Origin of the sequence: Thermobacillus xylanilyticus (assembly GCF_907165215.1) — a bacterium.
Classification (GTDB): Bacteria; Bacillota; Bacilli; order Paenibacillales; family Paenibacillaceae; genus Thermobacillus; species Thermobacillus xylanilyticus.
This window is the reverse complement of record NZ_CAJRAY010000032.1, coordinates 1-56802: the sequence shown is the minus strand read 5'-3', so window position 1 is coordinate 56802 and position 56802 is coordinate 1. Positions and strand designations below refer to the sequence as shown.

Sequence of the window (56802 nt, the reverse complement as noted above, 5' to 3'; positions counted from 1 at the left end):
TTTGAACGAAGCCACCTGCAGCACGACGGACAGCATTTCAATGACGAAAATGCCGCCGATGACAATGAACAGCAGCTCGGTTTTCGTCAGGATCGCGACGGCCGCGAGTCCTCCGCCGATGCCGAGGGAGCCGGAATCGCCCATGAACACTTTCGCGGGATGAGCGTTGTAGACGAGAAACCCGAGCACCGCGCCGATCATCGCGGCGGAGAAGACGGCCGCTTCCGGCTCGGCGGCCCGAAGCGCCACGATCGCGAACGCGGCGAACGCGATCGCGCTTGTCCCGGACAACAGGCCGTCGACGCCGTCCGTGAAGTTGACGGCGTTGCCGACCGCCATGAACATCAGAATGATGAACGGATAATAGAAGAGGTGCAGATCCAGGCTCACATCCGTCCCCGGCAGCGCGATCGACGTGTCGTGCCCGGCGCGGTACAGGATGATGCAGATGATGATCCCGAACAGCAGCTGGCCCAGCAGCTTCTGCCGCGCGGTCAGGCCGAGCGAACGCTTCAGGGCGATCTTGATATAGTCGTCCAGAAAACCGACAAGGCCGAACCCGAGCATTGCAATCAGCAGTACCCAGAATTCCGCCGTATATTCGGCGTATCGAAGAAAAGAAACGGCGGCGGCAAACAAAATGATGATGCCGCCCATCGTCGGCGTGCCCGACTTCTTCAGATGGGTCTGCGGCCCGTCGGACCGCACCTGCTGGCCGAACTTGAGCCGCTTGAGCAGCGGGATGGCCAGCGGCCCCAGGAGCACGGCGAGCAGGAAGGATACGCCGAGCGGGAGCAACAGTACAGGTATATCCAAAAAAGGTCTCCTCCTAACCCCGGACGAGCGCGTGCACGACTTCTTCCATCCGCATGCCGCGCGATCCCTTGACCAGAACGAGATCGTCCGGCGCAAGTTCGGCGAGCAGCCGGCGGACGAGGGCGTCCTTGTCCGCGAAATGGATCGCCCGCTCCGGCCCGAGCCGCTCCGCCGCGCCGCGGACCGTGTGCTTCGACCGTTCGCCCACGGCCAGCACCGCGTGGATCCGATCGGGGTTTGCGGCCGCGCCGGTCTCATAGTGCAGCCGGTTCTCGTCCGGTCCGAGTTCCAGCATGTCGCCGAGGACGAGCCATTTGCGCCGGTAGCCCGTCAGCTCGCCGACGAACGCGATCATCGCCTTCACGGAAGCCGGACTGGCGTTGTAGGTGTCGTTCAGCACGACCGCGCCGTTTGCGGCATGTGTCGTCTCGAGCCGCATGGCCGACAGCTTGACCGCGCCGAGGCCCTGCCGGATGCTTTCCGGATCCAGGCCGAGCAGCGCGCCGACGGCGGCGGCAGCCAGCGCGTTCGCCACGTTGTGGCGCCCCGGGACCGGCACCCGGAACTCGCCAGGCCACTCGGGACCTTCGGGCGGTCGGATCGTGAATGCCGATTCCTTCGCCGTGGCGGCGAGCAGCTTCGCCGACCAGCCGTCCTCCCGGCCGAGCGCGAACGTCTCGAGGCGCCACTTGCCGTATCCCTCCGCCCGCTTCGCGCCTTCCCGGAGGAGCGGCTCGTCTCCGTTAATGAGCAGGACGCCGCCTTCTTTCAGTCCGGCGGCAATCTCGAGCTTCGCCTTCGCGATGCCCTCCCGCGAGCCGAGCTGCAGCAGATGGGCGTCGCCGATATTCGTAATGACGGCGACATCGGGCCGGGCGATGCGGGTGAGCCGCTCGATCTCGCCGAAGCCGCTCATCCCCATCTCGAGCACGGCCGCTTCCGTATTCTCGTCCATTGCGAGAATCGAAAGCGGCAGTCCGATATGATTGTTCAGATTGCCTTCCGTCTTGTGGACGCGCAGCCGCCGGGCAAGGACGGACGCCGTCATGTCCTTCGTCGTCGTCTTGCCGTTGCTGCCGGTAATGCCGATGACCGTTGCGGACAGCTGGCCGCGGTAGGCGGCGGCCAGCCGCTGCAGCGCGGCCAGCGTGTCGTCCACCAGCAGCAGCGGACGGCCGGCCAGCGCTTCCGGCACAGGGCGGCCGGCCTGCCAGAGCGAGGCTGCCGCGCCGCCGGCGAACGCGTCCCCCACATAGTCATGCGCGTCGAACCGTTCACCGCTGAGCGGCACGAACAGCCGTCCCTCCGCGGGGCGCCGGGAATCCGTCGCCACGCCGCAGATCCTGTCATCCGCGCGCCGCGCCGCGGCTTCGTTCATTTCCGCGCCGCACATGGCGGCCAGCTGCGCCGTCGTTCGTCTGATCACGGCCGTCTTCTCCTTATCGCTTCGCCGGCGACGAGCCGGTCGTCGAAATCGATCTTGCGATCCCCGATAATCTGATAGGTCTCATGACCTTTGCCCGCAATCAATACTACATCTCCGGGGCTTGCCATTTCAACCGCTTTTTCAATCGCCGCGCGCCGGTCCGCAATCCGCTCGTAGCGCTCCGCGGACACGCCGTCCTCCCGCAGCCCCGCCTCGATGTCGTCCAGGATCGCCTCGGGATTCTCGGTGCGCGGGTTGTCGGACGTCAGGATGACATGGTCGGCGTAGCGGGCGCCGATGCTGCCCATGATCGGGCGTTTGCCGCGGTCGCGGTCGCCGCCGCAGCCGAAGACGAGGATGAGCCGCCGCTCCGCGATCTCCTTCACCGCCTTGAGCACGTTCTCGAGCCCGTCCGGCGTATGCGCATAATCGACGATCACCGCGAACGGCTGCCCGGCGTCGACCGCCTCGACCCTGCCCGGCACGCCCTGCACCCGCTCCAGCCCTTCTTTCACGTCCTCGAGCGACACGTCCTCGACGAGCGCCGCGGCAATCGCCGCCAGCGCGTTGTACACGTTGAACTTGCCGACGAGACGCAGCGCGATGTCCGCCTCGCCGCGGAACGTGACCGCCTTGAACGACGTACCCCTGGCCGTAATGCGGATGTCTTCCGCGCGGACGTCGGCCGGACGGTCGATGCCGTAGGTGATCGTCTCCGCCGCCGTCGCCCGCGCGAAGGCGGCGGACGCCGGATCGTCGGCGTTCAGCACGGCGTATGCCCGCTCGTCCGGCTGCGCCGGATAGACATTGCCGAGCCGGGCGAACAGCAGCTCCTTCGCCGCGGCGTATCGCTCCATCGTACCGTGGTAATCAAGATGGTCCTGGGTCAAATTGGTGAAAACCGCCGTGCGGAATTTTGCGCCTTTGACCCGGCCCTGCTCAAGCGCGTGTGACGACACTTCCATCGCGCAGTAGGCCGTGCCCTCGGCCGCCATGCCGGCGAGCAGCCGCTGCAGCTCGAGCGCGTCAGGCGTCGTGCCGGACATCGGAAGGGAGCGGCCGCCGAAGCGCGCTTCGATCGTGCCGATGACGCCGCATGTTCTTCCCGCTTCCTGCAGAATGCTCTCGATGAGATGTGTCGTCGTCGTCTTGCCGTTCGTGCCGGTGACGCCGATCAGCTTCACCCGCGCGCTCGGGGAACCGTAGAACCGGTCGGACATGACCGCCATCGCCAACCGGCTGTCCTTCACCACAATCTGCGGCACGTCCAGAGGCAGCCGGCGCTCGACGACGAGCGCCGCGGCGCCGCGCTCCACGGCTGCCGCCGCATAGTCGTGGCCGTCCACCGTATGGCCGGGCAGGCAGAAGAACAGATCGCCCGGCTTCACCTTGCGGGAATCGGTGCACAGCCCTCCGGGGCGAAGATCGCCGCCTTCCAGTTTTGCCGTGACGAGCAGCCCCGTAAGTTCGCTGAGCAGCATGCGCCGTACCTCCTTGCAAGCAGCCTGATATTTTCCATTATAGACGGGCCTGGCCGAATCTAGGCGTCGTCCTTGCCCAGGTAGATGCGGATCGTCGATCCCCGCTCCACCCGTTCGCCCGCCGCCGGCGCCTGCCGGATGACCACAGAGCCGGAACCGGAGGCGGCCAGGTTGAAGTTCATGTTCAGATCTTCATACAGATCGGACACCGTCTTGCCGACCAGATTCGGTACGGTGACGATCGGCGTGTCGCCGTAGTTCAATTTCTTTTCCAATTGCTCTTTGCGCGGCTTCACACCCAGCTCCGGCAGCGCATCGGCGAGAATGTTCCGCACGATCGGCGCGGAGACGAGGCCGCCGAACTGGATGCCGCGCGGGTTGTCGACGGCGACATACACGACGATCTGCGGATCGTCCGCCGGCGCGAAGCCGATGAACGAGACGATATGCTCGGTCGGCGAATACCGGCCGTTCACCACTTTCTGCGCCGTGCCCGTCTTGCCGCCGACGCGGTAGCCGTCGATGAAGGCGTTGCGGCCCGTTCCCCGCGCCACCACGCTTTCGAGCGCTTCCCGGATTTTGTCCGACGTCTCCGGCGAGATGACCCGCCGCACCGCCTCCGGCTCGAATTGCTGCACGATTTCACCGGTATCGGGGTGGATGAGCGCCTTCGCGACATGCGGCCGGTACAGCGTGCCGCCGTTGATCGCCGCCGAGATCGCCGCGACCTGCTGGATCGGCGTCACCGACACCCCCTGTCCGAACGACGTCGTCGCCAGCTCGACCGGACCGACGCGTTCCGGCTTGAACAGGATGCCGTTCTCTTCGCCCCTCAGATCGATGCCGGTTTTCGTGCCGAAGCCGAAGTTGCGGATGTATTGGAACAGCACGTCTTTGCCCAGCCGCTGTCCGAGCGTCACAAAGCCGGGGTTGCACGAATTTTCCACCACTTCGAGGAACGTCTGGCTGCCGTGGCCGCCTTTTTTCCAGCAGCGGAGCCGCGCGCCGCCGACCTCGATCGCGCCCGGGTCGTGGAACCGCTCGCCCAGCAGATCGACCTTCCCTTCCTCGAGCGCCGCGGCCAGCGTGATGATCTTGAACGTGGAGCCGGGCTCGTAGGTCATCCAGATCGGCAGGTTCCGGTTATACACTTCGGACGGCACTTCCCGGTATCGGTCCGGCTCGTACGTCGGCCGGCTCGCCATGCCGAGAATTTCGCCCGTGTTCGGATTCATCGCGATCGCAAGCGCGGCGTTCGGCTGGAGCCGGACCATCGCGTCGTCCAGTTCGCGCTCGATGATCGTCTGGATCATGTAGTCGATGGTAAGCTGCAGATGGAGTCCGTCCTTCGGCTCGCTGTACGTATCGGAAGACCCCGGCATTCTGCGGCCTCCCGCATCCGACAGGAAGGATACGCTGCCGGAAATGCCGCTCAGCATTTTGTCATACGACAGTTCGACGCCGGTCAAACCCTGGTTGTCGATGCCGGTGAAGCCGAGCACATGCGCCGCAAGACTGCCGTATGGATAATACCGCTTGTTATCCTCGGCGACAACGATGCCCGGCAGGTTCATGTCGCGGATTTCCGCCGCCTTCTCCGCCGAAATTTTCCGTCCTCCCGGCTGGATGCGGACGATCAGCTCGCGCTTCGTCACGAGCCGGTAGACGTCTTCCTTCTTCATGTCCAGGGCGAGCGCCAGCCGTTCGGCCGTCTCACCGGGATTTTCGATCTGCGCCGGAATGGCCATGACCGTCGGCGAACTGATGTTGTAGGCGAGCCGGACGCCGTTTCGGTCCAATATCTCGCCGCGCTTTGCCGTGACGGGAATGTTCCGCCGCCAAGATTCTTCCGCGCGGGCGGCCAGTTCCCCGCCTTCCCAGAGCTGTACGTATCCGAGCCGGATGATGAGCGCCAGGAACAGGGCGATTCCGCCGAGCAGAATCTGGAACAGCCGCCGCCTGACCGTGAGGCCCGATATCCGGTTGCGCATGCCGATCTCCTCCGAACGGGCGGAATTCGAAGCGTGGGACCGCTTCTCTCACAGCCTATTCGGACGAGTCCGCGAGTAGAACAGGCCTCATCCCCCTCCGCCGTCGCCGGAATCCTCCGTTTCGCCTTGCCGCTCGCCGTCCGCTTCGGACGATGCGCCTTCCTCTCCGGTTGATCCGTCTTCCTCCGCTTCGTCTCCGTCCGAGGCGGCGCCGTCGGGAAGCACGGCCGGCGTTCCCGGCGGCTCGAGCTTCAGGCTCAGCACCCGTCCGCCGGCTTCTTCCGACAGCGACTGCTCGGTAACGAAACCTTCGCCTTCGATGCGGCAGCTCAGCTCGAGCAGCGAACAGATCTCGAGCGCGTCGCGGAGCGGCAGCCCGGTCAGGTCGGGCACCTGCAGCTTGCTCCGCTCCTCCGTGATGAGATAGATCCGCTGCGACAGCGACATGTTCGTGCCCGGCTGCGGAATTTGCTGGAGCACCGTCGTGCCCTCGCCCACCACTTCGAGATTGAGCGAGCGTGCCCGCAGCTCCTCGCGGGCTTGCGATACGGCGAGCTCTGTCACGTCGGGCACCGCAATCACCTTCTCATTGCGCGTGCCCGTGTTCAGCGCCTTCACCGCGTTCGACGGACCGATGCCCAGATGGCGCAGGCTTTGCAGCGTAATTTCCTTGAACACCGGGGCCGCCACCGAGCCGCCGCCCGCATACGGGTCGTTCGGTTCGTCGACGACGACGTAGACGACGATCTTCGGGTCTTCGACCGGCGCATACCCGATGAAGGAGACGATGTACTTGCCTTCTTCGTATTGCCCGTTCACGACTTTCTGCGCCGTGCCGGTCTTGCCCGCGACGCGGTAGCCTTCGATGAACGCGTTCTGCCCCGTTCCGTCGGCGACGACCTGTTCGAGATATTCACCGACTTTTCGCGCCGTCTCTTCGGAGATGACCCGGCGCACCGCCTTCGGTTCGACGCGCTGCACCTTGCCGTCCGACGGATCCTCGATCTTCTCCACGAGCTGCGGCTGCATCAGCACGCCGCCGTTCGCGATGGCCGCAACCGCCGCCACCTGCTGGATCGGCGTCACCTGCACCCGTCCCTGGCCGAAGGTGAGCGTCGCCCATTCCGTTGCGTAGCGCGGCGCAACCATGCCGGACAGTTCTCCCTTGAGCGGAATGCCCGTCGGCTGGCCGAAGCCGAACGCGTCGATGTACCGTTTCAGCGTGGAGGTTTCCATTTTCTCGTAGCCGAGTTTGACGAACGCGACGTTGCTGGACTTTTTGAGCCCCTCCAGCATCGTGATCTCGCCCCAGCCCTCGCGCTTGTGGTCGCGGATCGTCTGGTCGGCGACCCGGATGCTGCCGGACATGTAGGTTTCGTTCGGATCGAATACGCCTTCCTCGACCGCCGCGGCCAGCGTCACGATCTTGAACGTCGAGCCCGGTTCGTACAATCCCTTGATCGCGTAGTCGAAATCGGCGCCCGGTTTCGTCTCCCAATACTCGTTCGGATTGTAGGACGGCAGCGACGCCATGCCGAGAATTTTCATCGTTTTCGGATCGGCCGCGATCGCTGTGATGCTCTTCGGTTGATACTTGTCGTAGGTATCCTTGATCGCTTTCTCCAGGTAATACTGGATGTCCGCATCAATCGTCAGCTGCACGTTCTTGCCGTGCACGACCGGATCGATTTCAACATGCCCGTTCTGAATCTGCACGCGGTTGCCGTCGCGCTCGTACTTGATGCGGCCGTCCTTGCCGCGCAGCAGCTCGTCCAGCGACAGCTCGATGCCGTTCATCGCTTCGCCGGCCTTGTTCACATAGCCGATCACATGCGCGGCCAGCGAATTTTTCGGATAGAAGCGTTTCTGCTCTTCGAGCAGGTAGATGCCGACTTCTTTCTCCCCGATCCTGTTCCTCAGCTCTTCGCGGTAAGCCGAGATCTGGTCGGCCAGTTCCTTGTCGATCTTCCAGCCTTCATTGCGCACTTCGCGCTGGCGGAAGAACTTGCCTTCCGCGTTGCGCTTCGTCGCAATTTCGTACAGTTCGTCCCTCGGCTTGCCGAGCAGCTCATGCAGCTTGTCCACGACTTCGTCGACAATGCCGAGCTTGTTCAGCACCTCCGGGCTGACCGCCACGGTATAGCCGGCGACATCCATGGCGAGCACATTGCCGTCCCGGTCGGTAATCTTGCCGCGCACCGCCGGGATCTTCTCGGATGCCGACCACGTCTCCTTCGCTTTTGCAAGCCAGAACTCGGCATGTACGACCTGGACGACATAGATGCGGATGACGAGAACGACAAACAGGAGGGTCATAACCCCCCCGATCGCCAGGGATCTCAGCTTGATGCGCCTGATCACGTGATCACCCTAATCTTTCATCGCCGTGCGCGCCGATTCGCCGCTGACTTGCAACGAAATGACGTCATCGAACTCCGGATAGACCATGCCGAGCTCGAGCGCTTTCTCCGTAATCTCGTTCGGGTCGCTGAGCGTCTCCACTTTCCGCTCCAGTTCTTTGATCTGCACATTCAATTGCTCGTAACGCTGCGTCAGTTCGCGGATTTCAAGATTCATGCGATAAATTTCCGCATATCGAAAAATGATGACGCTGGCCGTAATGACGCAGACGACAACGGTGAACAGATACAGCAGCTTCTCCTGGACGGGCAGCGGCTTGCGCCGGATGACCGTCTTCCGCCTTTCCTGGGCGGAAGCGTTATGTTCCGGCCGCTTGTTCGGCTTCATGGCCAGGTTGCCGTGCATGTAGGCCATTGTCAATCCCCCTTGCTTGTTCAGATCGCAATTCACGTATTTCACGGTCCGGGCGGCAGCTTCTCCGCGATCCGCAGCTTCGCCGAACGCGCCCGCGGATTCGCCGCGATTTCTTCCGCTCCGGGTTCGATCGGTTTCCGGTTGACCAGCCGCAGGGTGCTGCTCGCGCCGCAGACGCACATCGGAAAATCCGGCGGGCAGGTGCAGGACTGGACATATTTCGCAAAAATCTGCTTGCAGATTCGGTCTTCCAGCGAGTGAAACGTGATGACCGCGACCCGTCCGCCTGGTTTCAGGCAGGCGACCGCCTGATGAAGCGCGTCTTCCTCTGCGCCCAGCTCGTCGTTCACCGCGATCCGGAGCGCCTGGAATGAACGCCGCGCCGGATGGCCGCCCGTCCGCCGCGCCGCCGCGGGGATCGCCTCCTTCACAAGCTCGGCCAGTTCGCCGGTCGTGGCGATCGGGCGCCGCTTGCGGGCTTCGACGATCGCCTTCGCGATTCTCCGGGCGAACCGCTCCTCGCCGTAGCGGTCGAGGATGTCCGCGATTTCCCGCTCGTCCCATCCGTTGACGATGTCCGCCGCCGTCAGGCCGGACGTGCGATCCATCCGCATGTCGAGCGGCGCGTCGTGCCGGTAGCCGAACCCCCGCTCGGCTTCATCCAGCTGCGGGCTGGAGACGCCGAGGTCGAACAGGATGCCGTCCACCTGCGGCACGCCTTCGTGTGTCGGGACACCGGTTTCCAGGAGCTTTTCCTCGAGGTGGCGGAAATTGCTCCGGATCAGCGTGACGCGGTCCATGTATGGCGCGAGCCGCCCGCGTGCATGTTCGATCGCCGACTCATCCTGGTCGAAGGCGATCAGGCGGCCTCCTTCGCCGAGCCGCGAAGCGATCAACTCGCTGTGGCCGGCTCCGCCGAGCGTGCAATCGACGTATATGCCGTCCGGCTTCACCTTGAGGCCGTTCACGGCTTCTTCAAGCAGCACCGTTACATGATGAAACAAAGGTCTTTCCTCCCGGGGCATGTTCGTCCGAGTCCGGCCGGCTACAGATTGAAGTCGAAGTCGACCAGCTTCTCGGCGATTTCGTTGAACGCCTCTTCAGACTGCCGATAGTAGCCTTCCCATGCCGCCTTGCTCCAGATTTCCACGCGGTTGGATACGCCGATCACGACGCATTCCTTCTCGAGCTTGGCGTAGTCGATCAGATGATTCGGCAGATTTACCCTGCCCTGTCTGTCCAGCTCGCATTCGACCGCCCCGGAGAAAAAGAACCGGGCGAACGCGCGGGTATCCGACTTCATGAGCGGCAGCGACTTGAGCTTCTGCTCGAGCACGCTCCACTCGGCGGACGGATAGACGAACAGGCAGTTGTCGAGGCCGCGGGTGACGATGAATTTCACGCCGAGATGTTCGCGGAACTTGGAAGGAATCGTGAGACGGCCCTTGTCGTCTATGGAATGTTGGTATTCACCCATGAACATTCGGCCGCTCCACTCCTTCCCCCAAGTTTCCCACTATGCCCCACTTTCCACCACTTAGCATGTTCTATTCGCCACCTGACAGCAGATTCCTGCTGCCGTTAGCCATTTTCGAAATTAATATTTTATGAGGTTAAGAAAACCGGGGCGGCCGGTGCCGTCTTTCAGGGAAACTGCGGTTGCTCCGGGCTGGGACGCGGCGGATCATCTCCGGATTTTCTGCGAATTTGACTGATTTCAGAAATATAAGCGAAATGTTTTCGTCTGTTTTGTCCATTTCGGCCGAAATCCGCCCGTCCTGCTCCACACCGCGGGACCGCGTTCCGACCAAGCAAAAAACGGCCGGGAACCATGTCCCGACCGATCGCGCTGTGCAGGATTTTCAATGCTCCTGCCAGCTTTCCAGATACCGCTTCTGATCGTCGCTGAGCCGGTCGATCGCCGAACCCAGCGATTCGAGTTTCAGCCTTGCCACCTGCTCGTCGATTTCGTACGGCACGTTCACGACGCGGCGGCCGATCGACTCGTGCGCCTCGTTCACATACTTCAGCGCCATCGCCTGCAGGGCGAACGTCATGTCCATGATCTCGGCCGGATGGCCGTCGCCCGCCGCCAGGTTGACGAGCCGTCCTTCCGCCAGCAGGTACAGTCGGCGGCCGTCCTTGAGCCGGAATTCCTCGATATTCTTGCGCACCGTGCGCTTGCTCACGGACAGCGCCTCAAGATCCGGCTTGTTCACTTCGACATCGAAATGACCGGCGTTCGCAAGCAGAGCGCCGTCTTTCATCACGGCGTAGTGCTCGCCGCGGATGACGTCGCGGTTCCCCGTCACGGTAATGAAAATATCGCCGATTTTCGCCGCCTCCAGCATCGGCATCACGGCGAAACCGTCCATATAGGCTTCGACCGCGCGAATGGCGTCGACCTCGGTGACGACGACATTTGCGCCGAGCCCTTTCGCCCGCATCGCGACGCCTTTGCCGCACCAGCCGTATCCGGATACAACGACCGTCTTGCCCGCAACGACGAGGTTCGTCGTCCGGTTGATGCCGTCGAACACGGACTGACCCGTGCCGTACCGGTTGTCGAACAGATATTTGCAATAGGCGTCGTTGACGGCCACCATCGGGAACCGGAGGGCGCCGTCCCGCTCCATCGCCTTCAGGCGCAGGATGCCCGTCGTCGTCTCCTCCGCGCCGCCGCGCACGTTCGCAAGCAAATCTTGCCGCTCGGCGTGCAGGATGGCGACGAGATCGCCGCCGTCGTCGATGATGAGGTCCGGCTTCGTCTCAAGCGTCTTGACGAGCAGTTCTTTATACTCTTCCGGCCCCGGGTTGTATTTCGCAAAAACCGCAATGCCGTCTTCCACCAGCGCGGCGCAGACATCATCCTGCGTCGACAGCGGGTTGCTGCCCGTGATCGCCACTTCCGCGCCGCCGGCGGCAATCACTTTCGCGAGATAGGCCGTCTTCGCCTCCAGGTGGAGCGAGATCGCGACCTTGAGTCCGGCGAACGGCTTCTCCCGCTCGAACCGCTCCCGGATGCGGTTCAACACCGGCATATGCGCCGCCGCCCAGTCGATCTTCAGATGTCCTTCCGGCGCAAGCCGGATGTCGGTAATGACGCTTCTCTCCACAACGCCCAACGGGGCAACCTCCTTCACGGCGCCGATTCTGCCGGCCCCTTGTAGTTATGGCTCACAAATCAATGCGATAATGGCCCCCGAGCGGATGAAACGGCACCGCACGCAGCGCTTCCAGCCAGCCGCCGCCCCAGGCGTTCCACATCGCCGCCATATTGAGCACCCGCTCCTGCTGCCGGCCGCCCGGCGCCAGCCAATCGCCGATGCGGTCGAACCGCCGGATGTCGGCTTCGTACCGCCGGTTGCGCGATTCCAGCGCCTTCTGCTCGAGCCAGCGGATCTGTTCGCGGATTTTCTCCTTGTTCTTCTGCCCGAGCGGACCGAGGCCGCTGTCAGCGGCGGCAAGTTCCGCGATCAGCGGGTCGTACAGGGCGTCAAACCGCCGCGCCGCCTCCGCGAACAGCCGCTCCACCGGCAGGCTGTCGTGCGCCGCGAGCCAGGCCCGCTTCCGTTCCTCCAGCCGCTCGCTTACATCGTCCATCGTCAGCCCGAACATCTCCATCCGCTTGCGGATCGCGCCGTCCGTCACCGTGAACGACATCCGCGGGACGATAATCGGCATCTCCATCCCGAATGCGCGGAACGCATCGCCGACCTGCGCCCAATACGCGATCTCGCCCTGTCCGAGCACCGTCGCCAGCACCGGCAGCACGTAATCCTGCATCAGCGGCCGCGTCAGCACGTTGTTGCTGAACAGATACGGTGCTTCCAGCGCGAGCCTCTCCAGCTCGCCGCGGCCAAGCGCAAAGGTGCGCCGCTTGTCGATGAAGTTCTCGCCGTCCCGGTAAAGCATGACCCGCTCGCCCGCCGGGGCGCCCGGTCCGATGCCGCCGAACCGCTCGTCGCGGAACAGGAACAGGTTCGCGCCGCCCGGCTGCAGCTCCGCCTGCACGGCATAGCCGAGCCGCTTGAGCTTCTCCTCCGCCGAAGCGAACGCCGATGCGAGCCCGTCGTTCTCGGCGACCATCCGCCGGAACATCGGCGCCTCGACGGCCCGGATCGCCGGATCGTCCGCATCCATCAGAATGAGACCGTCTTCGGCGAACAGGTCCGCCATCAGCGCGCCGAACCAGTCGGACAGCGTCTCCGCTCGCGCGGCCGACGCTTCGATCCTGTCGAGAAGCGCGGGCTTGAACTCGGAATCGGGAAGCGACGCGGCCAGCGACCGGATCGCGCCCTCGATCCGCTCACGGCCGAGCTTCGTCCGGCTGACCGAAGTCCGCGGGTGTTCTTCCCGTTCAACCGCAATCCGCACAAGTCCCGTCTCGCGCGATACGATGTAGGCGTGATTCGCCTCCTGCCAGTCGTGGTCTTCGCCGGCAATCCAGAACACGGGCACCACCGGGCGTCCCGTCTTCTCTTCCGCCCATCGCGCCGCATGAATGATGGACAGCGCCTTGTAAATGACCAGGACAGGCCCCGTGAACAGCCCGGCCTGCTGACCGCCGACGACGGCCAGCGCCCCGGCCGCCAGCCGGTCGATGTTCGCCAGCGCCCTGCCTGAAGCGCCGATGCGCCTGTTGTATGCCGCAAGCGCCTCCGCGACCCGCGTCGCGTCAGCGCGGTCGTGACGATGCCTCTCGAGCCGCTCCGCCCTCCGGCGCCAAGCCTCCGGATCGCCGGCATGACCGCCGAACAGGGCGGCGAGCTCCGGATCAGTTCCCCGAACATAGGCTTCGCTGACGGGCGAACTGATCGAATTCGTCAAACAGTGAACGTGCATGGATGCGTCCGTTCCTCCTCGCGCTCACTCCGCTTGTGAATGTTTACATCTGATTGTACCAACGCGCGCAACAACCGTCAAAATTATAACCCATCCACACTGTATCAGGAAAACGGCTGTCCGGGAAGACGGGACCGCATCAAAAAAAACCTCCGTTTATCCGGAGGCTTCATACTTGAACAATCGATCGAATGAGACCGACAATCAGAAAGATGATGTACAGGACGGCCAGGACGAAGAAGCCGACCCGCCAGACGACCCGGACGATGCGGACAGGATCAAACCTGCCCTTGGTCCGGTGCTGCAGGTTGCCGAGCAGTCCGGCGCCGATCAGCATGACCAGCAGAATGCCGTAAAATCCGAACGAACCGCCGAACAGTTGATTGAACAGCCCGGAGACGCTGCCGATCAGAAATACCATCGTCACGTCAATGGCAAGCTGAATCGACTGCTTCCGGTCCCTTGAATAAAGGTACGTGCCGATATAGACGGCAGCGAACGGAATAAACGGAAGAACGGACAAATAGCCGTAAGCCTGCTTCACGACTTCCCATAATGCTCCCATGGCTCCAAGCCTCCCCCCGGCTCATTCGGACCGATCGCACCGACCAGGGCTGCCACCGCCTCATTGAGCGGCGCAGCGATGCCGGCTTTTCGGGCCAGCCGGGCGACCCCGCCGTTGATTGCGTCAATTTCCGTCGGCCTGCCCGCCTCGACGTCCACAAGCATGGAAGACCGGTTGTCCGCCGTCCGCCGGATGACGTCGAGCAGCCTGTCCCATTCTCCGCCGTCCGTCCGCATGCCGGCTGCCTTGAGCACCGCGAGCGTCTCGTGAAAGAGCGCCCTCATGAGCCTGCGCCGGACGGGATCCCCGGGCAGCTCTCCGTTCTTCACGCGGAAGAGCGCGGTGAGCGGATTGACGACCGCATTCACGAGCAGTTTGCCGTACACATGATCCATGATGTTGTTCGACAAGACCGCCGCAATTCCTGCCGCGGAGAGCGTGTCAACCAACAAAATTTGGCGTTTTCTGCCGATCGCGGGATGCATGCCGATCACGGTCCGGCCTTCTCCGGTCAGGCGGACGGCAGCCGGCCCTTCGCGCAGCGCGCCTTCCGTCGTGACGGCATGAAGGAGCGGCATCTCCGGCATGCGGGATGCGAGATATTCCATATGTCCGATGCCGTTGGCCAGGCAGATGACCGGCGCACGTTCCACGCCGGCGAGCGTCCGCAAGAAGCGGACGGCGGATTCCCCGGTAAGCTGGTGCGATTTCATCGCCGCGATGATCCACCGCTCCCGGCCGGCGTCCGCCGCAGCCGCCTCCGCCGCGGCTTCCGGTTCGGCCGGACGCGCATCCGGCGCCGCGCGCACCATCCCGTCGCCAACGGCCAGCGTTGCGCCTCCCTCGCGGATCAGCGCGGCCTGCTCCCGCGTCCGCGTCCACAGCCGCGTCCCGACGCCGGCGGCGGCCAGCCGCACCGCCCAGGCCAGACCGATGGCGCCGCCGCCCGCGATCTCGACCAGCATGCCAATCCCTCCCATCGTTTTCGGGATCATTGTATCATCCTCCCGAAAACGATAAAAGGCATGTCCCGGCCCGGTCGCCGTCATGCCTCGGGTTGCGCCCGCGGGCGCCTGCTTATTCGATGCGCTCGAGATTGCCGTTCGCGTCCATCTTGAACCTTGGCTTCCCTTCTTCCCCTTCCTCCAGCACCGCCAGCCGCCGCGCCCGGTCCATGATCTGGATCAGCGTCCTGTAGTCGTCGTTTACGGCGCGGTATTCGCTCTTGGTATTCGTGATGTCGCGGATCAGCTGTTCGTTTTTGGCGCGGAGCTCCTGGATTTCCTCATCCCGCTCCTTCAGCTCTTTCTCGAGCGACTTGATCTGGCGCACCGCGTCCTGATAGGCGTTGCGCCAGCCGCGCAAATGCCGGATGATCGCATCGAATGACAGCGGTTCCTCGACGCCCGCCGCGATCCGCCCGGCCTGTTCGCTCTGGTCGCCCTGAGGCGGCAGCTGCTGCCCGGAGCCGGCCTTCTTCATCTGGTTCCGCTTCTGCCGCTGCTGCTTGGCGAGCTGAATCGCTTCCTCATAGCGTTTGCGCACGCAGCTGTTCCAGCGGAACCCGCAAGCCGCGCTCGTCCTCCCGATCCGCTCCCCCACTTCCTCAAATGCCGCAAGCTGCGTGCTTCCTTCCCGAATATGGCGAAGCGTCACTTCGGCCAAAATGAGATCGTCCTCCGGTGTCCATGCGTCTTGTCTGACTGCCGCCATAAACCCACAACCTCCCAACAAAATAAGTCGCTTGTTTTATCTCTATGCCCTTGGTAGAGTTCATAGAATCTATCGCATACTCAAATGTATTGCCATTATCCCCGGGGCGCATACATGAAGCCGCGTTCCGAAGGGCATGCTAACGGGGACCGGCGCGTGGCGGACGAAAAGTTCGCCGAATCGTCAAGGTTCCCGGTTTACTCCGGCGGCAAGCGGCGCTATAATGGACGATAGGTTATGGGATCCGTGGCAACGAGAGGGGGATATTGATATGGCACGCATGTTCCGGGTGCTCGGCGTGTTGACGCTTGCGATCGGGCTGATGGCTTTCGCGGGCGGCTTGATCGAGATGGCGCTGCTCTTCTTCTTCCAGACCGCGTTCTTCATCCTGCTGGGTTACCTGAATCTGTCGGAACGCAGCTACATATTGACGTTCTGGGGATATATGATCGTCGCATTCCTCGGATTCACGTACTATTCCGTCTTCGTGATGGAAATGCCGTACTGATCCGGCGGCGAACGAAAAACAGCCTCGCAATGCGTGCGGGGCTGTTTTTCGTTTCTTACGGCCGCTCGAGCACGACCACCTTGAACAATTCGCTCATCCCGTCGCTGAGCAAGAGCTGGCGCACCGCCCGGTTGCGGCGCGCTTCCGGGGAGAACGGATCCGTCCCGGCGTGCTCCCGGAGCAGCTCCAGCACGCCGCCCTCGAGCAGAAACCGCATCTGCGTGCCGTACCAGGCGGTCCGCCATCCGCATTGTTCGGCCGTTCGCATCACCGCGGTGAAATTGACGTGCGCGGTAATATCCTGGTCCCCGGGATACCGGTAGGGGTTGTCGTGCACGACATGCCGCCGGTAGCAGCGCATCGTGCCCTTCATGCGGTGCGGAGCGAGCAGCTCTTCCTGCACGTCGCCGTAATCGATCAGCACGATCCGGCCTGCCCGCACGATGCCGAGCATCTGCTCCAGCCAGGCGAGCGCATCCGTCCCCCACTCGGCCTCCTGCCCTTCGAGCGGCATCAGCCCTTCCGCTTCCAGCCTGTTCAGCGACGCCTGGTCCAGCGGCATCAGCGCGTCGCGCAGCCGCCCTTCCCGCTCGTCGTACGCCGCCCCGATCTCCCAGAGCATACCGCCTTCCCGCTTGATGCGCCGGAACGGGAACGCGTCGAGCAGCTCGTTCGCGAGGATGAGCGGCCTCTCCGCTTCAGCCAGGCGCGCCTCCGCCTCGTCCGGCGCAAGCGCTTCGACCGATGCGGCGAATCCGGCCTCCGCGGCGCCGCGGCGGGCCGCCTCCCGATGGCCGGCGTGGCTGTCCGCCATCACGTACCGGACGGAAGCCGCCCGGTCCGGCTCGATATTCCGCCATTCCTCAAGCAGCCGGATGCCGAGGCGCCCGGTTCCGGCTCCCCATTCGAAGACGACCGGCGGCCGGCCGCTTCCCGCAAACGTCCCGCTCGCGAAGCGCGCCAGGACGGCGGACATAATGCCGCCGATGTCGGCGCTCGTGTAGAAATCGCCCTCACGGCCGACCCGGTTCGGGCCGGCGGCGTAATAGCCGTGCTTCTCGTCATACAGACAGACGGCCATGTAGTCGCGGAACGGAATGGCCGGCAGGCTTCGGCGCTTCCCGTCCGCATCCGTGACATATCCCGTCCGCCCGTCTTCCCGGATGCGCCGGATCAGAAGTCCGGTCAGTTCCGTCATTTGCGTTTCATCCCGTTCCGTCATGGTTCGCATCCTTTCCCGGACGGCGTCCTCCTTCCCGGAAAAACCGGATGAAGGACAAAACCGCACCTTCCGATTATAATGGGAACAAGTCCGGCATACGTATGGTGTTATCCGGCTGCGAGAGGAGGACCAGCGCTTGCATCGTCCGCGCAGAAATCGGCTCGCCGCCTTGCTGGCAGCCGTTATGATCATCTGGGCAGCGGCTCCCGGGCCGGCGCTCGCCGAGGACGAAAGTGCCATGAGCGATGAGGAAGTCCGCGAGCTGCTCGAGAAAAGCCTGAACATCGCCGAGCTCGACAAGGAGATCGAGCGGATCGCCGGCCAGCGCAAGGAGACGGCCGGGAAGATCCAGGCGCTGAACGACAGCATCGCCGGACTGGAGGCCGAACTCGACCTGCGCCGGGAACGCGTCGGCGACGTGCTGAGGTCCTGGTACATGGGCGAGCGGGATGTGCTGATTCAGGCCATCTTCTCGTCCGACAGCCTGTCGGATCTGCTCGCCATGCTCGATTATCTCGACGAAATGTTGTCCCATGACAAGTTTACGCTCGAAACCTATCGCAAGCAACGGGAAGACTGGCTGGATGAGCGCGAGCGGCTGATCGCGGAGGAGAAGCGGCTGGAAGAGATCGAGCGGGATCTGCGCCTGCAGCGCGAACGGGTGATCCGCCTCCGTGCCGAAGTGGACGGCATCATCAATTCCAGCGGAGACAGCGAACGGCTCCGGCTGCTCATCGCCGAATGGCTCGCCTACTGGGAGAATACCGGCCTGCCCGAAGTCGAACGCCATTTCCGGGCGCTGGCGGACGCGATGGAGAGCCTTCCCGGATGGCTCGCCGAGCGGAAAGACCTTGTGAAACAGTCGGGCTTCACCTACACCGTGCGTCTGCCGGAAGACGACCTGAACGCGTTCCTCCGGGAACAGAATCCGCTGTTTGAATCTTTCGCCTTCCGTTTCGAAGACGGCGTTGTGTCGGCATACGGCCGGCGCGAAGATCTCGAAGTGGAAATCGCCGGCAGCTACACCATCGAAGACGAACCCGAGCATGTCGTCCGGTTCCATACCGAGAAGATCGTGTTCAACGGCTTCGCCCTGCCCGACACGACGATCCGCGAACTGGAGCGGCGGTTCGACCTCGGCTTCTATCCGCAGCTGCTCGTGCCGCTGGTCCGAGCCACCGCCGTCGACGCCGACGACGGCGTGCTCACCGTCGAGCTGCGCATCGGGCTCCGCCGCCGGCAGAGCGGCGATGCGGAATGACAACCCGCCGGCCGGGCGGCATGCAGCCGCCGCGCATCCGTGCCCCGCTGCAGGGCGGTCAGCCCGCGGCGGGGCGCGTCATTCTCCGCGGCGGGGATCACAGACGCTCGGCCGCGAGCTGCGCCAGCTTCGAGCGCTCCCCTTTCTCCAGCGTCACATGGCCGCTGATGGACTCCGATTTGAACTTTTCCACGATCAGCGTCAGCCCGTTGCTTACCGAATCGAGGTACGGATGGTCGATCTGTTCCGGATCGCCGATCAGCACGATCTTGCTCCCTTCGCCGACGCGGGTGACGATCGTTTTCACCTCGTGCCGGGACAGGTTCTGCGCCTCGTCGATGATGATGTACTGCCCCGGAATCGACCTGCCGCGGATGTAGGTCAGCGCCTCGACCTGTATGCTCCCCAGCCCCATCAGGATTTTGTCAAGATCGCCCGACTTTTTCGCATCGAACAGATACTCGAGATTGTCATAGATCGGCTGCATCCACGGACGAAGCTTTTCGTCCTTCTCTCCCGGCAGATAGCCGATGTCCTTCCCCATCGGCACGATCGGGCGTGCGATCAGCAGCTTCTTGTACCGCCGCTCGTCCTCGACCTTGTGCAGCGCCGCGGCCAGCGCCAGCAGCGTCTTGCCCGTGCCGGCCCGGCCGGTCAGCGTGACGAGCGGAATGTCGTCGCTGAGCAGAAGTTCCAGCGCCATCCGCTGCTGCGCGTTGCGGGCGGTGATGCCCCAGACCGGATCGCCGGCGAGCCGCAGCGGCTCAAGCCGCGTCCCGTCGGTCGACACCTTGACGAGCGCCGATTTCGACGTGCCCGTCTCGTCTCGCAGAATGACGAATTCATTCGGATAGACGGTCTTCCCGAGCTCGGATACGGCAAGCGAGCGGTCCGTGTAGAACGCGTCGATGACCCCCGGATGGACATACACCTGCGAATACCCGGTATAGAACGCGTCGGGCGACACGGTCCGGTCCGACAGGTAATCCTGCGCCGGCAGGCCGAGCACATCCGCTTTCACCCGGACAAGCACGTCCTTGCTGACGACGATGACCGGACGGGGAGAATCGCTCTCCTGTTCCTCCAGATGATAATTCAGCGCCACGGCGAGCATCCGGTTGTCGCTGGTCATCTCGCCGAACCGGGCTTTCAGCCGGATGAAGCTGCGGTGATTGAGTTCGACCTTGAGCACGCCGCCCTGATCGAGCGGAATGCCTTCATGCAGCCGTCCCCGTTCCCTGAGTCCGTCGAGCATGCGCGAGACTTGCCGGGCATTGCGGCCGATTTCGTCCTGCAGCCGTTTCTTCGCGTCGATCTCTTCCAGCACGACGGCGGGAATAACGACCACATTGTCCTCGAATTTCAGCGGTGCCTGCGGATCATGGAGCAGCACATTGGTGTCGAGCACGTAGATTTTCTTCATCGCGGATACCTCCCGGCGTCGGTATGGCAGCGTGAAAATACATATCAGCGGAACATCGGGGCAACGCTAAGGACAGATCGCGAAGGACAGATATCGAACGAAAAGCGATGAAAGGATGCGGAGCGATGACGAAACGGTTCGCCTGGTGTCTGGTCGTCAGTCTGTGCATCATGGCTGCCGCCGGCTGCGGCAGACAGACGGGGAACGAGCAAACTTCACCTCCTCCCGGCGCCGACGGAGTGCAAACGCGGAATGCGCAGGAGATGCAGAAACTCGAAATCGATGATCCGGCGGCCGTCGCGCGCCATCTCGAAACGCTGGCGAAAAACATCCCCGGCGTACAAGACGCGCGATGCGTCGTATTCGGCAATACGGCCGTCGTCGGCATCGATGTGGACGAGAAACTCGACCGTTCGCGGGTCGGGACGATCAAATATTCCGTCGCCGAAGCGTTCCGCAAAGATCCGTACGGCATCGACGCCTTCGTCACGGCCGACATGGATCTGAATGAACGGATCCGCGAGATTCGCGCCGACATCCAGGCCGGCCATCCGGTCGCCGGATTTGTCGAAGAACTGACCGACATCATCGGCCGGATCATGCCGCAGCTGCCGCGCGATGTCGAGCTGAAAGATCCGCCGGAGACGGAAGCGCCGAAGACGGACGGGCGGCTGTAACAGCCCGCAAGAAACAAGGAAGCCTAACGGCCCCACCAGGGTCGCTAGGCTTTCTTCATGGCTTCGAATACTTGTCCGTCGAGTTTGTCGGCGGCGCGCTTGTCGTACGTTTTCTCGTACTCGGGCAGCGCCGTGAGCCGCGCGCCGTAGAACATCGCGTCGCGCACCGCGGAAATCGCGATGTCGAAACAGACGAGCCGGAACGGCACGCCTTCCAGCGCGTCCGTCACGATCGATGCCGTCCCGTAGACGGCTTGCACCGTCCCGCCGGCAAACAGCGTCACGGCAACGGACGGATTGTTCTTCAGATTGGCGACAAGGCGGGAACGCCCGTCGACGGCGAACCGGAGCACGGACGGGTTCGGCGCGAAAATCCACGAAATCGCGTTCGTCGTCGGGGAACCGGTCTCCGCGTCGATGGTATGCAGCAGTACGAACGTTTCGCCCTGCATGGCGGCAAACTGCGCGTCAGTCAGCGCTGTCAACGTTTCAGCCACCAGCATGACCTCCTTGGCTGCGTGGATGGGGAATTCACAAAACGTGCAATCTTGCCTTCATTATACCACAGCGGGGGGCGGCCTACTACCGGCCGGCCGCCTCCCGATGCGCAAGGCGCGGCGCCATGATTTCGAGCAGCGCGGCCTTCGCTTCCTCCAGCTTCGCCTCATCCAGATGGACATAAGGGCTGCGCCATTTGCCGTCCAGGTGGATGAACGTAATGTCGGACCGGCGGATGTTGTAATAGACTCCGATCATCCGTTCAATCTCCGACGCCGGCATGTCGATCGACAAATTGTTGCCGACCGCATCGATCACATCATCCAGCTTCGTGAGGCTGCCGAGCGACAGGAGACGGTCCGCCAGCGCACCGACCACTTCGCTCTGCCGCTTGTTGCGCTCCAGATCGCTCGATTGGCGCGTGCCGGCGTTCGATTGCCGGTATCGGACGAAATCGAGCGCCTGGTCGCCGTTCAGCTTCTGGAATCCCTTTTTCAGGTTGATGTCGGTGCCGCCGGCCACATCCTTGTACCGCATGTCCTGATCGACGTACACTTCGATGCCGCCGAGCGCGTCCACGATGTCGGAGAAGCCCTTGAAATTGATCTTCGCCGTATAGTCGATCGGGATGCCGAAAAATTTGCCGAACAGCTCCTTCACTTCGCGGCGGGCTTGCAGATCGGCTTCCTTCGCATCCCGCCCTTTATTGCGGGCGGCCGTATAGAAATTGGCGTAATAGGCGTTCGCCTTCCGGGTCGAGTAACCTTCGACGTCAATCCGGGAATCGCGCGGAATCGTGACGACCACCGCCCGCTTCTTCTCCGGATCGAACGCGGCCGCCATCAGAACGTCCGTGTTCATGCCGCCGATCTTCTCCCGCGTGTCGAGGCCCATCACCAGCATCGCGATCGGCTGTTCCCGCACGGACTGTTCCGGCGGCACGACCGTGGTTTCGACATTCTCTTCTTCATCCGTGCTGATGTTCCGGATCGCTTCCTTCGCGGTGCCGAGCAGATCCCCGATATACCAGGCGGCCGCCCCCGCAATCACGAGCAGCGGAAGCAGCACCCAGAGCAGCCATCTTTTCCGTGATTTGCGGCCTTCCCGCTTCTTCGCCCGGCGGGTTTCTCTGCGGGGAGGCAGCGGATTCTGCGTGCTCATGCGCTCACCTATTGTTCGTTGAATTTGGGATTGGCGTTGATGTCGATGAGCAGCTGCTCGGCCGCCTGCCGAGGCGCCCGCCATCGGCCGGGACGGCCTTCGCGGACGTAGGCGACGGTGACGAAATCATCGTCTGTCTCCGCGATGCCGACTTCGGCCACGCCGTGATCTTCCGTCAGAATCTGCAGGAAAAAATCCCTCGTGTCCAATGCCGCCCGGTCGTCCGGCCGGCCGGCAGCCACAATCTCCATCTGCAGCCAGTTGAACAACGCATCATCGAACTTCATCCGCCGCATCCCGCCCCTTGTCGTTACGGTCCGCATTTCCGCGGTCTTTCCGCCACCGGTCATAGAGCTGCCGCAGCCTCAAGATCAGCATCAGCACGACCGCCACGGCCATGCACTGGATGATCGGCAGCTTGTCGACCTGAAGGACGAGCAGCACCAGGCTGCCGATCGCGATCGTCACATAGACGAGAATCTCCTTCAGAATCGGGAGCCTCCGCACCGGTCGGAATACATTGTTGAAAATAAAAATGGTGAACCCGACGATGAGCAAGTAAGAGACCAGCATATGTTCCGCCAGCCATTCCTGCATGTTCTCCCCTCCTTCGCTCCGACTGCCGGCTCATACGCCGGCCTGGGCCGATTTGCGATGCTTCTCCGCCCGCTCGCGCTCGCTCTTGTTCAAAATTTTTTTCCGCAGACGGATCGATTTCGGCGTCACTTCGCAATATTCGTCGTCGTTCAAATATTCGAGCGCCGCCTCGAGGGACAGCAGCCGCGGCGTCTTCAGCTTGACGGTCTCTTCCTTCGTCGAGGAGCGGATGTTCGTGAGCTGCTTCGTCTTGCAGACATTGACGACGATGTCGGTCTCGCGGTTATGCTCGCCGACAATCATCCCCTCGTACACTTCCGTTCCGGGTTCGATGAACAGCACGCCGCGGTCTTCGACCGACAGCATGCCGTAAAATGTCGCCGTTCCGGATTCGCTCGCGATCAGCACGCCCTGCCTGCGTCCGAATCCTTCGCCCGGGGTAAGCGGGCCGTACCGTTCGAAAGCGTGGTTCATGATGCCGTATCCGCGCGTCAGCGTCAGAAACGTCGTCCGCCAGCCGATCAGGCCGCGCGACGGAACGATATATTCGAGCCGCGTGTGGCCGCCTTCACCCTGCGTCATGGCGACGAGCTCGGCTTTGCGCGGCCCCAGGCTTTCCATGACGGCGCCGACGCTCTCGTCCGGCACGTCGATCACAAGCCGCTCGTACGGCTCGAGACGGACGCCGTTCTTTTCCCGCACGATCACTTCCGGCTTCGACACCTGCAGCTCGTAGCCTTCCCGGCGCATGTGCTCGATGAGAATGCCGAGATGCAGCTCGCCGCGCCCGGACACGATGAACGCGTCGGGGCTGTCCGTCTCTTCCACGCGCAGCGCGACGTCGGTCTCCAGCTCTTTCATCAATCGTTCACGCAGACGCCGCGACGTGACGTATTTGCCTTCCCGTCCGGCGAACGGGCTGTTGTTCACGAGGAACGTCATCTTGAGCGTCGGCTCCTCGATCTTCGGCGCCGGCAGCGGCTCGGGCCGCGCCGGGTCCGCAATCGTCTCGCCGATGTTGATGTCGCGGATCCCGGCGATTGCGACGATGTCCCCGGCGCCCGCTTCGCCGATCTCGATCCGGCTCAGGCCTTTGAAGCCGAACAGCTTCTCGATTCGCGCCTGCCGGCTGCCGCCGTCCCTCGCGAGCACCGTGACGGCCTGTCCGGGTTTCAGACTGCCGCGGTGGATCCGGCCGATCGCGATCCGGCCGAGGTAGTCGTTGTAATCAAGCAGCGAGACGAGCAATTGCGCCGGCTCTTCCGGATCGCCGGGCGGCGCGGGAATATGGCGGACGATCGCGTCGAACAGCGGCTTCATGTCGTTGCCGCGCACATCGGGGTCGAGGCTTGCGAAGCCTTCGAGCCCCGACGCGTAGACAATCGGAAAATCCAGCTGGCTGTCATCCGCACCGAGCTCGATGAACAGCTCCAGCACTTCGTCGACCACCTCCGCCGGCCGCGCGTTCGGGCGGTCGATCTTGTTGACCACGACGATCGGAACCAACCGGTGCTCGAGCGCCTTGCGAAGGACGAATTTCGTCTGCGGCATGCAGCCTTCGAACGCGTCGACGACGAGCAGCGCGCCGTCCACCATGCGGAGAATGCGCTCCACTTCGCCGCCGAAGTCGGCGTGCCCCGGCGTATCGACGATGTTGATGCGGTAATCCCCGTATGTAACGGCCGTATTTTTCGCCAGAATCGTGATGCCCCGCTCCCGCTCGAGATCGTTGGAATCGAGCATCCTCTCCTGCAGGGTTTCGCCCTCGCGGAACAAGCCGGACTGCTGCAGCAGCCGGTCCACGAGCGTTGTTTTGCCGTGGTCGACGTGGGCGATGATCGCAATGTTGCGGATATGTTCTCTCGGATGCACAATCGTAATCCTTTCCGTCTGTCAGATTCCCGCCTGCCGCGTCACCAGCGGATGCGCCGCCCGTATGCGATCCAGGCGCCGCCCAGAATGAGCGCGGCGGCCAGCAGGTAGATGAATGCCGAACGGAACAGGCCGATCAGCAGCAGAAGCGCGGACAGGGCGAGCAGCCCGATCGCGATCAGCCGGATCGTCCGGTCCCGGTTCGGTCCGAACATGCTGTATTCGTACAGTCCGACCGCCGGCCCGGCCAGGAAGAACGGCCACAGCCCCGCAAGCAGTTTCCAGCCGAACAGATTGCAGACGAAGAACAGCAAGCCGTACACGGTGAGCACTCCGGCCGGTATGAGCACTGCGGCATTTCCCAGCATGCGCCCGAAATAGAGCATGTGGAGCAGCACGCCCGGCACGAGGACGAGAAGCGGCCAGAAAATGTTTCCGATGAATGCGAATACGCCGAGCTTTCCCAATAAAATCACGACGCCGACAGCCACAATGGCAAGACCGATGGTATATTGTTTGTTGGACATACGACCCACCCCCCGGAGCAACCCTGGTCATCCTCTCTAGTGTAATGGAACTGAAGGCAAAAAAAAAGTCCGGGTCATGACGCCCGGCGCATCAGAAGATACAGCACGATCACCAGCGGGACGGACAATACGGGCAGCGCTTCGGCGGCCGTCCGGCTGCCGTGGAACAGCAGTTCGTCCAGGCCGGGATCGTGCACGAGCATCCGGCCGGCCTCATAGCCGAGCAGCGCGGCGCCGATGTAGACGAGCTGGGGGATGCGGGCAAGCAGCGCGCCGACGAACCGGCTTCCCCATATGACGATCGGGATGCTGAGCGCGATGCCGATCAGCATGAGCACGATTTCCCCGTCGGCGATCGCGGCGATCGCAAGCACGTTGTCGAGGCTCATGATGAAATCGGCGGCGAGGATCGTGCGGACCGCGCCCGCGATCGTGGCGCTGTTCCGCACGTTGTGCGGCGTGCCGTCTCCGCCGCCATCGAGCAGCAGTTTGACCGCGATGCCATACAGCATAAGCGCGCCGGCCGCCCGCAGATACGGGATCTGAAGCAGTGCGGCAGCCGACAGTGTCAGTGCGCAGCGCAGGGCGACCGCGGCGGCGGTGCCCCAGACCATCGCGCGCTCCCGGATTCCGGGCGGCAGGTGTCGGCAGGCCATCGCGATGACAACGGCATTGTCGCCGCTGAGCAGCAGATTGACCAGCATAATTTGTGCGAAAATCAGCAGACTATCCAACGGCCTCCGCCCCCTTGCCAACCACTGTATGTGCGGTTGGGACAGGTTATGCCCGAAAAAAATTTGAATCCGCATGTCCATGGACAACGTATATAAATCTGTTGCGGGCATTTTTGCCTGTGTGCGGTGCTACTGACGGGAAAGGAGGGGACAGCCAACTTATGAATCCTTTGACGCTGGAATTCTGGTCCGCTCTTATCACCATCGTCTTCATCGATCTGGTGCTTGCCGGAGACAACGCGATCGTCATCGGCATGGCGGCGCGCAATCTGCCCAAACATCAGCAGAAAGCGGCCATCCTGTGGGGCATGGCGGGCGCGGTCGCCATCCGGATCGCCGCCACCGCACTGGTCGTTTATTTGCTCAAAGTGCCGTGGCTGCAGCTCGCCGGCGGACTGCTGCTCGTCTGGATCGCCTACAAGCTGCTCGTGCAGGAAGAAGGCGGTCATGACGTCAAGGCCGGCAATACGCTGTGGCAGTCGGTCTGGACGATTATCGCCGCCGACGCCGCGATGGGGCTCGACAATGTGATCGCCATCGCCGGGGCGTCGCACGGCCATCTGCTGCTCGTCGTGCTCGGGCTGCTGATCAGCATCCCGATCATCATATGGGGAAGCACCTTGTTCATCCGCCTGTTGGGCCGTTTTCCCTGGATCATCTATCTCGGCGGAGGCGTGCTCGCCTACACGGCCGCGAAGATGATCACGCACGAGAGGCACATCGAGGAACTGATCGGGGACCGCACCTGGGTCGCCTGGATTTTCTACGCGGTCGTCATCGTCGGCGTTCTGCTCGCCGGCTACGCCGTGAACGCCGCCAGAGCCAGAAGGACCGCATGGCAAGAGAAAAGCAGGGAGCCGCATTAAGCGGTCCCTGCTTTTTCTTGTTCTCTGACGCGGATCAAAACCAATCGTCCTCGCCCGCCCGGTCGGAAGGCGCCGGATCGTCGGGGCGAAGCTCGATCGTCTCCGTACCTTCCACCGCCTGCGCGATCATCCCGGCCAGGTTCGGCACGCCGTTTTCGATGCGCTCGACGACGCGCAGATTCGGATTCGTGCTCGGCGATTTCGGCACGAACAGCGTGCAGCAGTCTTCGTACGGCAGGATCGATGTCTCGTACGTGCCGATCCGCTTCGCCATCGCGATGATTTCAAGCTTGTCCATCGCGACAAGCGGACGAAGCAGCGGCAAATCCGTCGTGCGACCGATGACGTTCATGCTGCCGAGCGTCTGGCTGGCGACCTGGCCAAGGCTGTCGCCGGTGACAATCGCGAGCGCGCCGCTCTTCTCGGCAATCCGCTGCGCGATGCGGAGCATCGACCGGCGCATCAGCGTAATGATGAGATGATCCTGCTTCGACTGCGCCAGGCTGGTCTGGATGTCCGTGAACGGCACGAGATGCAGCTTGAACGGTTTGCCGGCGTAATAGGACAGCCTTTTCGCGAGGGTGACGACTTTGTCCTGCGCTTCCTTGCTCGTGAACGGATAGCTGTGGAAATGGATCGCTTCGACCTCCAGCCCTTTGCGCATCGCCATCCAGATGGCGACCGGGCTGTCGATGCCGCCGGACAGCAGCGCGACCGCCTTGCCGTTCGACCCGTAGGGAAATCCGCCGGCCCCCGGCACCACTTCGCAGTAGATATAGGCGTGCTGTTCCTGAATCTCGACGTGCAGCTCGATGTCCGGCTGCCGGACGTCCACCGTAATGTTCGGCATGTTGCGGAGGATGTGCGCGCCGACAAGATGGTTCATGGCCATCGTGTCGTGCGGGAACCCCTTCCAGCGGCGGCTCACCTTGACTTTGAACGTCGCCTTGCGCTGCGGAAACGACCGCATGACGGCGAGCGCGCCTTCCCGGATCGCCTGCAATTCGGGCTCCACCCGCTTCACCGGGCTGAACGACGAGATGCCGAAAACGTCTTTCAGCCGGTCGGCCACCGGTTCGTACGGCTCGTTCCCGAGGGCGATGTACAGCCGGCCGTATGTCCGGATGAACGTCAGCCCGGGGAATCCGCGAAGCGCATGCTGCACCTGCTTGAGCATCTCCGTCTCGAAGCGGTTGCGGTTGCGTCCTTTTACCGTAATTTCCCCGAGCCGAATCAAAATATGGTCGAATGTCAATGAAGGTCTTCCTTTCTTCGCAGCGGCATCAACTTGCGCAGCACGGTCTCCAGCCGCTCGAGCAGCGCGTCGATGCTCGCCTCGTCGTGCTCATCTCCCATGCTGATGCGGATGCCGCTTGCCGCGCAGGCGGCGTCGCGTCCCATGGCCGTGAGCACGGCGCTCGGTTTGTCGTCTTTCGATGAGCAGGCCGACTTCGTCGAGACGAGAACGCCCAGCTCTTCAAGCGAATGGACGATCACTTCCGGCTTGAGTCCGGGGCAGCAGAAGTGAACGATATGCGGCGCCATCGGCCGGAGCGGATCGTCCTCCTCCGGTCCGCTGAGCACGACGCCGGGCATGGAGACGACGCCCCGGACGAGCCGCCGGCGCAGCCGGCTCAGCCGCTCCGCCCGCTCCGGCTGCGATTCGATCGCCATGCGCAGCGCCTTGGCGGCGCCGACGATGGCCGGCACATTCTCGGTTCCGGACCGGAGGCCGTCTTCCTGGCCGCCGCCGAAGATGAGCGGCTCGAGCTCGACGCCTTCCCGAACATACAGCCACCCGGCTCCGCGCGGCCCGCCGAACTTGTGCGCCGAGACCGCGAACAGATCGACGCCCCATTCGCGCAACAAGACGGGCAGCTTGCCGACGCTCTGCACGCCGTCGACATGCAGCAGCGTGCGCGGCCGGTTTTTGAGCAGCCGCCCGATCGCTTCAATCGGCTGCACCGCGCCGACCTCGTTGTTCACGTGCATGACACTGACGAGGATCGTCTCGTCGGTCAGCGCCGCCTCGACGTCCGCGGGGTCGACGTGGCCCGTCGCGTTCACCGGCAGCACCGTCACCCGGAAACCCTCGCGCTCCAGGGCGCGGAACGGTTCGGCGACGGACGGATGCTCGACGCTTGAGACGATCAGATGCCGGCCGCGATTCCGGTAACGCCGCGCGGCGCCGAAGACGGCCAGATTGTTGCTTTCCGTGCCGCCGGAAGTGAAACGCCATTCCGACGCGCTCGTGCCGAACAGCCTCCCGGCCTGCTCGCGCGCGCGTTCCAGCAGCCTGCGCGCCTCCGCGCCGCCCTGATGAAGCGACGAGGGATTGGCGTAGATTTTCGCCATCACTTCGGATACCGTGCGGATCACTTCCTCGCGCGGCGGCGAAGAGGCGCTGTGGTCGAAATAGAGCATGCTTGTGTTCCCTTCCTTGATCAAATGCGGAAGTCTTGCTCCCTTGTCACGTGCCGAAAACGGCCGACGCCGTTCTTTCCGGAAGGCGCGTCCGTTTTGCGGTGATAGATCAGCCGTAAAAAAGGAAAGACCCCTCTCGGAGTCGGTGCTTGCGGCCTTTTGGCGGCGGCAGCTTCAATGGCGGCGCCGCGGATGTCAACCGTGAGACGCACGGTAGCGCTCGAACGCATCGAGCACCTTGGCCACGTAATGCTGCGTCTCTTCGGGCAGGAGCGACCGCTTCTCGTCGAACGCCTCGTCCGTCAGGATGCCGAGCCGGTCGACGCGGCCGGGGCCGGCATTGTACGCGGCGAGCGCGGCTTTCACATTGCCGTCGTATTTTCCGAGCAGCCAGGCAAGATAGCGCGTGCCGCCCGCCACATTCTGCGCGGGATCGAACGGATCGGCAACGCCGAGCGACCGCGCCGTCGCGTCCATGAGCTGCATGAGCCCCTTCGCTCCCGCGCGCGACACGGCGCGTGGATTGAACGAAGATTCCGTCCGGACGACCGCTTTCACGAGGGCGGGATCAATGCCGTACCGTTCGGCGGACTGCCGGATCAGCGGGTCGTACAGGCTCTCGGCTCCGCCGACGGAGCCGCCGGAGGACGCGTTCTGCAGCCGGATGAGCATCGGCATGAGATTTTCGGAATAGAGTGTGCCGGAGTAGAGCGATGCCGGGTAATTGATCAGGCCTGAGCCGTAACCAATGGCGGACGTCATCGCGCTGCCGCCGGTCAGCAGCCCGCCGAGCAGCGTCTCGAACAGCGATCCGTATCCGGAATCCGTTCTGCCCGATGAATCGGCATAGGATGCCAGCTGCAGCCGCAGCAGCGCGCTGAACGTGCGCGGATCAATGCCGATGCTTTGCGGTTCGAAGACGGTGCTCATGACGTCCCCTCCATAACGCATGCTTGTCTCACCTTACCATTGTACACGTTTTGGCCCGTCGTTGCCAGAGTCTGTTGACCGCGAGGCGCGCGCGTGCGGCCATGCGCACAGCAAAACCGGCGGAACGCCCAGGCGTACCGCCGGTTTGCGCCGCGTCATGACCATGCGGCATAGATCGGTATGAGGACGAGTTGCGTCAGCACCGCCACCAGCCCGATGGTGATGGTCCAGACGCCCAGCCCGCGCGCGCCTTCTCGGAAGCTGAACCAGCCGAGAATCGCGGCGGTCAGCCCGAGCGGCAGCGGCCATACGAACAGCGAGGCGATGGCGATCGCGAGCGCGAACAGCCCCGTGGCGCGGCCCGCGTCGGAAGCCGCCGTGCCCGGTTCGGACCGGCGCCTGTCCGAATCTGCGGGTCCGTCCGTCTGCCGGCGTTCGCGCGGCGCGTCGGGCGCGGCAAACTCCGCGGCCATCTCCGCATCGTCCTGCGCCTTCGCCGCCCTGCGCCCGGCTGCGTCATCGTCGTTCGCCGCCGGCAGTTCCGGGTTCAGCCCGGAGAAGTCTTCGTCCACCTCCCGCTTCCGATTCTTGGCACCGTCCGCTCCGCCTTTCGGATGGCTGCCCATCCGGATCAGCCTTCCTTCGGACGGAAGGTGTGGCAGCACGTAACGGAGGAATCGGAGGCCGTCTCCCGACGCTGCGTGTCGAAGTCCGCGAATTCCGAACCGTAGTCGGCCCGGGCGTAGCGGTCGATGTCGACCATGATCTCCTCGGCCGCGCAACGGTTGCCCTTCGCCCAATAGGTGCAGTTGCTTACGCTGCAAATGACGCCTTCAGGCATGCGATCACCCCCGCTATCAAGTTGCCCTTCGCGGGTGCGCCGTATGCCTGCCTTATTTTTGCCCCTGCATCCTCCGCCGGATCAGATACTCGCTCTCATAGTAGGCCAGCTCTTCGCGCAGATCCTCGAAAATTTTCGCGATGCCGAGCACGATGTCCCGCGCCGGTCGCACCGGCTTGACGCGGAACCGGATCGCGTCCTGGCCGGTGTACGCATAGCGGCCGTCTTCCGAGTAGCCTTCATTCTTCGGATAGAAATAGGCGTTCACGCATTGATGGTACGTCTCATAAAGCGCCCTTTCCGCGAAATCGACGTCAAAATTGGCCCGCCGCAGCACGACGCCCAGCTTCTCATAGACGACTTCCGAGAAAACGAGCAGGTGCCGCAGATCCGAGAGCAGCCCTTTGTAGAAGGCGACGGTCTCGGGCGTGCTGTCTTCCCCGGTCAGGTCACGCAGCGCATATCCGTTCAGAAAAGGTTCCAGCTGGTCAATGGCTTCCTTCAGTTTGGCCCGCGCCGATTCGGTCAATTGTCTGATATTCTCGGACGGCATTTGCTGACTCCTTTCGCTCCCCGTACTGGCTAATCCACATGTTAACACAAATCCGCCGCCCGCGGTACTCCGGAAGGATAAGCTTCGCTTTGGGATTGTATATTTTCATGACGCGGACCTTAACCTATAACCGATTTCGATCACGAACGCGGGAGGGGCGCGATATGTCCAGAAGGCCGAAGTTGCGGCCGAAATGGCTGCGATGGGCGGCGGCGGGCGCAGCCGCGGCGGCGCTGATCGCTTTTCTGCCCTGGCAGATCGGCGTGCGGGAGGACGAAGGAAACGGAGACGGCGCAAGCAGCCGGCCTTCCGTGATGAATGCCGCGCAGGAAAAGCGGCTCAAGCTGGAGGCCGTCCGGCGGGACGCGGAGGCGACCGCGCAGCTGTGCACGCTGGAATGCTCCAAAGAGTTCCGGGCGCTCCGTGCGGATGCCGATGAAGAGAAACTGCGCCATCTGCTGGATGCCCATCCGCACATGACCTATGTGCGGCTCAAGGCAAGCGGCGGGAGGGCGAAGGAAGCCGGCGCGATGCCGAAAGGCGGCGGCGAAACGTGGAACGCGCAGCTTGCGCAGGCCGAGCGGGAAGCGCAGGCGGGCCGGACGTATGTATCCGAACCCGTCCGGGTGAACGGCAGCCGCTACATCGTTCTGGGCGTGCCGACAGCCGATAGCAGCGGAACCGTCACCGGCATCATCCGGCAGGATATTGTCGATGAAGTGGAGCGCCGGCAGCGGCTGCATCTGCGGCTCGTGCCTTACCCGGCGGAAGGACGGTACAAGATCGAGTCGGCGAAGCCGAACTCGACAGAGGATATTACGGTCCGCACCGGCGAGGACAACGGCTCGGCGAGCCATTATCATATCAATGAGGCCGTCGTCCGCTTCCGCCGGGAACCGACGGACGCCGAAATCCGGGAGATCATGAAAGATATCGACGGCGCCTCGGTGCGGAAATTGGGATATGCCCGCGTGTTCACTTCGCGTTCGATGGAGACGGAAGACCTGATTGCCTATTTCCGCGAGCGCTGGAATCCGGTGTACGTCGAACCGCATTATCTGTATCTGGCGAACGGACTGCGGGGACAGGCCTTGAGAGCGGACGGCGCGAAGAGCGGGACCGGGGCGTCGGACCGCGAGGGGTTCAAGGTTCGGGCGGAAAACGGTGCGGATGCAACCGGCGACGCGATCGTGCCGAATGACCTGCTGTACAACGCTTACCAGTGGAACTTGCCGGCGATCGAGACGGAACGCGGCTGGGCGCTCTCGCGCGGCAGCGACGACATCGTCATCGCGGTGCTGGACACGGGCGTCCAACTTGATCATCCGGATTTGAAGGGCCGGATTGCGGAAGGGATCAATCTGGTCGGCGAAGGCGATCCGGAAGACGACGTGGGCCATGGCACGCACGTCGCGGGCATCATCGCGGCCACGGTCAACAACGGCGAAGGCGTCGCCGGCCTGTCCTGGCGGGGCCGCATCATGCCCGTGAAAGTGCTCGACAGCTCCGGATCCGGCACGACCTATTCGGTCGCGGAAGGCATCATTTGGGCGACGGACCACGGCGCCGATGTCATTAACATGAGCCTCGGCAACTATGCTTCGGCCCAGTTTCTTCACGATGCGATCCGGTACGCCCATGACCGCGGCGTCGTGCTCGTCGCGGCGAGCGGCAACGACAATACCGACCAGCCGGGCTATCCGGCGGCGTATCCCGAAGTGTTCGCGGTGGCCGCGACGGATGCCGAGGACAACAAAGCCCCCTATTCGAACTACGGGGATTACATCGACGCGGCGGCTCCCGGCGACGCGATTGCGAGCACCTATCCGGGCAACCAGTACGCCGCGCTGTCCGGCACGTCGATGGCCAGTCCGCATGCCGCCGCGCTCGCCGCGTTGATCAAGTCCGTCAACCCGGACCTGACGAACGAAGAAGTGATGGACATCATGCGGAAGACGGCCGTCGACCTCGGCGACAAGGGCCGCGACATCTACTTCGGCTACGGCAGGATCGATGTCATGCGCGCCCTGAAAGCGGCCGACCAGACCGCGAACACGCTCGGCGGATTCCGGCTCAATTTCGAGCGCCGAATCGAGACGCTCCGGCATCGGTTCGGTTTTGGCGAGGCGGAATGACCGGCGAAATGAACAAGAGCCTTCGGACCGGTCCTCTCGCGAGGACAGGCCGAAGGCTCTGCATGTTTTTCGGGATATTCCGGCTGTCCGATGCAGCCGGCATCGATAGACCGTTGCGGAAAGCCTGCCATAAGCCGGGTTCTGTACTTCCGGTGGTATAACGGGAACGACCCTCCCACGATGGAAGCGACAATCATCTATCTAGGCTGCGCATTGCTGCGCAGCTCAAGCGACCAACCCGAACGCGCCCCGGGCAAGGGCTGCGGCTCCGAGGCCGCCGCGTTCTCTCGGTCTTGCTCCGGATGGGGTTTACCAGCCGCGTTGTCACCAACGCCGCTCGTGGTCTCTTACACCACGGTTCCACCCTTGCCTGTGCCGGCGTGAAGCCGGCCATCGGCGGTCCATTTCTGTGGCACTATCCTTCGGCTCGCGCCGACTGGACGTTATCCAGCATCCTGCCCTGCGGAGCCCGGACTTTCCTCCCGCGGCAACAAAGGCCGCCGGCGATTGTCTGTCAGACTTTCCGACGCATCCTCCAGTATACATGCTGCTGAATGAAAGCTCAACCGTAAATATCGGCCAACATGGTGAATTTATTGCGGCAGGCAGCTTGCCTTAGCTCCGGTGTAACGGAATGTCGTTTCGTTTCCGCCTACATGAGCCGGAACGGCTCGGTCGGCACGGCCGACGGGATCACCTCGGTCAGATACCCCGCCGCGGCGAGATCCTTCGCCAGCCGCTCGGCCGTCTTCGCCTTCATGATCTTCTCCGCATTGTGCCCCGGATCGACGATGGCCAGGCCGGCGGCCAGCGCGTCATGCGCCGTGTGGTAGTCGATGTCGCCGGTGACGAACACGTCCGCGCCGGCCCGCAGCGCATGGCGCATGTAGCGCGCCCCGGAGCCGCCGAGCACGGCGGCCCGCCGGACGACCCGGTCGGGGTCGCCGACGACGCGGACGAACGGCACGTCGAATGCCTCCTTCACATGGCGGGCGAACGCCTCCAGCGTCGCCGGCTCCTTCAGCCGGCCGAAGCGGCCGAGACCGCTCGCCTTGCCCTGCAGCTTGAGCGGGAACAGATCGTACGCCGGCTCCTCGTAAGGATGCGCCTTCAGCATCGCTTGCACAACCGCCCCCTTGAGCGACTCGGGCAGAATCGTCTCGATCCGGATTTCCTTCACCCGCTCCAGCTTGCCGGTCGTGCCGATGTGCGGGTTCGTTCCCTCGCCCGGGCGGAACGTGCCGGTGCCTTTCACCTCAAAACTGCAGCAATCGTACTCCCCGATCTGTCCGGCACCCGCTCGCCAGACCGCTTCCTGCACCTGCCGGCGGTGCGTCTCCGGCACATAGACGACCAGCTTGAGCAGCGGATCGACGTGGACTTCCTCCAGGCAGCCTTCGGACTCGATGCCCAAAGCATCGGCCATCCAGTCGTTCATGCCGCCTTCCGCCGTGTCCAGATTCGTATGCGCCACGTAGACCGCGATGTCGTTCTTGATCAGCTTCTCATAAATGCGCCCCGCCGGCGTCGACGTGTCGATTGCCGGAAGCGGCCGGTAAATGACGGCGTGGTGCGCGATGATGAGATCGACACCGGCCGCGATCGCCTCGTCGACGACCGCATCCGTCACATCAAGCGCCACGAGCGCCTTGCGAATCTCTTTCTGCAGCGTGCCGACCTGCAGGCCGATGCGGTCGCCTTCGACCGCCAGCCGCCGCGGCGCGAACCGCTCCATCAGCTGGACGACGAATTGTCCGCTTGCAAACATGCCATCACCTCCCCGATCAACTTGATCTCCTCGAGCACTTCCTGCCTGCGCCTTGCCGCATCCGGCGAATCGGAACGTTCGATCTGCCGGCTGATGAACGCAAGCTTTTCAAGTTCCGACCGCCATTTGCCGGCCAACCGTTCATCCGGCTGGCGGAGCAGCCACGGTCCCATGCGCAGCAGCAGTTCCTTTTTCCGTTCGGCCGGCAGGTCGAGCTTGAGGAACGACGCATTGTACAAGGCGGAATTGAGCCCGTCCGCATCCGGCACCCGCTGCGCCGCCAAAATTTCGTACCATCGGCCGTCTTCCTCCACGATCCGCTCGGCCGCCAAATACCATCCCTTGTCCAGAATCCATCGCCGGACGAGGTCTTCCCCGACATTCGGCTGCAGCACCAGCGTGCGCACCCCTTCAAGCTTGCCCGCCGCCGCTCCCGCCTCCAGGATCGAGGCGATCAGGGCGCCGCCCATGCCCGCGATGACGACGCAATCGACTTCTCCGGGCGCGACGACGGCCAGCCCGTCGCCCTTGCGGACCGCCACAAGGTCCGCCAGCCCGTCTTCCTTTATGCGGGCCGCCGACGCCTTCAGCGGGCCGTCGCGCACTTCGCCGGCGACCGCGCAAGGCGACTTGCCGGCGGACACCAGCCAGGCCGGAAGCAGCGCGTGATCCGATCCGATGTCCGCGACGCGCGCGCCCGGCGGTACCAGGTCCGCAATCGCCTGAAGCCGCTTTGACAACATCCGTCCCGCCGCATTTGCCGCTGTCTTCATGCCACCCACACCGTCCATTGCTTGCGCAGCGCGAAGATGAGACTGCCGCCGGCCGCGATCTTCGCGATGAGCGCCAGCTGAATCCAGGGAGGCTGGTTCATCAGGATCGCGGCATACAGCTCCGGCATGAACCAGAGCGTCGCCGCCGCGGCGAACAGCACCGCGGAAGAAGGCTTCGACCAGCGATGGACGAACCAGCTGAACCAGCCGAAGACGAAGGAGGCGGGCAGCCAGAAGAGCTGCACTTCGTACCACTTCGGGTGCTCGCCGCCCCGCGCCAGCAGTATCGCGTAGACCAGGAAGATCGCGAGCCAGCCGACATAGTGCAGCACCGGGAACCGCGCCGCGATGCCGAACACGATCCAGAACAGGCCGCAGCCGGTCAGGAACAGCGCCGTCCACATCGGCGTGTCCAGCCCGTGAAGCTGCAGCATGACGATCCCTGCGACCAGCAGCGTCAGCATGCCGAGGCCGATCAGCGTCAGCCCGACCGGTTCGCTCGCGCGGCGGCGCTTCAGTCCGAAATAGAGCAGCAGCACGACGGCGAAGAGCGTCAGCGCGGTTTGCAATACGGGGTGAAACACGCTAAAATAAAGGATGACAAGACAGACCACGGAAAAGATTCCAAAAGCAAGAAGCCACTGCTTTCCGCTTGCTCCGTTGACGACGGACACCGCGCGCCCCGCCCATCCGGACGAGGGACGCCCGATCTCTTCGTCTGTCTTGTACAGATTCATCAGGAAATCGCAATACTGATCCGGCAACAGTTTGTTTTTCTGCCAATAGTCGATCTCACGGATGATCGTTCTGCGGCGCTCCTCGTTCATCCCGCTTTCGTTCCTTTCCGAGGACGGCGTAGACACGCCTTTTCCCAGGTGATAAAAAGGACCCTCCTGCCGATGCAGTCAGGTCCCGTGCATTCCTGTCACTCCAGGAAATCTTTCAGCCGTTTGCTCCGGCTCGGATGCCGCAGCTTGCGCAGCGCCTTCGCCTCAATCTGGCGGATCCGCTCGCGCGTGACGCCGAACACCTTGCCGACTTCCTCCAGCGTGCGGGTGCGGCCGTCATCCAGACCGAAACGGAGCCTGAGGACATTCTCCTCGCGCTCGGTCAGCGTGTCGAGCACATCTTCGAGCTGCTCCTTCAGCAGTTCGTAGGCCGCCGCGTCTGCCGGCGCAAGCGCCTCCTGGTCTTCGATGAAATCGCCCAAATGGGAATCGTCTTCCTCGCCGATCGGCGTTTCGAGCGAGACCGGCTCCTGCGCGATCTTCATGATCTCCCGCACTTTGTCCACGCTGAGATCCATTTCCGCCGCAATTTCTTCCGGCGTAGGTTCGCGCCCCAATTCCTGAAGCAACTGCCTCGACACCCGGATCAGCTTGTTGATCGTCTCGACCATGTGCACCGGAATGCGGATTGTCCGCGCCTGATCGGCAATCGCCCGCGTGATCGCCTGACGGATCCACCAGGTCGCATAGGTGCTGAATTTGAAGCCTTTGCCGTGGTCGAATTTCTCGACCGCCTTGATGAGCCCCATGTTGCCTTCCTGAATGAGATCGAGGAACAGCATGCCGCGGCCGACATACCGCTTCGCGATGCTGACGACGAGGCGGAGATTCGCTTCCGCCAGCCTTCTCTTCGCATCTTCGTCGCCCTGTTCGATCCGCTTCGCCAGCTCGATTTCCTCCTCGGCGGTGAGCAGCGGAACGCGTCCGATTTCCTTCAGATACATGCGGACAGGGTCGTTGATCTTGATGCCCGGCGGCAGCGAAAGATCGTCGTCGAAGTTGAAATCGTCATGCTCCTCGTGATCGTCGTCCCCCGAAGCCATCGGATGGTCGTCGCCATCGTTCGTCACTTCGATGCCGAGGTCTTCGAGCTGTTCGAAAAATTCATCGATCTGTTCCGGTTCCTGATCGAACGGGGACAGTTTTTCCATAATTTCTTTGTACGTTAAGGATGAGCGCTTCTTGCCCAGCTCTATCAGCTGTTCCTTGACGCTTTCAAGCTTTTGTTCCGTATCCAGTTCCGTATGTTGATCGTTTGTCATACTCCGACTCCCTCCTCCCTAGGACGGTCGCGTGGCCTTTCCTCTCAACTGTCTCTCCAAGGTATTGATTTCGATGGCGATCTGCGCGGCCCGCAGCGCGTCGCCAGCCCGTTCGGCGCGAATTCGCTCTTCCACCCGTTCTTTCAAAGCCGTGAGTCTCTGCCGTTTCAGAACCTCCTCCGCGAAAGCGTCCAAATTGTCGCTCGTGCAGGGCGGCACGGTCTCCATGCTGAGAATGGAGGCGGCAGTCCGTTCCAATCGTTCGTCCTGGAGGGTCGAGAAAAATCGGGTGACATCCGGCTCGTGGCCTTGTGCATAGTAGGCATAGAGATAAGCGGCGATCGCCGCGTGGTCTTCCACCTGGAAGGCGTCTCCCAGTTTGTCATGCACATATTCGGCTGCTTCCTCGTCATGCATCATCCAGTACAGCAGCGTTCGTTCGATGTGATGACGTCCCGGCGGCTCCGGCATCCGTCCGACGGGCGGGCGAGCCGTTTCATTCCTACCATTATTCCACCGATTGCCCAACTTATCCCCGGCGGGACGGTTTTTTTGCGCGGCGGCCCGAATTTCGAAGCACTCCTGCTTCAGCGTCTCCAGCGGAAATTCGAACTCCCGCGACAGTTCCTTCAGGTAAAACTCCCTTTCGGCTGGCGAATCGAGACCGGCGATCATGCGCACCGCTTCGAGCACGTAATCTTTGCGTCCTTCGTCTTCTAGCAGTTTATGGTTTTTGCGCAGAAATATTAATTTAAATTTGACGGCGGACACCGGCTGGTTGACCATGTCGCGCACGAACGATTCCGGACCGTATTTCCCGATGTATTCGTCGGGATCCAGTCCGCCGGGCAGCAAGACGACTTTCACCGGCATGCCGGCGTTTTCGAACATTGCCGCCGACTTCAGCGCCGCCGCCTGGCCCGCATCGTCGCCGTCGTAGCAGATTACCGCTTCGTCCGCGACGCGGCGGAGCATGGCGACGTGCTCCTCCGTGAACGACGTGCCCATCGACGCGACGCCGTTCCGCACGCCGGCATCCCAAGCCCGTATGACGTCCATGTAGCCCTCGAACAGGACAACCCTCCCCGATTTCCGGATTTCCGGCCGCGCTTCGTGGAAGTTGTACAGCACGCGGCTCTTGTTGAACAACAAGGAATCCGGCGAATTCAAATATTTCGGCTGTCCGTCGTGCAGGATGCGGCCGGCGAACGCGATCATGCGGCCTTCGCGGTCCCGGATCGGAAACATGATCCGTCCCCGGAACCGGTCGAAGAAGCCGGTGCCGTCGCTGCGAGAAGCGACCAGCCCGCCCTTCTCCATCAGCCGCAGATCGTAGCCCCGCTTGTCCAGAAAACCGGTCAAGAGGTCCCCGCGTTCGGGCGCATATCCGATCATGAACTGGTCGATCAGCTTGTCCGACATGCCGCGGCGCTTCAGATAAGCCTTCGCTTCTCTGCCGTGTTCGGTGTTCTGGAGCAGATAGTGGTAGAATTTTGCCGCATATTCATGCGCCTCGATCAGCTTCTGCCGTTCAAGCTGAGCGGCGGTCGGCTCTTCCGGAACGCCCGCTCCGCGAGGAAGCGGAATGCCCGCTTCCTCGGCCATGATGCGCACGGCTTCCGGAAAGGAGTAACCTTCAAGCTCCATACGAAATCGGATGACGCTGCCGCTCTTGCCGCAGCCGTAGCAGTGGAAAATCCCTTTCTCAGGGGTGACGGTGAACGAAGGTGTCTTCTCCGAATGAAACGGACACAATCCTTTCAGATACTTGCCGCTCTTCGTCAGGTGCACGGTCCGGCCGACCGTCTCGACGATGTCATGCGCCCGCAGGACAGCCTGAATGACGTCTTCCGGTATTCTGCCGCCGGCCATCCACATCACCTTCATCCTGAATAACACGTATTAGTATTCTCTACCTGTCATCATTATCCTGCATATCCTGCAAAACTTTTGTCAGCATTTGTTGAAATCGCATCCGGTCCTCGCGGGTCATCGCCCGCGGCCCTTTCGTCCGTCCTCCGGCCCGCCGCGCCTTCGCCTGATCATGCCGGCTCGCCATGAGAAAGTCGATCGTCTCGTTCCGGTACCGCTGGCCGCGGTTCGAAAGCACCGTCGCCCGCTTCGCCAGGGCCATCGCCGCCAGTCCGAAGTCCTGCGTCACGACGATGTCGCCCGGGCGGATCAGGTTCGAGATGTACAGATCGACGGCGTCGCGTCCGCGTTCCACATGCCGCACCTCGACGCCCGGTTCGGGGACCAGCGCGTGGTCGTACGAGGCGACGAGCATCACCGGAACACCGAATTGCCTGGCGGTGTCGGCAATTTCCCGCTTCACGGGACAGGCATCCGCATCCACCACGATCCGGACATCACCGCCGCTCATTGCCGCACACCCTCGTCTTACGTTCTTATTCCTACTATAGAAAATATATTCGCCATACGAGCCGCAATTCCTTCCGTACCCGTCCCGCACCGATCCGTTCGTCCCGCGCCGCGTTCAGAACGGCTGAACGCCGGCATTCCGGACATGCTCCATGATCAGGCTGGCCGTCTCTTCAACCGCCCGGCGAGAGACGTCGATGACGACGCATCCGAGCCGGTCCATCACTTCCCTGGCGTAGGTGAGCTCCCGTTCAATCCGATCCGGGGCGGCGTACGGCGCGGTGTCGGGCAGGCCGAGCGCCTTCAGCCGCTCCTTCCGGATCTGGTTCAGATCCTCCTTGCCGATCGTCAGGCCGACAATGCGCGACCGCGGGACGCGCAGCAGCTCGTCCGGGAGCTTCAGTTCCGGCACGAGCGGCACGTTCGCAACCTTGAACTTGCGATGGGCGAGATACATCGACAGCGGCGTCTTCGACGTCCGGGACACGCCGATCAGCACGATGTCGGCTTTCAGGATGCCGGAATGATCTTTCGCGTCGTCATGCTTCACGGCGAATTCGACCGCTTCCACCCGGCGGAAATAGTCCGCGTCGAGCTGATGGTTCAGTCCCGGCCTGTATTCCGGCTTGATGCCGGTGCGCCATTCCAGGCCGTCGAGCAGCGGCCCGAGCGCATCGATCGCCAGGACGCCGTCCCGCAGCGCATGCTGCGCCATCGCTTCGCGGAGATGCGGCAGTACCAGCGTATACAGGATGATCGCCTGCTCGTCCCGCGCTTCCGCGACGATGGCAGCGATATGCGACTTGTCCGTCACGAATGGCCGGCGCCGGATCTCCGTCCGCGCGTTAGTGAACTGCGCGACCGCCGCGCGGACGACGGCTTCGCCGGTCTCGCCGGCCGAGTCCGAGACGGCATAAATGACGCAATGGCGGGATGCTTCATCAAACCGATTGCCGTTCATGTCGCCGCACCTTTCCGCATATTACGACCAGACGATTTTCGAGAAATCCGCGACCCGCCGAATGTCGGCCGCGACGGCGGCCAGCGAAGCCAGCCGGTTGGCACGGACCGCCGGATTGTCCGTCATGACCATGACCCGGTCGAAATAAGCGTTGATCGGGTCTTTCAGTTCCGTGAGGACGGCCAGCGCCCCCGCCGCATCGCCGGACGACAGCGCTTCTTCCGCGCGGCCGCTCACGGACCCGCGGGCCTCGTGCAGCTTCCGTTCCGCATCGTCCTCGAACAGCGACGGATCAATCTTCGTCTGCTCGGCTTTCGCCGCCAGATTGCACACCCGGTTGAACGCGTCGACGGCAGCTTTGAAAGACTCGCCCTGCCGAACCGCCTCCGCGACCGCTTCCGCCCGCTTCACCGCAAGCAGCGGATCGTCGAAGCCGGACGCCATGACCGCGTCGGCCACATCGTACCGGATGCCCGCTTCCGACAACGCGTTCCGGACGCGCAGACCGAAGAATTCGTACAGATCGCGCAGAATGTCTTCGCGGCCGCGCTTCAGTCCGCGCTCCTCGTAGACGTCAAGCGCGATGCCGAACAGTTCGCCGAGCTTGAGGCCCAGCCGGTGCGCGATCATCGTCTGCACGATGCCGGCCGCCTGGCGGCGCAGCGCGTACGGATCCTGCGAGCCGGTCGGCACGATGCCGATCGAGAAGCAGCCGACGATCGTATCGATCTTGTCGGCGATGCCGACGACGGCGCCCACAAGCCCTTCGGCCGGCTCGTCGCCCGCATGGCGCGGACGGTAATGTTCGTTCACCGCGCGGCAGACCGCTTCGCGTTCACCCAGCTTGCGGGCGTAATCTTCTCCCATGATGCCCTGAAGTTCCGGGAATTCATACACCATGGACGTGACGAGGTCGAACTTGCAGATATCCGCCGCGCGGCTGATGTCCGCCCGCGCCGCTTCGTCTTCCGTCACGCGGGAAGCGACGGCGTCCGCCGTCCGCCGGATGCGGCGCACCTTCTCGCCCAGCGTGCCGAGTTCCTCGTGCCAGACGATCGTCTCCAGCTTCGCGAGCGCCTCATTGATCGTGAGCTTCTGGTCTTCTTCATAGAAGAACTTCGCGTCCGAGAGCCGCGCCCGCAGCACCTTCTCGTTGCCCCGCTGCACCAGCTCGATCGAGGTGCTGTCGCCGTTGCGCACCGTGACGAAGTACGGCAGCAGCTTGCCTTCGCGATCCAGCACCGGGAAATACCGCTGGTGTTCGCGCATCGAGGTGATCAGCACTTCCTGCGGAATGTTCAGGAACGCCGGATCGAACGTGCCGAACAGGACGGTCGGGTACTCGACGAGGAACAGCACCTCTTCGAGCAGATCGTCCTTCACCGCGATGTTCCAGCCGCGCTCGGCTTTAAGCGCTTCGATCTGCCGGAGAATTTCCGCCTCGCGCTCCTTGACGTCCGCGATGACGTGCTGCTCCCGCAGCTTGGCCGCATATTCGCCGGGCCTCGCGATAGCCGTCTCGGCGCCGAGGAACCGGTGGCCGCGCGTCACATTGCCGCTCTTCACGCCGGCGATCTCGAGCGGCACGACGGCATCTCCGTACAGCGCCACGATCCACCGGATCGGACGGACGAACCGAAGATCATAGCTGCCCCAGCGCATGCTTTTCGGGAATGTCATCGACGTAATGATCCCTGCAAGTCCTTCCGGCAGCAGCTCGATCGTCGGCGCGCCTTCGCCGCTCTTCAGGGCGTACACGTACTCGACGCCGCCGTTCTCCTTGAAGAAGAGCTGCTCCGGCTGCACGCCCTGGCTGCGGGCGAAACCGAGCGCCGCCTTGCTCCAGCCGCCATTCTCATCCAGCGCAATCTTGCGCGACGGTCCGCGCACTTCTTCGCGGATGTCGGCCTGCTTGCCGGCAACGCCGCGCACGAGCACCGCGATCCGGCGCGGCGTCGCATACGCTTCAATGCCTTCATATGCGATGCGCGACGCATCCAGCCAATCGGCCGTCTTCGCCTTCAGTTGATCCATGGCGCCGCGGACGAACCGCGCGGGCACTTCTTCCATTCCGATCTCCAGGAGCAAATCTTCAGCCATTCGACGTCACCTCCTTCTTCAGCAGCGGGAATCCGAGCCGCTCCCGTTCCGCCAGGTAGACCGCGGCGCATTGCCGGGCCAGATTGCGCACGCGCATGATATAACCCGTCCGCTCCGTCACGCTGATCGCGCCCCGCGCATCCAGCAGGTTGAACGTATGCGAACATTTCAGCGCGTAATCGTAGGCCGGAAATACGAGATTTTGCTCCAGCGCACGCTTCGCTTCCGCTTCATATTGATTGAACAGGTTGAACAGCATCGGCGTATCCGACACTTCAAAGGTATATTTCGAGTGCTCGTACTCCGGCTGGAGGAACACGTCGCCGTACGTGACGCCGTCGACCCACTCGAGCTCGAAGACGTTTTCCTTGTCCTGAATGTAGGAGGCAAGCCGCTCCAGGCCGTACGTGATCTCGACCGCTACCGGATTCATTTCGAGACCGCCGACCTGCTGGAAATAGGTGAACTGGGTCACTTCCATCCCGTCCAGCCATACTTCCCAGCCGAGCCCCCACGCGCCGAGACCCGGATGTTCCCAGTTATCTTCGACGAACCGGATGTCGTGATGGCGCGGATCGACGCCGAGCCGTTTCAGGCTTTCCAGGTAAATTTCCTGGATGTTGTCCGGAGACGGTTTCATGATGACCTGGAACTGATGATGCTGATAGAGCCGGTTCGGGTTCTCGCCGTAGCGGCCATCGGCGGGACGGCGGGAAGGCTCGACGTACGCGACGTTCCACGGCTCCGGACCGATGGACCGGAGGAACGTCATCGGGTTGAGCGTTCCGGCGCCCGTCTCGACATCATACGGGTTGACGACGACACAGCCCTGTTCCGCCCAGAACTGCTGCAGCGTCAGGATGATGCCCTGAAAATTCATGCCATGCACTCCTTCGCTTCGAATGGATTCCATCCGGCGGCCGCGCGGGACGCCGTCGGCATGCGGCCGTGCGGCGGTGCCACGCCAAAAAACTCCCGTCCCTCACGCCCGCATCCGGACGCAGGGACGGGAGCATCTCCCGCGGTTCCACCCTGCTTGGCTGGCCGCTTGCCTCAAGCGGACAGCCCGCCTTCATTCGCACCAGGACTCGGGAGCGCCGTTTCGTCCGGCCAGACCGGCCGGGCTTGCACCATCCCCGGCTCGCTTCATACGCGCCTGATTGCCGACTACTTTCTCCGTCATCGTCCATATTTTCATATTGAGATAATATAGCAGGTTTGCGCATCCGAGTCAATATTTAACCGTGCGGCTCCGCGCCCGCTTCCCCGTCCGGCACCGGCCGGATCGGCGGCTGTCCGAGCGCGTCCAGCGAATCGAGAAAGGCCCGCGACTTCAGCTTGTGCGGCAAGTGCGCGTCGACGAGGGCGCGCATGCCGCGGCGGACGGCCGCCTTCGTCTCCGGACCGACGTTCACTTCGCCGAGCCGCCGGAGATCGACAGCGGCGAACAGCCGCAGCAGCTTGAGCGCCTTGTCTCCGAGCTGCAGCACCTGGTGCCCGCCCGCGCGGCACGCCGGGCAGACCGCGCCGCCGAGCACCGGCGCGAGCGCGGCAAGCCCGTCCGTCCGTCCGCAGGAGACGCAGCGGTCGAGCACCGGCGCGTAGCCGGCCGCCTGCAGAATCTTCATCTCGTACACATGCGTCGTGATTGCCGCATCCTTTCCGTCTTCCAGCGCAGCCAGACAAGCGATCAGCTGGCTGAAGATCCAGTTCCCCGCTTCCTCGTCCTGCAGGGCCCGGTCCGTCAGTTCCGCAACATACGACGCATGGGCGGCCAGATCGATGTTCTCCCGCAGCTTGTGATGGGAGCGGATGATTTCGCCGCTGCTCAGCGTGCCGAGCCCCGATCCTTTGAAGAAGACGAATTCACCGTATGTAAAAGGAAGGGCAAGCGAGCCGTAGCGGCTCCGCGGCTTGCTGGCGCCGCGGATCAGCACGCCCGTCTTGCCGTGCGTCTCGGTCAGCAGCGTGACGATTTTGCCGCCTTCCCCGTAATCCATCGATCGGATAATGACGCCTTGCACCCGAATCAGCACGCGTCCGCCTCTCCCCCCGCGCCGAACGCCTTCCTCAGTCCGCCATTTCTTCCCAGTTGTCGAGCGAATCCAGCGATTCCGGCGTCGGCTTTTTCTCCCGCTCGCTCAATTCGTCCATCTCCCGGTACAGCAAGAACGCATCCACATCTCCGGTCAACGTGAAGATCTTCCAAGAGAAATCGCGCATGTGAACTTCATCCTTTCTACGCCGCTGAAAGCCGGTCCGCCATCGGACCGCCTTCGGCCAGAAATGCACGCCTCTTGCGAAGATTAGGATGCGACGCCCGGCGGCGCGCTATCCGAGGGAGTTCGGACCAGCGGCGATTCCCGTTTGCCGGGGCCGGCGCCGCACGCTGATGCCGGGAGCCGGGTCAATCGTCCAGCCGGAAGCCGAAATCCCGCAGCACCCGTTCCTGGTTGCGCCAGTCTTTTTTCACTTTCACCCAGAGATCCAGATAGATCCGCGAGCCGAGCAGCGCTTCGATGTCCTGCCGCGCGGCGGCGCCGACTTCCCGCAGCATCGCGCCTTGCTTGCCGATGATGATGCCCTTCTGCGAGTCGCGTTCGACGTAGATGACCGCCCGGATGTACACAACCCCGTTCTCCTGAACGCGCATTTCCTCGGTCGCCACGGCGATCGAGTGCGGCACTTCCTCATAGGTCAGCTGCAAAATTTTCTCGCGGATCAGCTCGGCGCAGATGAACTGCTCGGGGTGGTCCGTCACCTGGTCGGCCGGATAATACATCGGGCCTTCGGGCAGATAGCGGATGATCTGATCAAGCAGCGTTCCCACATTGTTGCCGTTCAGCGCGGAGATCGGCACGACCTCGGCGAAATCGAACAGCTCGCGATATTTCGCAATGGCGGGCAGCAGCGCGTCCGGATGCACCTTGTCGATCTTGTTCATCACGAGGAACACCGGCGTCTTCGTCTTCTTGAGTTTCTCGATGATGAAGCGGTCGCCGCCGCCGAGCTCCTCCGAGACGTCGACGAGGAACAGGATGACGTCGACTTCCGCCAACGCGCTGTCCGCCGACCGGTTCATGAAGTCGCCGAGCTTCGACGTCGGCTTGTGGATGCCCGGTGTGTCGAGGAAGACGATCTGCGCCCGGTCCGACGTGTAGACGCCGTGGATCTTGTTGCGCGTCGTCTGCGGCTTGTCCGACATGATCGCGACCTTCTGGCCGATCAGATGGTTCATCAGCGTCGACTTGCCGACATTCGGCCGGCCGACGATTGCGGCAAAGCCGGAACGAAAGCTCTCGTCCCGCCCGTCCGGGCTGTTCGTTCTGTCCTTGCTCTGCGTGCGTTCACTCACGGGCGATCGCCCCCTTTCCGTGCCCTGTCTTCATCCAGCTGCGCCGATGAGAACGCGCCGGGCAGCAGCTCCGCGACCGTGGTCACCCGCCACGGGCCGCGGATCGTGCCGAGCACAACCGGCATGTCCGGCGCGCACAGCTCGGCGAGCACTTGCCGGCAGGTGCCGCACGGCGTCACCGGCTCGGCCGTATCCGCCGTGACGGCGATCGCGCGGAAGCTGCGCGGCGGCAGGCCGGCCGCGACGGCGCTGAACAGCGCCGTCCGCTCGGCGCAGTTCGTCGGGCCGTAGGCGGCGTTCTCGATATTGCATCCGAAGTGGATGCCGCCTTCCGCATCCAGCAGCGCGGCGCCCACCGCGAAACCGGAATAGGGAATATAGGCGCGGGTCCGCGCTTCGGCTGCCGCTTCAAGCAGGGTCAGCGCTTCCCGCTCGTCGATCAGGGATGATGCGTTACCGCTCATCAGCCGCGGGCTCCTTTCCGTCTGTCAGTGTCACCGTTCGGTTCACGGGATCGTTTCAAGTCTGTCGATGACCGGGCCCGGCAACCGCCTGGCCGCCTTACAGCCCGAACAGTTCCTGAAGCTTGTGCCACAGCGGCGGCCCCAGCACGATCAGTCCGGCCGCGGCGGCGAACATCGCTGCGACGAGCACGCCCCCCGCGGCCGCGTCCTTCGCCGCTTTCGCCAGCGGATGGCGTTCCGGGCTGACGAGGTCGACGACGCGCTCCACCGCCGTGTTGACCAGCTCGAGGCTGATCACAAGCCCGCACAGAGCGAGCAGGACAGCCCATTCCACGGGCCGGATATCGAGCCAGATCGCGAGCAGCACGACGGCGGCCGCCGCGATCAGATGGATGCGCATGTTCCGCTCGTTGCGGACGCCCTGCGCAATGCCGCTTGCCGCAAACCTCAGGCTGGCCAGGAAGCGGCGCATTACCGGGTCAGCCCCGCTTGCTGCAAGATCGCTTCCTGCTTCGCGAACATGACCGCCTCTTCCTCCGCGGTCTGATGGTCGTAGCCGAGCAGATGGAGAAACCCGTGCACAAACAGAAAGCCGATTTCCCGCTCCAGCGAATGGCCGTACTCCTCGCTCTGCGCCTTCGCGCGCTCCAGCGAGATGACGATGTCGCCGAGCATGCCGGAAACCGGATCGGATTCTCCTTCTTCCCATTCGTCAAATATAATGTCCGGCTCGTCGCCTTCCTGCATGGCGAACGACAGCACATCGGTCGGCCGGTCGATGCCCCGGTATTCGCGGTTCAATTCATGGATGCGGGCATCGTCGACGAAGGTGAGCGCCACCTCTCCGTCTTCGATGCCCTCCGCCTCGCCGGCGAGCCGGAGCAGCTGCTCCAGCCGCGCGATCCATCCGTCCTGCAGTTCGATTGTCTCCTGTTCATTGCTCCATTCGAGCGTCAGACCCATTTACGCTTTCTCCTTCGGTTTCACATCTTCGGGATATTCAATGCGCGAATGGAAGATGCCGACCACCGTCTCCTTCAGCGTCTGCGCGATCTTGTCCAATTCTTTCAGCGTCAGGTCGCATTCGTTGAACTGGTTGTCATCCAGCCGGCTCTTGATGATCTTGTGGATCATCGACTCGATCTGCTCGATCGTCGGATTGTGCAGCGAGCGGACGGCCGCTTCCACGCAGTCCGCAATGCCGACGATGGCCGCTTCTTTCGATTGCGCTTTCGGTCCGGGATAGCGGAAATCGTCCTCCGTGAAGTCCGGTTCGACGCCGGCCGCCTCCGCCTGTTTGACCGCCTTGTGGTAGAAATATTTCAGCAGCGTCGTGCCGTGATGCTGTTCCGCGATGTCGCGGATCGGCTTCGGAATGTTGTGCGCCTTGAGCATCTCCACACCGTCGCGCGCGTGGGCGATAATGATGGACCGGCTCAGCTTCGGATCGATCGAATCGTGCGGGTTCTCCATATGATTCTGGTTCTCGATGAAATAGCCCGGACGCTTCGTCTTGCCGATGTCGTGATAGAACGAGCCGACGCGGCACAGCAGGCCGTTCGCGCCGATCGCTTCCGCCGCCGCTTCGGACAGGTTGCCGACCATGACGCTGTGGTGATAGGTGCCCGGCGTCTCGGTCAGCAGCTTGCGCAGCAGCGGATGATTCGGGTTCGACAGCTCGATCAGCTTGAGCGCGGACAGAATGCCGAACGACAGCTCGAAGAACGGCATCAGGCCGATGACGAGCACGACGGTGAGCAGCCCGCCGGCGAACGTGCAGGCGGCCGAATAGATGATCTCCATGCGCGGCGGCAGCTCGCCGAACGAGATCAGCGCGAGAACCGCCGCGGTGCCGAACAGGCTGGCCAGCACACCCGCCTTCAGCAGCGTCGAGCGCTGGCCGGCTTTGTGAACGGCGAATACCGCCGCCAGCGAGGCGACCAGGATGACGAAGCCGAACGTGAAGTCGAAAATCCGCCCGCTCTCCGTATTGAACAAAATGCTGCCCGCAGCCGCGAACACGATGGCCGATACGATCGCGAGGTTGAGGTCGAGCAAGAGCGCGATCAGCACCGGTCCGAGCGCGGCAGGCGCCAGATAGCCGAGGAAGTAGGTGTCCGACGTCTGGATCAGCGCCACGATCGCCATCGCCAGCAGATTCAGCGCGAAGATCATGAGCAGCATGAGCAGCTGCGAGTTGCCGTATTTCGCGTTCGGGCCGTTGCCGGGCAGACCGACATGCTCCAGGTAGCTGTAAATTGCCAGCGCCGACAGCAGCGCGAAAATGACAAGCCCGAAATACGGCCAGATGTTCGTGGAACTCTTGAGCAGCCCCAGACCTTCCAGCCGTTCATAGATTTCCGGCGTGATCGTCTGGCCTTTCCGGACGACGATGTCGCCTTCCTTGATCACGACGGACGGCGTGTTCTCCCGCGCCTGCGCCCGCGCCTTCTCGGTCGCCTGCTGGTCGTAGAACTTGTTCGGCATGATGGCGAAGCGCGCCAGCTCGGCGGCGATTTCCCGGTCGGTGCGGTCGTCGAGGGAACTCGTGTTGATCATTTCGGCCACTTTCGCGCGGGCGGTCTCGGCATCGGTCAGCTGTTCGGACATCAGCCGGCGCACCGCTTCGGCCGCAACCTGGCGGATTCCCTGCAGCCGCTGGCCGGAGAGCAGCGGCAGCTTATAGAACGTCTCCTCCGGAATCGTATAGCGCTGCTCCTTCACGTTGCGCGCCATCTCTTCCAGCAGACCGGGATTGTACGTCTCCGAATCGCGGTTGTCGGCGGCGAACTTGTCGACGAACGCATCGTACCTTGCCGGAATTTCGCGGCGATAGATCTCGACCTTGTTGTCGAACGATACATCTGTGTCCGCGTTGAGCTGTTCCATGCGGGCGACGATCTGGTCGACCAGCGTCTCGTTGCGCAATGCCACGATGGAATATTTCGGCTCCACGCTTTCCGCCGCCTGCTCCTTCGCAAGTTCGGTCGCCCGTTCATCCTCCCATTGCCGGGGAGCGGCAATGTCGCGGGTGCTGACGCTGCCGAGTTCCAGATTGTAAGTCTTCGGAATGAGCCGCGGCGACAGAACGGCGCAAAACAGCAGCACGAACAGAAGCAGCAGCAGCCAGCGAACCGCCGCGCTCTGCTTCCATCCTGCAGGCCGTCCGTGGTCCGAATCCCGGACCGCCGCACCGCTCATACTCATGCGGCATTCCTCCTTTGCTGCCTGGACGGCGCCGTGTAATTCTCCGGCCGGACCCGCCTGCGGTCCGGGAGTCTCCCTGCCTTGCGGCCGGCCGCGCTATCTTCCGGCCGCCTCTTCTTCCGCGCGCGCATACGCCGAGATGATTTGCTGCACAAGCGAATGGCGGACAACGTCCGACTCGGTGAGTTCGACAAAACCGATCTCCTCGATCCCGCCCAGGATGCGCCGGGCTTCGATCAGGCCGGAATGCTTGCCCCGGGGCAGGTCGATCTGCGTCACGTCGCCCGTGATGACCATTTTGGAACCGAAACCGAGCCGGGTGAGGAACATCTTCATCTGTTCGGGCGTCGTGTTCTGCGCTTCGTCGAGAATGATGAACGAATCGTCCAGCGTCCGGCCTCGCATGTAGGCCAGCGGGGCGACCTCGATGATGCCCCGTTCGAACGCTTTCGCCGACTGATCCGGTCCCATGACGTCATGCAGCGCATCGTACAGCGGTCTGAGATATGGATCGACTTTCTCCTGCAGGTCGCCCGGCAGAAAACCGAGATTTTCGCCCGCTTCCACCGCGGGCCGCGTCAGCACGATCCGCTTGACCTTGCCTTCCTTCAGCGCCGCGACCGCGAGGACGACGGCGAGATAGGTTTTCCCCGTGCCGGCCGGTCCGATGCCGAACACGATGTCTTTCTTCCGGATCTCCTGGACGTAGCGGCGCTGGCCGAGCGTCTTGAACTGGATCGGCTTGCCCCGGTACGTCGTCGTGATGGACGTTTTGAACAGATCGAGCAGCTCGTCCGCCTTCAGTTCCCGCGCCAGTTCCAGCGCGTAGGCGAAATCACGCTCGGAAGGCGTGTAGCCTCCCCGGACAAGCTCCAGCAGCACGCTGTAGAGCTGCTCGAGGGCAGCCAGCTCATGCTCCGGACCCGTGATGACAATTTCGGCGTCCCGGGAACGGATCTCCGCTTCCATCCCGCGCTCGACGAGCCGCAGATACTTGTCCTGCGGACCGAATAAAGCCAGTCCTTCCGCCGCGCTGGCCAGCGGAATTCGGACGGTTCCCGTCTTCTCGTGCAAATCGTCATTCTCCTTGTGGTTGAACTAGCGGCATTTCATCAGTGATCGACTGTTCCACTTCGAACAGTACTTTCATATAAACTTTACCATTCTCGGTCTTTCGATGCAAAATCTTTTCCGCCCGGATCACCGCGTCCGCGCCAGCCTTCCGCAGGATGTCGGCGCGGGCCTGCAGCAGCCCTTCGGCCGCCGCCTCTTCCTCCGTCAACCGCCGCTCCACGAACGTTACTTCCAGCTGCGTCTCCCGGATGCGGCCGATCGGCAGCACGATGCCGCGCCAGGCCGCGTTCTCCTGCCGGAGGACGGACTCGTATTTGGCGAACGGCGGCTCGCCGAACCCGCTGACTTTCAGGCTGCGGTCTCCCAGCACGGCGTGCCAGACCGTGCGCCGCTCGCCCGTATACGTCTTCGCCTTGCGGACCAGCGGCGACGTGATGTCGTATTCGTGCCAGACGAGGCCCCTCACCGTCCCTTCGGCCGGCACATTCACATGCAAACCATCCCCGCCGAGAATGCCGGAAATCAGGACATCGCCCTTTTTCACGCGCTGATTTTTCTTCACGACGGGACGGCCGCGGGTCGCGGTGATGCGGGTGACGACCGCGTCTTCTTTCGCGATCAGATGGCGGGGGCTGAGCAAGGTCCGCGGCTCCGGCTCGGTCGTCTCGACGATGCGGATCGTAACCAGCGTGCCGCGCTTCTCCACGCCGACCCAGGCCGTGCCGGGCAGCGCGGTGTTCAGCCTGCGCGACAATTCTTCGGCTCCCGGAAGACGGAACGACCACTGGAAGACGTGCAACCCTTCCGCCCGCGCCGCCGCCAAAATCTGCTCGTCCGTCAGCCGCTCGTTCCCTTCGATCTCGATGCGCCAGATGAGCGAGGAGAGCAGATAGAGTCCGATGAAAAACAACACGAGCCCCGCCGCGAAGAACTTCCTCCGGCCGATCCGCGCCAATTGAAACGGCAGCCCGCGCTTTCCGACGATCCTGAGCCGACAGCCTGTCCGGCGCAAATGCGGACGCAGCCGGAAAAAGTCGCCCACCGTCACGATGCATTCGATCTCCCCCGGGCTTGTCCGGCGCAAGGCGAGCAATTCGATTCCGTCCCCCGCCGCATCGCTCAGCAACCGTTCCGTCCCGGAGCCGGCGATGCGGACCGTCACACAGCCGCGCACGGCATGAAACCATGTTACCTTCACCCGTTCCACGCCCCTTATCCGTTGATCGAAACTTGCGTAATGATGCCCTCCACGAACACTTCTTCCGTCCAGATTCCGCGGATGACCAGATCCTTTCCCGACACCTCGAGCTTGCCGTTCGGCAACGCAAGCCGCAGCATGTCCGGCGAGAAATGGAGCACGCCCCGGTGGTTCTCGATATAGAGCTGCCGGTCGCCGATCATCGTAAGGCGCGGCAGATCGAACACGACATCCTGCGGAAGTTCGAGCACCCGGGCTGTCCATTGGCGCAAGCGGTGGTTGATTCGGCGCATGGCGGATCCGCTCCCTCCCTTGTACCTTACAAAACTATGCGGCGGGCTGCGGAAATATGAGGGGAGCGGGGGCCGGAGCAGGGTGTGCGAACGGGCAGATTTTCACCAGCTGCACTTCTGACACACAAAATCAAAAACCCCCTTGCTGTTCGGCAAGGGGGTAAAACGTCTCAGCGCCCGATGCGGCGCCGGCCATGCGGGGAACGCGCGCGCGGCGGGCCGAGAATTTCGGCCCAGAGGACGGCTTGGCGCAGTTCCTCCTGCCCGGCGATCGGACGGCCGGACGCCCGCTCCACCTGCAGGGCGGGCGCCACACGGGAAGCGCCGTCAATCGCTGCGGAAGCGGAATCAGCCGCTTCATGGGCTGCTGTCAACGCTGATGCGGCCGGGGAAGCGGCCGGCGGCGACGGCTCCATGCGGACCGGACGCGGGTCCGCCATCCGCTCCCGCGCCTCCTGCGGCTGCGCGGGCCTCCATTCGCGCGGAAATGCGGGTTCCCCTCCGCCGGCATCCCTGCGTTCCGGACGCCGCGAAAGATCGGTGCGGCCGCGCATTTCGCCGGAACGTCCGGAACCTCGCGGCATCCCCCGCCCGGGCGCCGGCCAGCCGCCGGGACCGCCGCCGAAATCCGGCATCCGGTTACCGCCGCCTTTCCGGCCGGTCCGGCCGAGCATGGAGAACAGGAAGAAAAGCAGAATGATCGTCAGAAACGGGTTATCGAACAGAAACGAGAGGATCGCTTCCATCGTTCACCTCCGCGCCGGCAACCGCCGCATCATGCTTCCTCATCATTGTTCGCCGGTCTGCCGGACTTGCCGATCGAATCGCGCATCAGCGTGTCGGCTTCAATGTTGCGCATGTTCAGCACGTCCATGACGCCGATCTTGCCGCTGCGCAGCGCCTCGGACATCGCACGAGGCACCTCGGCTTCGGATTCGACGACCTTCGCGCGCATCTCGACGACGCGGGCGCGCATCTCCTGCTCGAGCGCGACCGCCATCGCGCGGCGCTCCTCCGCCTTCGCCTGGGCGATCCGCTTGTCGGCTTCCGCTTGCTCCGTCTGAAGCTGCGCGCCGATGTTCTTGCCGATGTCCACGTCCGCGATGTCGATCGACAGAATTTCGAACGCCGTGCCGGCGTCGAGCCCCTTGTTCAGCACCGTGCGCGAGATCATGTCCGGGTTCTCGAGCACTTCCTTGTGCGAGTCGGCGGAACCGTTCGTGCTGACGATGCCTTCGCCGACGCGGGCGATGATCGTCTCTTCGCCGGCGCCGCCGACGAGCCGGTCGATGTTCGCACGCACCGTCACCCGCGCACGGACCTTGACCTCAATGCCGTCCTTCGCGACCGCCGAGACGAACGGCGTCTCGATGACGCGCGGGTTGACGCTCATCTGCACCGCCTGCAGCACGTCACGGCCGGCGAGGTCGATCGCCGCCGCCCGCTCGAAGCCGAGCGGAATGTTCGCCCGCTGCGCCGCGATCAGCGCGTTGACGACGCGGTCGACATTGCCGCCGGCGAGGTAATGGCTTTCCAGCTGGTTGATCGTCAGCCCCAACCCGGCTTTCGTCGCCTTGATGAGCGGGTTCACGATCCGGCTCGGCACGACGCGGCGAAGCCGCATGGCGACCAGCGTGATCATGCTGATGCGGACGCCGGACGCCAGTGCCGAGATCCAGAGCATGACTGGAACAAAGCTGAAGAACACGAACAACGCGACAACGACCAATGCCACAACCACGAAAATCGCAATGAGCGAATTCGGATCCATTTTTCCAACCTCCGCGATCCGCGGCCCTGAAGCCGCATGTTATTCGTCTTTTGATTCTTTCACCACGACCCGCAGACCTTCCGCGCGCACCACCCTGACCCGCGCGCCGGGCTCGACAAAGCCGCCTTCCGACACGGCGTCGATCCGCTCGCCGTCGATCAGGACGACGCCCGCCGGCCGGAGCGGCGTCAGCGCGGTGCCCGACTTTCCTGTCAGGTCCGTACGCGCTTCCGTCGACAGATAGCCTTCCTCGGACGTAAGCGATTCACGCAGAATGAATTTGTTCCAGACGCCCCGCTTGCGGAAAATGTAGCCCGCGATCGCAGCCAGCACCGCCGCCGCCCCGAAAGCATAGAGCAGGGTGGTGACGGCGTCGCCGGCATCGTAAGCGGCGGTGGCGATGCCACCGATGATCGCCGCCCCGCCGAGAATGCCGAGAATCCCGTAGCTCGGCACGAACAGTTCCAGCACGAGCAGGATGATGCCGGCGATGAACAGGGCGACGGACTCCATGCCGGCGAATCCCGCCACGTACTGGCCGAAGAAGTACAGCACCAGCGCCAGAAGGCCGACGATTCCCGGAACGCCGAATCCCGGCACCAGCATCTCGATGACGATGCCGGCGATGCCGATGATCAGAAGCAGCAGCATGACGCCGGGCTGCGTCAGCACCCGGGCGGCCCGTTCGGCAAGCGAAGGGTCGACATGGACGACGGCGCGCTGCTCCAGACCGAGCCATGCGATCACGTCTTCCACCGAATCGGCCAGATGATCGGCATAGCCGACGCGAAGCGCCTCTTCCGCGGTCAGCGTCAGAATGCCGCCCGGGTCCCGGCCGATGCCGGGGATCTCGCCCCGGTAATTCGGGTCGGCCATCGCGGCGGCGATGTTCGGGTCGCGCCCGGACGCTTCCGCCGCGTCCCGCATTTCCGCCGTCCAGGCCGAGATCTGCTTCGGATTGTCCACCAGATTGCCGGCCGCGTCCACCATGGCCGCCGCGCCGATGGAGCTGCCCGGCCGCATGACGATCTGATCCGCGTTGAGCGCGATGTACGCGCCCGCCGAGAACGCCTTGCTCTCCACGAAAGCGGTGACCGGGACCGGGCTTGCGCCAACCAGATCGCCGATGTTCTGCGCGTTCTCCAGCCGGCCTCCGTTCGTGTTGATGACGAGCACGATGCGTTCGGCCTGCGCTTCTTCCGCTTCGCGGAACGCCCGCTTCAGGAACGCCTCGAGCCCGGATTCAATCGTCTGTCGGACCGGGATGACGTAAACAGCCGGACCGGCGCCGCCCGCGCCCGAATCCGCGGCCTGCACTGCGGGGACGATCGCCGCCAGCAGCGCGGCGATCAGCATCAGGGCCGCAGCCGCCGCCCGCAGCCGGATTCTTAAGTTCAACGGTCGCATGCATCTCGCCTCCCTCGAAGTTTAGATTATGCCGTGCGGGCGAAACTTTCGCAGCCGGCGGATTCAACGCTTTCACAGTATGTACCGGATCGCAGCGCCCGAATCGAGTAGGAGGGGGCGGCTAGCCCCCGACCTCTCACACCACCGTACATGCGGGT

General features: G+C 63.2%; 55 protein-coding genes and 1 other RNA gene (1 of these 56 only partly in view). 5 read left to right on the top strand and 51 right to left on the bottom strand.

Translation table 11 applies throughout. From position 1 onward, the window contains the following. The 13 genes from mraY to KJQ12_RS06880 all read right to left on the bottom strand — a co-directional run. Positions 1–816, bottom strand: partial view of a phospho-N-acetylmuramoyl-pentapeptide-transferase gene (gene mraY / locus KJQ12_RS06940; RefSeq protein ID WP_213484027.1) — the 5' portion only. 147 nt of this gene lie to the left of the window's left edge; 816 of the gene's 963 nt are visible here — the first part of the coding sequence; the start codon lies at positions 814–816; its stop codon lies beyond the left edge, outside the window. Between the two features lie 13 nt (positions 817–829). Beyond that, positions 830–2242 (bottom strand): UDP-N-acetylmuramoyl-tripeptide--D-alanyl-D-alanine ligase, encoded by a 1413-nt coding sequence (locus KJQ12_RS06935; RefSeq protein ID WP_213484026.1) that lies wholly within the window; start codon positions 2240–2242, stop codon positions 830–832. Then, positions 2239–3723 (bottom strand): UDP-N-acetylmuramoyl-L-alanyl-D-glutamate--2,6-diaminopimelate ligase, encoded by a 1485-nt coding sequence (locus tag KJQ12_RS06930; protein WP_213484025.1) that lies wholly within the window; start codon positions 3721–3723, stop codon positions 2239–2241. Before KJQ12_RS06930 ends, KJQ12_RS06935 begins: the two co-directional genes overlap by 4 nt. Positions 3724–3782: 59 nt before the next feature. Then, positions 3783–5714: a stage V sporulation protein D gene (locus tag KJQ12_RS06925; protein WP_213484024.1), complete on the bottom strand. Its 1932-nt coding sequence runs from the start codon at positions 5712–5714 to the stop codon at positions 3783–3785. 87 nt (positions 5715–5801) lie between these two features. Beyond that, entirely contained in the window at positions 5802–8075 is a 2274-nt protein-coding gene (locus tag KJQ12_RS06920; RefSeq protein ID WP_213484023.1) for a PASTA domain-containing penicillin-binding protein, read from the bottom strand. 9 nt (positions 8076–8084) lie between these two features. Further along, positions 8085–8489 carry a cell division protein FtsL gene (ftsL2, locus tag KJQ12_RS06915; RefSeq protein WP_015255180.1) on the bottom strand — a complete coding sequence of 135 codons (405 nt, stop codon included), beginning with the start codon at positions 8487–8489 and terminating at the stop codon, positions 8085–8087. Positions 8490–8530: 41 nt separating this feature from the next. Further along, positions 8531–9493 carry a 16S rRNA (cytosine(1402)-N(4))-methyltransferase RsmH gene (gene rsmH / locus KJQ12_RS06910; RefSeq protein WP_213484022.1) on the bottom strand — a complete coding sequence of 321 codons (963 nt, stop codon included), beginning with the start codon at positions 9491–9493 and terminating at the stop codon, positions 8531–8533. A gap of 41 nt (positions 9494–9534) precedes the next feature. Further along, positions 9535–9972, bottom strand: a complete 438-nt coding sequence (gene mraZ, locus KJQ12_RS06905; protein ID WP_213484021.1) for a division/cell wall cluster transcriptional repressor MraZ — start codon at positions 9970–9972, stop codon at positions 9535–9537. Positions 9973–10351: 379 nt separating this feature from the next. Then, positions 10352–11614 (bottom strand): adenosylhomocysteinase, encoded by a 1263-nt coding sequence (locus KJQ12_RS06900; protein WP_213484020.1) that lies wholly within the window; start codon positions 11612–11614, stop codon positions 10352–10354. A gap of 52 nt (positions 11615–11666) precedes the next feature. After that, on the bottom strand, positions 11667–13334 hold the full coding sequence (gene bshC / locus KJQ12_RS06895) for a bacillithiol biosynthesis cysteine-adding enzyme BshC (RefSeq protein WP_213484019.1): 1668 nt from the start codon (positions 13332–13334) through the stop codon (positions 11667–11669). Between the two features lie 169 nt (positions 13335–13503). Then, entirely contained in the window at positions 13504–13899 is a 396-nt protein-coding gene (locus KJQ12_RS06890) for a DUF3397 domain-containing protein (protein ID WP_015255185.1), read from the bottom strand. Continuing rightward, positions 13875–14894 carry a ketopantoate reductase family protein gene (locus tag KJQ12_RS06885; RefSeq protein ID WP_052835888.1) on the bottom strand — a complete coding sequence of 340 codons (1020 nt, stop codon included), beginning with the start codon at positions 14892–14894 and terminating at the stop codon, positions 13875–13877. The genes KJQ12_RS06890 and KJQ12_RS06885 overlap by 25 nt, the downstream gene beginning before the upstream one ends. A gap of 82 nt (positions 14895–14976) precedes the next feature. Then, complete coding sequence (locus KJQ12_RS06880) at positions 14977–15612, bottom strand: RsfA family transcriptional regulator (protein ID WP_213484018.1); 636 nt, start codon at positions 15610–15612, stop codon at positions 14977–14979. A 271-nt stretch (positions 15613–15883) separates the two neighbouring features. On the opposite strand from KJQ12_RS06880, the gene KJQ12_RS06875 reads away from it, so the two are divergent. Continuing rightward, positions 15884–16120, top strand: a complete 237-nt coding sequence (locus KJQ12_RS06875) for a DUF2626 domain-containing protein (protein ID WP_213484017.1) — start codon at positions 15884–15886, stop codon at positions 16118–16120. Between the two features lie 55 nt (positions 16121–16175). On the opposite strand, the gene KJQ12_RS06870 is transcribed toward KJQ12_RS06875, so the two are convergent. Further along, positions 16176–17342 carry an SAM-dependent methyltransferase gene (locus tag KJQ12_RS06870; protein ID WP_213484016.1) on the bottom strand — a complete coding sequence of 389 codons (1167 nt, stop codon included), beginning with the start codon at positions 17340–17342 and terminating at the stop codon, positions 16176–16178. 136 nt (positions 17343–17478) lie between these two features. On the opposite strand from KJQ12_RS06870, the gene KJQ12_RS06865 reads away from it, so the two are divergent. After that, positions 17479–18603, top strand: a complete 1125-nt coding sequence (locus tag KJQ12_RS06865; RefSeq protein WP_213484015.1) for a coiled-coil domain-containing protein — start codon at positions 17479–17481, stop codon at positions 18601–18603. A 97-nt stretch (positions 18604–18700) separates the two neighbouring features. Here the strand turns inward: KJQ12_RS06865 and KJQ12_RS06860 are convergent, their stop codons facing one another. Then, entirely contained in the window at positions 18701–20026 is a 1326-nt protein-coding gene (locus KJQ12_RS06860; RefSeq protein WP_015255191.1) for a PhoH family protein, read from the bottom strand. Positions 20027–20151: 125 nt separating this feature from the next. On the opposite strand from KJQ12_RS06860, the gene KJQ12_RS06855 reads away from it, so the two are divergent. Then, positions 20152–20703 carry a YhcN/YlaJ family sporulation lipoprotein gene (locus KJQ12_RS06855; protein ID WP_015255192.1) on the top strand — a complete coding sequence of 184 codons (552 nt, stop codon included), beginning with the start codon at positions 20152–20154 and terminating at the stop codon, positions 20701–20703. Between the two features lie 44 nt (positions 20704–20747). On the opposite strand, the gene KJQ12_RS06850 is transcribed toward KJQ12_RS06855, so the two are convergent. The 7 genes from KJQ12_RS06850 to KJQ12_RS06820 form a co-directional block, all read right to left on the bottom strand. Further along, positions 20748–21200, bottom strand: a complete 453-nt coding sequence (locus KJQ12_RS06850; protein WP_213484014.1) for a pyridoxamine 5'-phosphate oxidase family protein — start codon at positions 21198–21200, stop codon at positions 20748–20750. 85 nt (positions 21201–21285) lie between these two features. Then, a complete protein-coding gene (locus KJQ12_RS06845; protein WP_213484013.1) occupies positions 21286–22362 on the bottom strand; it encodes an LCP family protein in 1077 nt (358 codons plus the stop codon). Between the two features lie 8 nt (positions 22363–22370). Next, positions 22371–22649: a hypothetical protein gene (locus KJQ12_RS06840; protein WP_244860477.1), complete on the bottom strand. Its 279-nt coding sequence runs from the start codon at positions 22647–22649 to the stop codon at positions 22371–22373. Further along, complete coding sequence (locus tag KJQ12_RS06835; RefSeq protein WP_213484011.1) at positions 22636–22959, bottom strand: YlaH-like family protein; 324 nt, start codon at positions 22957–22959, stop codon at positions 22636–22638. The genes KJQ12_RS06840 and KJQ12_RS06835 overlap by 14 nt, the downstream gene beginning before the upstream one ends. Positions 22960–22989: 30 nt before the next feature. Then, entirely contained in the window at positions 22990–24831 is a 1842-nt protein-coding gene (gene typA, locus KJQ12_RS06830) for a translational GTPase TypA (RefSeq protein WP_213484010.1), read from the bottom strand. 41 nt (positions 24832–24872) lie between these two features. Next, positions 24873–25358: a hypothetical protein gene (locus KJQ12_RS06825; protein WP_213484009.1), complete on the bottom strand. Its 486-nt coding sequence runs from the start codon at positions 25356–25358 to the stop codon at positions 24873–24875. Between the two features lie 74 nt (positions 25359–25432). Then, positions 25433–26092 carry a TerC family protein gene (locus KJQ12_RS06820; protein ID WP_213484008.1) on the bottom strand — a complete coding sequence of 220 codons (660 nt, stop codon included), beginning with the start codon at positions 26090–26092 and terminating at the stop codon, positions 25433–25435. 161 nt (positions 26093–26253) lie between these two features. Here KJQ12_RS06820 and KJQ12_RS06815 point away from each other — a divergent pair, with 161 nt between their 5' ends. Further along, positions 26254–26958, top strand: a complete 705-nt coding sequence (locus tag KJQ12_RS06815) for a TerC family protein (RefSeq protein ID WP_213484007.1) — start codon at positions 26254–26256, stop codon at positions 26956–26958. A 34-nt stretch (positions 26959–26992) separates the two neighbouring features. Here KJQ12_RS06815 and thiI read toward each other — a convergent pair whose 3' ends face one another. From thiI to KJQ12_RS06785, 6 genes are all read right to left on the bottom strand, one after another. Next, on the bottom strand, positions 26993–28213 hold the full coding sequence (gene thiI / locus KJQ12_RS06810) for a tRNA uracil 4-sulfurtransferase ThiI (protein ID WP_213484006.1): 1221 nt from the start codon (positions 28211–28213) through the stop codon (positions 26993–26995). Then, positions 28210–29382: a cysteine desulfurase family protein gene (locus tag KJQ12_RS06805; protein WP_213484005.1), complete on the bottom strand. Its 1173-nt coding sequence runs from the start codon at positions 29380–29382 to the stop codon at positions 28210–28212. Before KJQ12_RS06805 ends, thiI begins: the two co-directional genes overlap by 4 nt. A 195-nt stretch (positions 29383–29577) precedes the next feature. Continuing rightward, complete coding sequence (locus tag KJQ12_RS19750) at positions 29578–30312, bottom strand: lytic transglycosylase domain-containing protein (RefSeq protein WP_213484004.1); 735 nt, start codon at positions 30310–30312, stop codon at positions 29578–29580. A gap of 155 nt (positions 30313–30467) precedes the next feature. Beyond that, a complete protein-coding gene (locus KJQ12_RS06795; RefSeq protein WP_213484003.1) occupies positions 30468–30938 on the bottom strand; it encodes a UbiA prenyltransferase family protein in 471 nt (156 codons plus the stop codon). 5 nt (positions 30939–30943) lie between these two features. Next, positions 30944–31153, bottom strand: a complete 210-nt coding sequence (locus KJQ12_RS06790; protein WP_015255205.1) for a DUF1540 domain-containing protein — start codon at positions 31151–31153, stop codon at positions 30944–30946. 52 nt (positions 31154–31205) lie between these two features. Continuing rightward, the gene (locus KJQ12_RS06785) at positions 31206–31706 is read right to left on the bottom strand and encodes a YpuI family protein (RefSeq protein WP_015255206.1); all 501 of its coding nucleotides are present in this window, start codon (positions 31704–31706) and stop codon (positions 31206–31208) included. Positions 31707–31870: 164 nt separating this feature from the next. Here KJQ12_RS06785 and KJQ12_RS06780 point away from each other — a divergent pair, with 164 nt between their 5' ends. Then, on the top strand, positions 31871–33841 hold the full coding sequence (locus KJQ12_RS06780) for a S8 family peptidase (RefSeq protein ID WP_213484002.1): 1971 nt from the start codon (positions 31871–31873) through the stop codon (positions 33839–33841). Between the two features lie 115 nt (positions 33842–33956). Here KJQ12_RS06780 and rnpB read toward each other — a convergent pair. From rnpB to KJQ12_RS06665, 23 genes are all read right to left on the bottom strand, one after another. Then, an RNA gene (rnpB, locus tag KJQ12_RS06775) (RNase P RNA component class A) lies at positions 33957–34364 on the bottom strand. Positions 34365–34493: 129 nt separating this feature from the next. Then, positions 34494–35609: a Nif3-like dinuclear metal center hexameric protein gene (locus KJQ12_RS06770; protein WP_213484001.1), complete on the bottom strand. Its 1116-nt coding sequence runs from the start codon at positions 35607–35609 to the stop codon at positions 34494–34496. Beyond that, complete coding sequence (locus KJQ12_RS06765) at positions 35576–36382, bottom strand: tRNA (adenine(22)-N(1))-methyltransferase (protein WP_213484000.1); 807 nt, start codon at positions 36380–36382, stop codon at positions 35576–35578. Before KJQ12_RS06765 ends, KJQ12_RS06770 begins: the two co-directional genes overlap by 34 nt. Continuing rightward, positions 36379–37209, bottom strand: coding sequence for a hypothetical protein (locus KJQ12_RS06760; RefSeq protein WP_213483999.1), 831 nt, complete (start codon positions 37207–37209; stop codon positions 36379–36381). Before KJQ12_RS06760 ends, KJQ12_RS06765 begins: the two co-directional genes overlap by 4 nt. Before the next feature lie 98 nt (positions 37210–37307). Further along, a complete protein-coding gene (gene rpoD / locus KJQ12_RS06755; protein ID WP_015255211.1) occupies positions 37308–38432 on the bottom strand; it encodes an RNA polymerase sigma factor RpoD in 1125 nt (374 codons plus the stop codon). Positions 38433–38450: 18 nt separating this feature from the next. Beyond that, positions 38451–40304: a DNA primase gene (dnaG, locus tag KJQ12_RS06750; RefSeq protein WP_244860475.1), complete on the bottom strand. Its 1854-nt coding sequence runs from the start codon at positions 40302–40304 to the stop codon at positions 38451–38453. A 40-nt stretch (positions 40305–40344) separates the two neighbouring features. Beyond that, complete coding sequence (locus tag KJQ12_RS06745) at positions 40345–40815, bottom strand: YaiI/YqxD family protein (protein WP_015255213.1); 471 nt, start codon at positions 40813–40815, stop codon at positions 40345–40347. A 114-nt stretch (positions 40816–40929) separates the two neighbouring features. Beyond that, positions 40930–41775 (bottom strand): pyruvate, water dikinase regulatory protein, encoded by an 846-nt coding sequence (locus KJQ12_RS06740; RefSeq protein WP_213483998.1) that lies wholly within the window; start codon positions 41773–41775, stop codon positions 40930–40932. A gap of 21 nt (positions 41776–41796) precedes the next feature. Further along, positions 41797–43875: a glycine--tRNA ligase subunit beta gene (glyS, locus tag KJQ12_RS06735; RefSeq protein WP_213483997.1), complete on the bottom strand. Its 2079-nt coding sequence runs from the start codon at positions 43873–43875 to the stop codon at positions 41797–41799. Next, entirely contained in the window at positions 43868–44755 is an 888-nt protein-coding gene (gene glyQ, locus KJQ12_RS06730; RefSeq protein ID WP_213483996.1) for a glycine--tRNA ligase subunit alpha, read from the bottom strand. The genes glyS and glyQ overlap by 8 nt, the downstream gene beginning before the upstream one ends. Positions 44756–45113: 358 nt before the next feature. Beyond that, positions 45114–45911, bottom strand: a complete 798-nt coding sequence (gene recO, locus KJQ12_RS06725) for a DNA repair protein RecO (protein WP_213483995.1) — start codon at positions 45909–45911, stop codon at positions 45114–45116. A 34-nt stretch (positions 45912–45945) separates the two neighbouring features. Continuing rightward, positions 45946–46098, bottom strand: a complete 153-nt coding sequence (locus KJQ12_RS06720) for a YqzL family protein (RefSeq protein ID WP_015255218.1) — start codon at positions 46096–46098, stop codon at positions 45946–45948. Between the two features lie 184 nt (positions 46099–46282). Beyond that, positions 46283–47230 (bottom strand): GTPase Era, encoded by a 948-nt coding sequence (gene era / locus KJQ12_RS06715; RefSeq protein ID WP_213483994.1) that lies wholly within the window; start codon positions 47228–47230, stop codon positions 46283–46285. After that, positions 47227–47694: a cytidine deaminase gene (gene cdd / locus KJQ12_RS06710; RefSeq protein ID WP_213483993.1), complete on the bottom strand. Its 468-nt coding sequence runs from the start codon at positions 47692–47694 to the stop codon at positions 47227–47229. Before cdd ends, era begins: the two co-directional genes overlap by 4 nt. Positions 47695–47791: 97 nt before the next feature. Continuing rightward, positions 47792–48166, bottom strand: a complete 375-nt coding sequence (locus tag KJQ12_RS06705) for a diacylglycerol kinase family protein (protein ID WP_015255221.1) — start codon at positions 48164–48166, stop codon at positions 47792–47794. After that, complete coding sequence (ybeY, locus tag KJQ12_RS06700; protein ID WP_015255222.1) at positions 48166–48657, bottom strand: rRNA maturation RNase YbeY; 492 nt, start codon at positions 48655–48657, stop codon at positions 48166–48168. The genes KJQ12_RS06705 and ybeY overlap by 1 nt, the downstream gene beginning before the upstream one ends. After that, entirely contained in the window at positions 48658–50901 is a 2244-nt protein-coding gene (locus KJQ12_RS06695; protein WP_213483992.1) for an HD family phosphohydrolase, read from the bottom strand. Between the two features lie 96 nt (positions 50902–50997). Then, entirely contained in the window at positions 50998–51975 is a 978-nt protein-coding gene (locus tag KJQ12_RS06690; RefSeq protein WP_015255224.1) for a PhoH family protein, read from the bottom strand. Positions 51976–51979: 4 nt separating this feature from the next. Continuing rightward, positions 51980–53173 (bottom strand): sporulation protein YqfD, encoded by a 1194-nt coding sequence (gene yqfD / locus KJQ12_RS06685; RefSeq protein WP_244860473.1) that lies wholly within the window; start codon positions 53171–53173, stop codon positions 51980–51982. A gap of 14 nt (positions 53174–53187) precedes the next feature. Beyond that, positions 53188–53466 carry a sporulation protein YqfC gene (yqfC, locus tag KJQ12_RS06680; protein ID WP_015255226.1) on the bottom strand — a complete coding sequence of 93 codons (279 nt, stop codon included), beginning with the start codon at positions 53464–53466 and terminating at the stop codon, positions 53188–53190. A gap of 170 nt (positions 53467–53636) precedes the next feature. Beyond that, positions 53637–54212, bottom strand: coding sequence for a hypothetical protein (locus tag KJQ12_RS06675; RefSeq protein WP_213483990.1), 576 nt, complete (start codon positions 54210–54212; stop codon positions 53637–53639). Between the two features lie 29 nt (positions 54213–54241). Next, positions 54242–55237: a flotillin-like protein FloA gene (gene floA / locus KJQ12_RS06670; protein WP_213483989.1), complete on the bottom strand. Its 996-nt coding sequence runs from the start codon at positions 55235–55237 to the stop codon at positions 54242–54244. A 39-nt stretch (positions 55238–55276) separates the two neighbouring features. Continuing rightward, complete coding sequence (locus tag KJQ12_RS06665; protein ID WP_213483988.1) at positions 55277–56644, bottom strand: NfeD family protein; 1368 nt, start codon at positions 56642–56644, stop codon at positions 55277–55279. Between the last annotated feature and the right edge of the window lie 158 nt (positions 56645–56802).

What these genes read in the sequence shown, in the direction of transcription:
- KJQ12_RS06740 (WP_213483998.1), bottom strand. Translation starts at nt 41,775, where the DNA reads ATGAACGGCAATCGGTTTGATGAAGCATCCCGCCATTGCGTCATTTAT.
- KJQ12_RS06675 (WP_213483990.1), bottom strand. Translation starts at nt 54,212, where the DNA reads ATGGAAGCGATCCTCTCGTTTCTGTTCGATAACCCGTTTCTGACGATC.
- KJQ12_RS06805 (WP_213484005.1), bottom strand. Translation starts at nt 29,382, where the DNA reads ATGCTCTATTTCGACCACAGCGCCTCTTCGCCGCCGCGCGAGGAAGTG.
- rpoD (WP_015255211.1), bottom strand. Translation starts at nt 38,432, where the DNA reads ATGACAAACGATCAACATACGGAACTGGATACGGAACAAAAGCTTGAA.
- KJQ12_RS06720 (WP_015255218.1), bottom strand. Translation starts at nt 46,098, where the DNA reads ATGCGCGATTTCTCTTGGAAGATCTTCACGTTGACCGGAGATGTGGAT.
- KJQ12_RS06840 (WP_244860477.1), bottom strand. Translation starts at nt 22,649, where the DNA reads ATGAAGTTCGATGATGCGTTGTTCAACTGGCTGCAGATGGAGATTGTG.
- yqfC (WP_015255226.1), bottom strand. Translation starts at nt 53,466, where the DNA reads ATGCGCCGAATCAACCACCGCTTGCGCCAATGGACAGCCCGGGTGCTC.
- KJQ12_RS06705 (WP_015255221.1), bottom strand. Translation starts at nt 48,166, where the DNA reads ATGCGCCGCTTCCTGGCCAGCCTGAGGTTTGCGGCAAGCGGCATTGCG.
- KJQ12_RS06785 (WP_015255206.1), bottom strand. Translation starts at nt 31,706, where the DNA reads ATGCCGTCCGAGAATATCAGACAATTGACCGAATCGGCGCGGGCCAAA.
- ftsL2 (WP_015255180.1), bottom strand. Translation starts at nt 8,489, where the DNA reads ATGGCCTACATGCACGGCAACCTGGCCATGAAGCCGAACAAGCGGCCG.
- KJQ12_RS06930 (WP_213484025.1), bottom strand. Translation starts at nt 3,723, where the DNA reads ATGCTGCTCAGCGAACTTACGGGGCTGCTCGTCACGGCAAAACTGGAA.
- KJQ12_RS06925 (WP_213484024.1), bottom strand. Translation starts at nt 5,714, where the DNA reads ATGCGCAACCGGATATCGGGCCTCACGGTCAGGCGGCGGCTGTTCCAG.
- KJQ12_RS06770 (WP_213484001.1), bottom strand. Translation starts at nt 35,609, where the DNA reads ATGTTTGCAAGCGGACAATTCGTCGTCCAGCTGATGGAGCGGTTCGCG.
- KJQ12_RS06835 (WP_213484011.1), bottom strand. Translation starts at nt 22,959, where the DNA reads ATGCAGGAATGGCTGGCGGAACATATGCTGGTCTCTTACTTGCTCATC.
- KJQ12_RS06875 (WP_213484017.1), top strand. Translation starts at nt 15,884, where the DNA reads ATGGCACGCATGTTCCGGGTGCTCGGCGTGTTGACGCTTGCGATCGGG.
- glyS (WP_213483997.1), bottom strand. Translation starts at nt 43,875, where the DNA reads ATGGCTGAAGATTTGCTCCTGGAGATCGGAATGGAAGAAGTGCCCGCG.
- KJQ12_RS06745 (WP_015255213.1), bottom strand. Translation starts at nt 40,815, where the DNA reads ATGAGCGGCGGTGATGTCCGGATCGTGGTGGATGCGGATGCCTGTCCC.
- KJQ12_RS06825 (WP_213484009.1), bottom strand. Translation starts at nt 25,358, where the DNA reads ATGTCCAACAAACAATATACCATCGGTCTTGCCATTGTGGCTGTCGGC.
- KJQ12_RS06765 (WP_213484000.1), bottom strand. Translation starts at nt 36,382, where the DNA reads ATGAAGACAGCGGCAAATGCGGCGGGACGGATGTTGTCAAAGCGGCTT.
- KJQ12_RS19750 (WP_213484004.1), bottom strand. Translation starts at nt 30,312, where the DNA reads ATGAGCACCGTCTTCGAACCGCAAAGCATCGGCATTGATCCGCGCACG.
- glyQ (WP_213483996.1), bottom strand. Translation starts at nt 44,755, where the DNA reads ATGAATTTTCAGGGCATCATCCTGACGCTGCAGCAGTTCTGGGCGGAA.
- KJQ12_RS06880 (WP_213484018.1), bottom strand. Translation starts at nt 15,612, where the DNA reads ATGGCGGCAGTCAGACAAGACGCATGGACACCGGAGGACGATCTCATT.
- KJQ12_RS06695 (WP_213483992.1), bottom strand. Translation starts at nt 50,901, where the DNA reads ATGAGTATGAGCGGTGCGGCGGTCCGGGATTCGGACCACGGACGGCCT.
- KJQ12_RS06780 (WP_213484002.1), top strand. Translation starts at nt 31,871, where the DNA reads ATGTCCAGAAGGCCGAAGTTGCGGCCGAAATGGCTGCGATGGGCGGCG.
- KJQ12_RS06855 (WP_015255192.1), top strand. Translation starts at nt 20,152, where the DNA reads ATGACGAAACGGTTCGCCTGGTGTCTGGTCGTCAGTCTGTGCATCATG.
- cdd (WP_213483993.1), bottom strand. Translation starts at nt 47,694, where the DNA reads ATGAGCGGTAACGCATCATCCCTGATCGACGAGCGGGAAGCGCTGACC.
- KJQ12_RS06815 (WP_213484007.1), top strand. Translation starts at nt 26,254, where the DNA reads ATGAATCCTTTGACGCTGGAATTCTGGTCCGCTCTTATCACCATCGTC.
- KJQ12_RS06790 (WP_015255205.1), bottom strand. Translation starts at nt 31,153, where the DNA reads ATGCCTGAAGGCGTCATTTGCAGCGTAAGCAACTGCACCTATTGGGCG.
- KJQ12_RS06870 (WP_213484016.1), bottom strand. Translation starts at nt 17,342, where the DNA reads ATGACGGAACGGGATGAAACGCAAATGACGGAACTGACCGGACTTCTG.
- KJQ12_RS06760 (WP_213483999.1), bottom strand. Translation starts at nt 37,209, where the DNA reads ATGAACGAGGAGCGCCGCAGAACGATCATCCGTGAGATCGACTATTGG.
- dnaG (WP_244860475.1), bottom strand. Translation starts at nt 40,304, where the DNA reads ATGGCCGGCGGCAGAATACCGGAAGACGTCATTCAGGCTGTCCTGCGG.
- KJQ12_RS06795 (WP_213484003.1), bottom strand. Translation starts at nt 30,938, where the DNA reads ATGGGCAGCCATCCGAAAGGCGGAGCGGACGGTGCCAAGAATCGGAAG.
- bshC (WP_213484019.1), bottom strand. Translation starts at nt 13,334, where the DNA reads ATGCACGTTCACTGTTTGACGAATTCGATCAGTTCGCCCGTCAGCGAA.
- KJQ12_RS06665 (WP_213483988.1), bottom strand. Translation starts at nt 56,644, where the DNA reads ATGCGACCGTTGAACTTAAGAATCCGGCTGCGGGCGGCGGCTGCGGCC.
- KJQ12_RS06845 (WP_213484013.1), bottom strand. Translation starts at nt 22,362, where the DNA reads ATGAGCACGCAGAATCCGCTGCCTCCCCGCAGAGAAACCCGCCGGGCG.
- floA (WP_213483989.1), bottom strand. Translation starts at nt 55,237, where the DNA reads ATGGATCCGAATTCGCTCATTGCGATTTTCGTGGTTGTGGCATTGGTC.
- KJQ12_RS06885 (WP_052835888.1), bottom strand. Translation starts at nt 14,894, where the DNA reads ATGATCCCGAAAACGATGGGAGGGATTGGCATGCTGGTCGAGATCGCG.
- KJQ12_RS06890 (WP_015255185.1), bottom strand. Translation starts at nt 13,899, where the DNA reads ATGGGAGCATTATGGGAAGTCGTGAAGCAGGCTTACGGCTATTTGTCC.
- mraZ (WP_213484021.1), bottom strand. Translation starts at nt 9,972, where the DNA reads ATGTTCATGGGTGAATACCAACATTCCATAGACGACAAGGGCCGTCTC.
- KJQ12_RS06860 (WP_015255191.1), bottom strand. Translation starts at nt 20,026, where the DNA reads ATGAAGAAAATCTACGTGCTCGACACCAATGTGCTGCTCCATGATCCG.
- ybeY (WP_015255222.1), bottom strand. Translation starts at nt 48,657, where the DNA reads ATGGGTCTGACGCTCGAATGGAGCAATGAACAGGAGACAATCGAACTG.